Origin of the sequence: Methanosarcina mangrovi, assembly GCF_052057765.1 — an archaeon.
In the GTDB taxonomy this organism is placed as follows: domain Archaea; phylum Halobacteriota; class Methanosarcinia; order Methanosarcinales; family Methanosarcinaceae; genus Methanosarcina.
This window is the reverse complement of the sequence record NZ_CP195120.1, coordinates 2419734-2477404: the sequence shown is the minus strand read 5'-3', so window position 1 is coordinate 2477404 and position 57671 is coordinate 2419734. Positions and strand designations below refer to the sequence as shown.

Annotated in this window: 49 protein-coding genes and 1 pseudogene (1 of these 50 only partly in view); 27 read left to right on the top strand and 23 right to left on the bottom strand. The window is 41.8% G+C overall.

The features are described from left to right. A protein-coding gene (gene uvrC, locus ACSAZL_RS11040) for an excinuclease ABC subunit UvrC (protein ID WP_440948713.1) crosses the window boundary here: on the top strand, positions 1-393 show its 3' portion. The gene continues 1158 nt to the left of window position 1, outside the view; 393 of the gene's 1551 nt are visible here — the last part of the coding sequence; the start codon falls outside the window, past its left edge; its stop codon occupies positions 391-393. A 67-nt stretch (positions 394-460) separates the two neighbouring features. Next, positions 461-2473 carry an excinuclease ABC subunit UvrB gene (gene uvrB, locus ACSAZL_RS11035; RefSeq protein ID WP_440948712.1) on the top strand — a complete coding sequence of 671 codons (2013 nt, stop codon included), beginning with the start codon at positions 461-463 and terminating at the stop codon, positions 2471-2473. A 163-nt stretch (positions 2474-2636) separates the two neighbouring features. Here the strand turns inward: uvrB and ACSAZL_RS11030 are convergent, their stop codons facing one another. Further along, positions 2637-3242 carry a flavin reductase family protein gene (locus ACSAZL_RS11030; RefSeq protein ID WP_440948711.1) on the bottom strand — a complete coding sequence of 202 codons (606 nt, stop codon included), beginning with the start codon at positions 3240-3242 and terminating at the stop codon, positions 2637-2639. A gap of 200 nt (positions 3243-3442) precedes the next feature. On the opposite strand from ACSAZL_RS11030, the gene ACSAZL_RS11025 reads away from it, so the two are divergent. Next, on the top strand, positions 3443-3592 hold the full coding sequence (locus tag ACSAZL_RS11025) for a hypothetical protein (protein WP_440948710.1): 150 nt from the start codon (positions 3443-3445) through the stop codon (positions 3590-3592). Positions 3593-3695: 103 nt separating this feature from the next. Here the strand turns inward: ACSAZL_RS11025 and ACSAZL_RS11020 are convergent, their stop codons facing one another. The 4 genes from ACSAZL_RS11020 to ACSAZL_RS11005 form a co-directional block, all read right to left on the bottom strand. After that, entirely contained in the window at positions 3696-3923 is a 228-nt protein-coding gene (locus ACSAZL_RS11020) for a hypothetical protein (RefSeq protein ID WP_440948709.1), read from the bottom strand. A 1073-nt stretch (positions 3924-4996) separates the two neighbouring features. After that, complete coding sequence (locus ACSAZL_RS11015) at positions 4997-5194, bottom strand: hypothetical protein (protein WP_440948708.1); 198 nt, start codon at positions 5192-5194, stop codon at positions 4997-4999. Between the two features lie 112 nt (positions 5195-5306). Beyond that, a complete protein-coding gene (locus tag ACSAZL_RS11010; protein ID WP_440948707.1) occupies positions 5307-5552 on the bottom strand; it encodes a DUF5683 domain-containing protein in 246 nt (81 codons plus the stop codon). A gap of 184 nt (positions 5553-5736) precedes the next feature. Then, positions 5737-6108 carry a hypothetical protein gene (locus ACSAZL_RS11005; protein WP_440948706.1) on the bottom strand — a complete coding sequence of 124 codons (372 nt, stop codon included), beginning with the start codon at positions 6106-6108 and terminating at the stop codon, positions 5737-5739. Between the two features lie 490 nt (positions 6109-6598). Between ACSAZL_RS11005 and ACSAZL_RS11000 the strand changes: the two genes are divergently transcribed. Continuing rightward, positions 6599-6739, top strand: a complete 141-nt coding sequence (locus ACSAZL_RS11000) for a hypothetical protein (RefSeq protein WP_440948705.1) — start codon at positions 6599-6601, stop codon at positions 6737-6739. 242 nt (positions 6740-6981) lie between these two features. On the opposite strand, the gene ACSAZL_RS10995 is transcribed toward ACSAZL_RS11000, so the two are convergent. Continuing rightward, entirely contained in the window at positions 6982-8121 is a 1140-nt protein-coding gene (locus ACSAZL_RS10995; protein ID WP_440948704.1) for a TIGR04083 family peptide-modifying radical SAM enzyme, read from the bottom strand. Positions 8122-8572: 451 nt separating this feature from the next. On the opposite strand from ACSAZL_RS10995, the gene ACSAZL_RS10990 reads away from it, so the two are divergent. Then, positions 8573-8749, top strand: coding sequence for a YegP family protein (locus ACSAZL_RS10990; protein ID WP_440948703.1), 177 nt, complete (start codon positions 8573-8575; stop codon positions 8747-8749). Positions 8750-8798: 49 nt separating this feature from the next. Here the strand turns inward: ACSAZL_RS10990 and ACSAZL_RS10985 are convergent, their stop codons facing one another. Together ACSAZL_RS10985 and ACSAZL_RS10980 are read right to left on the bottom strand one after the other, a co-directional pair. Continuing rightward, the gene (locus tag ACSAZL_RS10985; RefSeq protein ID WP_440948702.1) at positions 8799-9206 is read right to left on the bottom strand and encodes an inorganic diphosphatase; all 408 of its coding nucleotides are present in this window, start codon (positions 9204-9206) and stop codon (positions 8799-8801) included. Between the two features lie 600 nt (positions 9207-9806). Further along, the gene (locus ACSAZL_RS10980; protein WP_440948701.1) at positions 9807-11384 is read right to left on the bottom strand and encodes a Na+/H+ antiporter NhaC family protein; all 1578 of its coding nucleotides are present in this window, start codon (positions 11382-11384) and stop codon (positions 9807-9809) included. 533 nt (positions 11385-11917) lie between these two features. Here ACSAZL_RS10980 and ACSAZL_RS10975 point away from each other — a divergent pair. Continuing rightward, the gene (locus tag ACSAZL_RS10975) at positions 11918-12766 is read left to right on the top strand and encodes a class I SAM-dependent methyltransferase (protein WP_440948700.1); all 849 of its coding nucleotides are present in this window, start codon (positions 11918-11920) and stop codon (positions 12764-12766) included. Positions 12767-13158: 392 nt separating this feature from the next. Here the strand turns inward: ACSAZL_RS10975 and ACSAZL_RS10970 are convergent, their stop codons facing one another. Next, a complete protein-coding gene (locus ACSAZL_RS10970; protein ID WP_440948699.1) occupies positions 13159-14589 on the bottom strand; it encodes a dihydrolipoyl dehydrogenase in 1431 nt (476 codons plus the stop codon). 599 nt (positions 14590-15188) lie between these two features. Between ACSAZL_RS10970 and ACSAZL_RS10965 the strand changes: the two genes are divergently transcribed. Together ACSAZL_RS10965 and ACSAZL_RS10960 are read left to right on the top strand one after the other, a co-directional pair. Then, positions 15189-16550, top strand: a complete 1362-nt coding sequence (locus tag ACSAZL_RS10965; RefSeq protein ID WP_440948698.1) for a TIGR00297 family protein — start codon at positions 15189-15191, stop codon at positions 16548-16550. Between the two features lie 1044 nt (positions 16551-17594). After that, positions 17595-17957, top strand: coding sequence for a hypothetical protein (locus ACSAZL_RS10960; RefSeq protein WP_440948697.1), 363 nt, complete (start codon positions 17595-17597; stop codon positions 17955-17957). Between the two features lie 329 nt (positions 17958-18286). On the opposite strand, the gene ACSAZL_RS10955 is transcribed toward ACSAZL_RS10960, so the two are convergent. Next, positions 18287-19210, bottom strand: coding sequence for a helix-turn-helix transcriptional regulator (locus ACSAZL_RS10955; protein ID WP_440948835.1), 924 nt, complete (start codon positions 19208-19210; stop codon positions 18287-18289). A 1052-nt stretch (positions 19211-20262) separates the two neighbouring features. Next, complete coding sequence (locus ACSAZL_RS10950) at positions 20263-20607, bottom strand: hypothetical protein (protein ID WP_440948696.1); 345 nt, start codon at positions 20605-20607, stop codon at positions 20263-20265. Positions 20608-21507: 900 nt separating this feature from the next. Here ACSAZL_RS10950 and ACSAZL_RS10945 point away from each other — a divergent pair. Continuing rightward, entirely contained in the window at positions 21508-24627 is a 3120-nt protein-coding gene (locus ACSAZL_RS10945; protein ID WP_440948695.1) for a chemotaxis protein CheB, read from the top strand. Positions 24628-25538: 911 nt separating this feature from the next. Here ACSAZL_RS10945 and ACSAZL_RS10940 read toward each other — a convergent pair. The 3 genes from ACSAZL_RS10940 to ACSAZL_RS10930 all read right to left on the bottom strand — a co-directional run bounded on the left by ACSAZL_RS10940 (position 25539) and on the right by ACSAZL_RS10930 (position 30111). Next, positions 25539-28340 (bottom strand): PAS domain S-box protein, encoded by a 2802-nt coding sequence (locus ACSAZL_RS10940; RefSeq protein WP_440948694.1) that lies wholly within the window; start codon positions 28338-28340, stop codon positions 25539-25541. Positions 28341-28724: 384 nt separating this feature from the next. Then, positions 28725-29654: a DUF5996 family protein gene (locus ACSAZL_RS10935; RefSeq protein WP_440948693.1), complete on the bottom strand. Its 930-nt coding sequence runs from the start codon at positions 29652-29654 to the stop codon at positions 28725-28727. A gap of 175 nt (positions 29655-29829) precedes the next feature. Then, on the bottom strand, positions 29830-30111 hold the full coding sequence (locus ACSAZL_RS10930; protein ID WP_440948692.1) for a VOC family protein: 282 nt from the start codon (positions 30109-30111) through the stop codon (positions 29830-29832). A gap of 127 nt (positions 30112-30238) precedes the next feature. Between ACSAZL_RS10930 and ACSAZL_RS10925 the strand changes: the two genes are divergently transcribed. Further along, entirely contained in the window at positions 30239-32272 is a 2034-nt protein-coding gene (locus ACSAZL_RS10925; RefSeq protein WP_440948691.1) for an alpha-L-rhamnosidase-related protein, read from the top strand. 279 nt (positions 32273-32551) lie between these two features. On the opposite strand, the gene ACSAZL_RS10920 is transcribed toward ACSAZL_RS10925, so the two are convergent. Next, a complete protein-coding gene (locus ACSAZL_RS10920; protein ID WP_440948690.1) occupies positions 32552-33442 on the bottom strand; it encodes a glycosyltransferase family 2 protein in 891 nt (296 codons plus the stop codon). 179 nt (positions 33443-33621) lie between these two features. Here ACSAZL_RS10920 and ACSAZL_RS10915 point away from each other — a divergent pair, with 179 nt between their 5' ends. The 3 genes from ACSAZL_RS10915 to ACSAZL_RS10905 all read left to right on the top strand — a co-directional run bounded on the left by ACSAZL_RS10915 (position 33622) and on the right by ACSAZL_RS10905 (position 37515). Next, positions 33622-35064 carry a flippase gene (locus ACSAZL_RS10915; protein ID WP_440948689.1) on the top strand — a complete coding sequence of 481 codons (1443 nt, stop codon included), beginning with the start codon at positions 33622-33624 and terminating at the stop codon, positions 35062-35064. 142 nt (positions 35065-35206) lie between these two features. After that, on the top strand, positions 35207-36376 hold the full coding sequence (locus tag ACSAZL_RS10910) for an ATP-grasp domain-containing protein (protein WP_440948688.1): 1170 nt from the start codon (positions 35207-35209) through the stop codon (positions 36374-36376). Positions 36377-36810: 434 nt separating this feature from the next. Further along, positions 36811-37515: a fasciclin domain-containing protein gene (locus ACSAZL_RS10905; RefSeq protein WP_440948687.1), complete on the top strand. Its 705-nt coding sequence runs from the start codon at positions 36811-36813 to the stop codon at positions 37513-37515. Between the two features lie 88 nt (positions 37516-37603). Here the strand turns inward: ACSAZL_RS10905 and ACSAZL_RS10900 are convergent, their stop codons facing one another. Then, the gene (locus tag ACSAZL_RS10900; RefSeq protein WP_440948686.1) at positions 37604-37735 is read right to left on the bottom strand and encodes a hypothetical protein; all 132 of its coding nucleotides are present in this window, start codon (positions 37733-37735) and stop codon (positions 37604-37606) included. Positions 37736-37937: 202 nt separating this feature from the next. Between ACSAZL_RS10900 and ACSAZL_RS10895 the strand changes: the two genes are divergently transcribed. Next, a complete protein-coding gene (locus ACSAZL_RS10895) occupies positions 37938-38249 on the top strand; it encodes a hypothetical protein (protein ID WP_440948685.1) in 312 nt (103 codons plus the stop codon). 304 nt (positions 38250-38553) lie between these two features. On the opposite strand, the gene ACSAZL_RS10890 is transcribed toward ACSAZL_RS10895, so the two are convergent. Then, complete coding sequence (locus ACSAZL_RS10890) at positions 38554-38916, bottom strand: STAS/SEC14 domain-containing protein (protein ID WP_440948684.1); 363 nt, start codon at positions 38914-38916, stop codon at positions 38554-38556. A gap of 706 nt (positions 38917-39622) precedes the next feature. Here ACSAZL_RS10890 and ACSAZL_RS10885 point away from each other — a divergent pair. Then, on the top strand, positions 39623-41311 hold the full coding sequence (locus ACSAZL_RS10885; protein ID WP_440948683.1) for a SulP family inorganic anion transporter: 1689 nt from the start codon (positions 39623-39625) through the stop codon (positions 41309-41311). A 160-nt stretch (positions 41312-41471) separates the two neighbouring features. On the opposite strand, the gene glgX is transcribed toward ACSAZL_RS10885, so the two are convergent. Together glgX and ACSAZL_RS10875 are read right to left on the bottom strand one after the other, a co-directional pair. Continuing rightward, entirely contained in the window at positions 41472-43673 is a 2202-nt protein-coding gene (gene glgX, locus ACSAZL_RS10880) for a glycogen debranching protein GlgX (RefSeq protein WP_440948682.1), read from the bottom strand. 50 nt (positions 43674-43723) lie between these two features. Further along, positions 43724-44062 (bottom strand): annotated as a pseudogene (locus ACSAZL_RS10875) (transposase); the annotation flags it as partial. A gap of 164 nt (positions 44063-44226) precedes the next feature. On the opposite strand from ACSAZL_RS10875, the gene ACSAZL_RS10870 reads away from it, so the two are divergent. From ACSAZL_RS10870 to ACSAZL_RS10830, 9 genes are all read left to right on the top strand, one after another. Further along, a complete protein-coding gene (locus ACSAZL_RS10870) occupies positions 44227-45054 on the top strand; it encodes a DUF6602 domain-containing protein (protein WP_440948681.1) in 828 nt (275 codons plus the stop codon). A gap of 447 nt (positions 45055-45501) precedes the next feature. Then, positions 45502-45633 (top strand): hypothetical protein, encoded by a 132-nt coding sequence (locus ACSAZL_RS10865; RefSeq protein WP_440948680.1) that lies wholly within the window; start codon positions 45502-45504, stop codon positions 45631-45633. Between the two features lie 264 nt (positions 45634-45897). Continuing rightward, positions 45898-46908 (top strand): ATP-binding cassette domain-containing protein, encoded by a 1011-nt coding sequence (locus tag ACSAZL_RS10860; RefSeq protein WP_440948834.1) that lies wholly within the window; start codon positions 45898-45900, stop codon positions 46906-46908. Between the two features lie 3 nt (positions 46909-46911). Beyond that, positions 46912-47748 carry an ABC transporter permease gene (locus ACSAZL_RS10855; protein ID WP_440948679.1) on the top strand — a complete coding sequence of 279 codons (837 nt, stop codon included), beginning with the start codon at positions 46912-46914 and terminating at the stop codon, positions 47746-47748. Between the two features lie 117 nt (positions 47749-47865). Continuing rightward, positions 47866-48126: a UBP-type zinc finger domain-containing protein gene (locus ACSAZL_RS10850; RefSeq protein ID WP_440948678.1), complete on the top strand. Its 261-nt coding sequence runs from the start codon at positions 47866-47868 to the stop codon at positions 48124-48126. A gap of 480 nt (positions 48127-48606) precedes the next feature. Then, positions 48607-48807: an SDR family NAD(P)-dependent oxidoreductase gene (locus tag ACSAZL_RS10845; RefSeq protein WP_440948677.1), complete on the top strand. Its 201-nt coding sequence runs from the start codon at positions 48607-48609 to the stop codon at positions 48805-48807. Beyond that, the gene (locus tag ACSAZL_RS10840) at positions 48788-49081 is read left to right on the top strand and encodes a hypothetical protein (protein ID WP_440948833.1); all 294 of its coding nucleotides are present in this window, start codon (positions 48788-48790) and stop codon (positions 49079-49081) included. Before ACSAZL_RS10845 ends, ACSAZL_RS10840 begins: the two co-directional genes overlap by 20 nt. Positions 49082-49436: 355 nt before the next feature. Next, entirely contained in the window at positions 49437-50147 is a 711-nt protein-coding gene (locus tag ACSAZL_RS10835) for an SDR family NAD(P)-dependent oxidoreductase (RefSeq protein WP_440948676.1), read from the top strand. Positions 50148-50252: 105 nt separating this feature from the next. Beyond that, the gene (locus ACSAZL_RS10830; protein ID WP_440948675.1) at positions 50253-50927 is read left to right on the top strand and encodes a phosphoribosyltransferase; all 675 of its coding nucleotides are present in this window, start codon (positions 50253-50255) and stop codon (positions 50925-50927) included. 734 nt (positions 50928-51661) lie between these two features. Here ACSAZL_RS10830 and ACSAZL_RS10825 read toward each other — a convergent pair. Then, positions 51662-52093: a hypothetical protein gene (locus tag ACSAZL_RS10825; RefSeq protein WP_440948674.1), complete on the bottom strand. Its 432-nt coding sequence runs from the start codon at positions 52091-52093 to the stop codon at positions 51662-51664. A gap of 162 nt (positions 52094-52255) precedes the next feature. Between ACSAZL_RS10825 and ACSAZL_RS10820 the strand changes: the two genes are divergently transcribed. Continuing rightward, positions 52256-52696 (top strand): UbiA family prenyltransferase, encoded by a 441-nt coding sequence (locus ACSAZL_RS10820; protein WP_440948673.1) that lies wholly within the window; start codon positions 52256-52258, stop codon positions 52694-52696. Between the two features lie 400 nt (positions 52697-53096). Here ACSAZL_RS10820 and ACSAZL_RS10815 read toward each other — a convergent pair whose 3' ends face one another. Then, on the bottom strand, positions 53097-54071 hold the full coding sequence (locus ACSAZL_RS10815; protein WP_440948672.1) for a hypothetical protein: 975 nt from the start codon (positions 54069-54071) through the stop codon (positions 53097-53099). 647 nt (positions 54072-54718) lie between these two features. Here ACSAZL_RS10815 and ACSAZL_RS10810 point away from each other — a divergent pair. Further along, positions 54719-55009 carry a hypothetical protein gene (locus ACSAZL_RS10810; protein ID WP_440948671.1) on the top strand — a complete coding sequence of 97 codons (291 nt, stop codon included), beginning with the start codon at positions 54719-54721 and terminating at the stop codon, positions 55007-55009. Positions 55010-55473: 464 nt separating this feature from the next. Then, a complete protein-coding gene (locus ACSAZL_RS10805; RefSeq protein WP_440948670.1) occupies positions 55474-55929 on the top strand; it encodes a hypothetical protein in 456 nt (151 codons plus the stop codon). Between the two features lie 594 nt (positions 55930-56523). On the opposite strand, the gene ACSAZL_RS10800 is transcribed toward ACSAZL_RS10805, so the two are convergent. Further along, positions 56524-57036, bottom strand: coding sequence for a hypothetical protein (locus ACSAZL_RS10800; RefSeq protein WP_440948669.1), 513 nt, complete (start codon positions 57034-57036; stop codon positions 56524-56526). Positions 57037-57249: 213 nt separating this feature from the next. Continuing rightward, the gene (locus ACSAZL_RS10795) at positions 57250-57573 is read right to left on the bottom strand and encodes a hypothetical protein (RefSeq protein WP_440948668.1); all 324 of its coding nucleotides are present in this window, start codon (positions 57571-57573) and stop codon (positions 57250-57252) included. Between the last annotated feature and the right edge of the window lie 98 nt (positions 57574-57671).

Genomic DNA, 57671 nt, shown 5'->3' with positions numbered 1-57671 from the left:
AGGGGGGGCAGGCCTGACAAACATAATTACCGCCGCTTCAAAATAGAAGGCGTGGAAGGGATTGACGACTTCGCTTCCATTGCCGAGGTTGTGCGTAGACGCTATTCTCGTCTGCTTGAAGACAAACACGAGATGCCGGACCTGATAATAATTGACGGGGGGAAAGGGCAACTCTCTTCAGCTTTCCAGGAACTACGAAAGCTAAGGCTCAGAATTCCGATTATCTCCATAGCCAAACGCGAAGAGGAGATTTACGTTCCGGGGATTAAGTCCCCTCTTCCCATCAAAAAAGATGAAAAAGCTTCTCTCTTTGTCCAGGAAATCCGGGACGAAGCTCACAGGTTTGCAATCACCTACAACCGCCTGCTAAGGCAGAAGTCACTGATACAGTAATACGGTTCAGGTACGGCGAATCATGTACGGTAATCAATTTTCATTTACTTAAGAAGGTCTTGATTCCATGAAAGTTTCCAGCCAGACATCCGGGGAGTTATCCAAAAAAAAGTTCGAACTACTGCACGATTCACGGTACTGGGACAGCCCTCAGTTTAAACTGGTTTCCGATTTTGAACCTAAAGGATCCCAGCCGCAAGCAATCGAAAAACTTGTGAAGGGGCTGACTAAGGGGGAACAGTTCCAGACCCTGCTGGGGGTTACCGGGTCCGGAAAGACCTATACGGTTGCAAACGTCATAAATCAGGTACGAAAGCCGACCCTTGTTATCGCCCATAACAAGACCCTGGCTGCCCAGCTATATAATGAGTTCCGGGAATTTTTCCCTGAAAATCGTGTTGAATACTTTGTCTCATATTATGATTATTACCAGCCTGAGTCCTATCTTCCTGCCAAGGACCAGTACATTGAAAAGGATGCTCAGATAAACCCGAAGATTGAACAGATGCGGCTTGCAGCCACAGCCTCCCTGATGTCGCGCCAGGACGTGATTGTGGTAGCTTCCGTATCCTGCATCTACGGGCTTGGCAACCCTGAGAACTTCCAGAAAATGGGATTTGAACTGAAGGTAGGGGATAAGGTCCGGAGAAAGGAAATCCTTGAGAAACTCATTGATATCCAGTTTGAAAGAAACGACATCGAACTCATGCCAGGACGTTTTCGAGTAAAAGGGGACACTATCGATATCATTCCCGGGTACTTTGATGACATCATCCGGGTCGAGCTTTTCGGGGATGAAGTGGACCGGATTTCCGAAGTGGACAAGCAGACCGGGCAGCGAAAGGAAGACATGGATTACTTCTTCGTCTACCCTGCCAGGCATTATGTTATCCCTGAAGAGGAACAAAAAAGCGCAATCCAGTCAATTCTTGAAGAGCTTGAGGAACGCCTGCCCGAACTCGGGCTGCTCGAGTCCCACCGGCTAAAACAGCGCACGCTCTATGATATGGAAATGATTCAGGAGACAGGCAGCTGTAAGGGCATTGAGAACTATTCAAGGCACTTTGACCACAGGCAGCCCGGAGAGCAGCCTTTTTGCCTGCTTGATTATTTCCCTGAAGATTTCCTCTTGGTCATCGACGAGAGCCACCAGACCATTCCCCAGCTACACGGGATGTATAATGGAGACCGCTCACGGAAAAAGAGCCTTGTGGATTACGGCTTCAGGCTCCCCAGTGCCTTTGACAACAGGCCCCTGAAGTTTGACGAATTTGAAATATACATGAAAAACGTGATCTTCGTCTCGGCAACTCCTGCAGACTATGAACGGGAGCACTCCGCCCGGGTCGTGGAACAGATTATCCGCCCGACCGGCCTTGTTGACCCTGAGGTCGAAGTACGTCCCCTCGAAGGCCAGGTCAGGGATGTTATGCAGGAGGTCCGGAAAATTGTTGATAGGGGAGATCGCGCCCTCGTGACCACCCTCACCAAAAAGCTCGCAGAAGAATTGACCGAGTTCCTTGCCAGAAACGAGATCAAAGCCCGCTACTTGCACTCCGATATCAAGACGATCGAAAGGACGGAAATCATACGCGAACTGCGCCTTGGCAAGTTCGATGTCCTTGTAGGGATCAACCTGCTCAGGGAAGGGCTTGATATTCCCGAAGTCGGATTCATCGGAATCCTCGATGCGGATAAGGAAGGTTTTCTCCGGGACTCAAAAAGCCTCATCCAGATCATAGGCCGCGCAGCCCGTAACTCCAGTTCGAAGGTCGTCCTCTACGCCGACAACATGACCGATTCCATCAAAAAAGCAGTGAGTGAGACTGAACGCCGTCGTTCCATGCAGATCGGCTACAACGAAGAACATGGCATAGTCCCTACAACCATCCGAAAGCCCATCAGGGAAAAAGTAGTGGACATCACAGATACCAAACACATCCCGAAGACCGATATCCCCAACGTAATTATCGAACTGGATACGGAGATGAGGGAAGCTGCCGACAGGCTGGACTTCGAGCGTGCAATCCAGCTCAGGGAGCTCATAAAGAAACTGGAAAAGGAGGTAAAAACGGCGTGAACTCGTCTTGAGACCGAATTCGTCTGTGAGATAGCTGAGCCCTTAATAAAGCTGGCTCTCTCCCCTCCTCACAATGAAATGATTTTTTATTTACCTTTGAATGGTCATCTTCGAATATCTTAGTAGAATATTTGGCCAGAAAGGCCGGAATAAAGGCCGGACTTCAAGGCATCTGGCTTAAAGTGGTCTCTTTTCCACCCAGAAACATTTCTGAGTAGTCTGCCGATTTGCCGGTATCTCTGGGACAGGTGAAAGTGAGGCCTTTCGGTCCCAGAATGCAGGACAGGGGTTTTGCTTTTTCAAAATCCATTCTGCCTTCTTCATCAAAAAAGTCCTCATCAACTTCCAGGTTTACGACTTTTCCTACAATAAGGGAGAATTTCTCTCTCAGGATCTCCTCCACAAGGGTACATTCCGCCCAGGCAAGGCATCCTTCAATCCCTGGAGCCCTGATTTCCTCAGAAAGATGGGACTTTAGCCCGGCCATTTCGAATTCATCCACTTCCGGAGGATAATTTCGGGAGCAGACCATGACGGCTTCTGTCATTTCGATGGAAGGGATATTGATGACAAATTCTCCTGTTTCCCGGATGTTTGCGAGAGTGTCGCGCTTGAGCCAGGAAGCAAGCACTACTTCCTCAAGGGGACGGAGGATTGGTGTTATATTGGACCAGGGAGCAGCATTTCGTATCCCTTCGTTTGAGATCGTGGAAATGAGGGCAACAGGCAGGGGGAAAATTTGTTCTCTTTTACTCGGTTTTAATTTCATTCTTTCACCTCGAAACTTTCAAACTTACAATGCTATTATTTTTCATCTATTTAATATTTTATGTTATTAATCACTATGATTTTATGAATGGATAAATGTGAATCGGAAAAGAATGCTTCATGTCCTGACCTACTGGATTATGGAGTCAAAATACCTGTGTCGGGAGTCTGTATCCTCTCAAATAAATAACAAAAATATGTATGCTCGCAGACAGCACAAAGTCTTCACCGAAAAGCTATCTCAGATATATCCTTGAAATGGACGCGGTGATCAGGGAAGTTACCGGCAGGCTGGAACTTCCTGCACCAAACCCAGCTCAGGTGGCTCATAAAAAAGTGGAAATCGGGTGAAGTTGGGAAGGTTAAAATAGTACCGAAATTTTATTTGGGTTCATTCAAAACTACTTTCAAACACCCCGGAACATTATTTCTGAGTAGAGAACGATCCTGATCTTCATTCTCCGTAATCATCAGAGCCGTCATCTTCGTACTCTTCTCTCTCATCTTTTTCCGAATATCCTGTTTCCTCGGTCTTTCTTATTTCTTCCTTTTCTGCTTTGATAAACTCTCTTTCGACTTCAGATGCCTTTTCCGTACTTAGTGATTTTTTTGCGCTGTATTTTGCATAGGCAAACATAGCTATCAGTACTATAAGTGAGGCAAGCAAAAAAACGAGGATCATATTGAGTATGGGGCTATAAGCAATAGATGAAGTTTCAGGATCAAAAGGCAGATAAAGTTCCTCCCCTGTTTTTAATACTCCATTTCTGTGGCTTTTGATTGCTTATTTTTTGTAATCCTACTGTTTAAAGTTTATTTAACTAAATAAGTTTATCCATCAATATGAATATTAAAAAATTTTTGTATTTTTGAACTCTATTTGAATGGACGAAACTTTTATATGTTGCTGCGGTTGGTGTTTTTACAGATTACATATTTCCTCATTTGATGAGAAAAAGAGATATAATTGGCAGCACACGGGTTGGAGGCTATTCAGAATATCCGAAGCTGGAATCTTATGTTTTTCTGTTTTACTCCACGGAGGGTTGAACCTGTCTTGCCTGTAACGAAAAAAAATAACAGGCAAACTCCTACTGTCACCGGGAGAAACGAATTCAGAACCGTTTCCCTGTCCGAAGAATACTTCCTTGACCCGAGGAACCTCATTTAAATTCACAGATAAATATACGCACATCCTCCAGCCTGTCTGGCGGCCCTTCCCAAAAAGAAGAAAAAACAGATTAGGAAGAGAAATAAAAACTGAAAAGTGAAAGAAAAATAAAGAACGAAATATCTGTCACTTTGATCTGTTTGGTTCTTGTCCTTTCTCACAGGTGTATCCAGCAGCTGTAACTTTATGGCTTTCTCGTGCTCCCGAAGCGAAATTCGGGCTGCAGAGCTGCAACTCTGCAGGGACAGGAACGAACTCGCATAATGAATAGGATTGCGCAGGGTAGAATTCAGGGGATTCGGCAGTTTGAGTCGGGTGTTGTTTTTTAAAAAATATCAACCATGTGAAGGTGGAAGACCGATAAATTGTAACTTAATTAATGAATTAGAACTTAATTAATGAATTAGAACTTAATTAATGAATTAGAACTTAATTAATGAATTAGAACTTAATTAATAAATTAGAACTTAATTAATAAATTAGAACCTGATTAACAAATTGCTTTTAATTGTTCGCACCGAATACCCTTCCAGAGAAGAAATGGCTTTACTCTTTTTCTCCATTTTTTAAAAAACCGGCAAGTTTTAATCTTTTTCCTCCATCAGCTCCTTAAGCCTTTTCTTCTCAGCGATCTGCCGGGCAATTCTTTCGGCTTCGGCTTTTTCTCTTTCTTCACGCATTTTTTTTGTGACTTTCTTTGTATAAATAAACATTAACAGTAAGAAAACAAATGAAACCAGCAAAAAAATGATTACCATGTTCAGTGTGGGTTCGATGTTCATTCCCGATCACCATTAATAACTTGGTGAGAGTTCTATTTGTCTGTTTCTAAAAAGTGGAAGAAAAATTTCTTTACGAAAGTTTATTGCTGCAAGTTTATCCCTGAAATCTTATTTAGTAGTACCCGCCATACCTCTCATTGATTTCCCTGGCAGTATTGTAGGCATCATAGAGGTTATATATCCAGAACAGAGGGTAGAGGATGTAACCGATTAAAACTACTGTCAGGAAGCCGAAAATTGAGGCAAGGATGATAAAGATAATTCCTTTCATAATCTGCCCGTTATAGATCTGCCCGAGACCCGGGATAAAGAACGAAAGTACTGCAGCGAAGCCCGGGTTTTTACGTGGTTGAGGCATTTTTCACGCTCCTTTACCTGTTTTTGCTTGGTTTTTGGCTAATTCTTTGACAGGAAATCTTTACCTGGTTCAATATTAAATATAATAAGTCAAACATATAAGTTAAACGTAACAAGTTAAACGTAACAAGTTAAACGTAACAAGTTAAACGTAATGAGTTAAACGAATAAATTAAACATAAAAGTTAAACGTAATACGCTACATAGAAGCGGTAAGCAACCTTAACTTCGTCCATTTCCTCTGGCTTCAGTTCAAAATCAGGCTGGGCGGTTTTATAGACTTTTTCCCCGAAGTCTTTGAAGGTAACTTCACATTTTATATTTTCGGGAAGCTGTGCCTCAAAGCTGTTGCATTTCCCGCAGACTTCACGTATAAGAACTTCTGTTTCTGCCGGGCTGAAGACTTTTTCGTTTTCAGGCCTGTAGTTTACCTCAACCGTCAGTTCTTCTTTGCTGAGCAGGTCTGCCCAGAAGCCAGAAAGTTCTGTTCCTTTTATCCTGTAGTCCTGAAGTTCGAAACTTCTTGTTATCGTATTCTTAATCTTACCCTCTTCCATATGTTTAGTTTAGAAAGTGGATCTATATAAATTATCTCAATTCTCAAAATGAAGGTTTCAAAATGTTTCAAAATAAATGTCAGATTTTAATTTTATGAACGTTGCTTATGTTGCTTATTTTATATAATCTCCAAGTCCTGCTTAAGAAAAGAGATGATGGGCTTGAAATTTTTTACATCAAACTATTTTTTGCTTGAGAACAATTTTTCATATAATTTATTTAATATAACTTATGTTATTACTATATACTGGGGTTGGGGAACAGATAAGGAGGAAACTGAGAACTTCAAAGAACTTCAAATAAGAGCCAAGAGCCGTGAAATAATCTCCTGGGGTCGCTGATCCTTTCTTCGAATCAATTTGCTTGGGGAGCACGATATTCGAAGAAACTATATTGGGGAATACAGCAAATACAGCGCCTCTGGGCTTCTTCTTGTACTGTCTTAGAATTATTTATTCAGTTGAAAAATAGAAAATCCAGGGGTTTATTATGAAACATCTAAAAATATGTCCAAAATGTAACTCTGACCTGAAATTGCGCCCCGATGGCGAGACTCAGTACTGTGATGTTTGCAGATACTGGACAAAAGTAGGCACCGTAAGACTCGATTCAATAATGATTTATGCGTGACGAGTCTGCATGAGGAATAACGATATTTTTCTTTAATCTCTTTTTTCCTTAATCTCCTTTTTTTAAATCTCCTTTTTTTAAATCTCCTGCTTTTAAATCTCCTGCTTTTAAATCTCCTGCTTTTAAACTCAAAAGAAGAAAATTCAATATTAAAGCTCTTAGAAAACTATAAAAAAGATTATGGTTAATTTGCCGGGGCTTTTACTCTATCCTACTACCTTCTCATTTTCTCTGGTTTATTTTCAAATTTTCTTGAGCATTAGGGACATTATACCCGGTCTGGAAGGTTTCATTGTCTGAGGCAAAAACATATCCATGCCGCCAGACCCGAACATTTCCTGGTTTACGCGATCGGTAATTTCATCGAATATCATCTTATAGGCAACACAGTGCGGGTCGACAGCTTTTATTTCCCCGTCGGTGGGAACTATGGCATTGTAAGGACATCCACCCCTGCAGTACTTGATATGAGGGCATTTACCGCATGCGCTGTCCACAAATTCCTTATATTTGTGCATGAGCTTCCAGGCATCGGATTGGGCAAGGTCTGCCATGGTCGGACGGTCATAGACATTTCCCATTACGTATTCCGGCATGCCCACGAAGCGATAACAGGGATATATGCCTCCGTCAGGGCCAACTGCAAAAGTATCTCCCATGCAGTCTACATAGGTGCAGACAGTACCCCTGCCTGTGAACACGCATTTGCACAGTTGGTCAATATTCATAACCTCGATTTTGCCCAGGTTTTCAAGGTACTTGTCCAGAAGGTAAATTAAGAGTTCTCCATATTTTTCAGGGTCAAGTGCCCACTTTTCGGGGTTGTCCCCTTTCAAAGAAGGCAGGCAGGGATGCAGCTTAAGGGTTAAACCTTTTTCCAGGTAGAAATTGAAAATATCCTCCCTGAACTTTACGGAGTGAGAGGTAAAAGTAGTGATAAATCTCACAGTAAGTCCATGAGCCTTCGCAATTTCATAGCCTTTCATGGTTTTTTCGTAATAGCCCTTTCCCCTCTGCAGGTCGTTAAGCTCCTGGGGACCGTCCAAACTGGAACCAATGGGGACATCGTATCTGGCAAAAATTTCGGCTATTTCCGGGGTAAGCTTCCAGAGGTTTGTCTGTATGGCAAAAGCGATATTTCTGGGGCTCAGACCCTCAGCCAGCAAAGGTAAGGCTTCCCGGTAAAAATCAACCCCTGCAAGGAGAGGTTCTCCCCCGTGGAAGGTAAAAGTAACCGGGTCCTGCCTGAAAACTTTAAGCCATTCAACCACTTCTTTAATGGTTTCGATGCTCATTATCGGGGATTTTTCCTCAGAACTCCAGCAATAATTACAGTTGGCGGGACAGCCCAGGGTAGGGATCAGCATCACATGAAAAGGCATATCTAAGGCTCCTTATTTTTTAAGCTTCTTTAAATTATTAGTAGCTTTCTAAAAGTATCCTTTCCTGTAGAAGGATTTTTGCTTCCAGCTTTATTTCCTAATTTTTGATGTTTCTCTCTACTAACAGATGAACACATTTGATACAACAGATAAACTTGATACAACAGGTAAACTTGATACAACAGGTAAATTTGATAAAATCTCAATTTTAGTTCTAATTTTAGTTTCCTACCCTTTTTTAGATAGATCATTCTTTAGTTAATGGAATCGAATCTCTTAAAGGGGTTTTTCAAACCACCCCGAAAATTTCCTTAATCATTGAATCTTAAGTTTCAGATTCATAATAGATATCCTGAAATATGTTCCGAAAATGCATGCCTCATTTGAGACTGGTTGCAGATCATTAAAAGACTGAACCTCCGGGTCGGGAGGATCAGTTGGGGGAAATAGAATGTCCAAGTTTGAAGTTTACATTGATGAAGGCGGAAAATACCGTTTCAGGTTAAGAGCAAGAAATGGGCAGATTATAGCTGTAAGCCAGGGTTACAAAAGCGAGGAAGGTTGCATTAAAGGGATCCAATCTGTAAAAGAAAACGCACCGAATGCACGAATCGTTGTACTTGAATAAATACCAGACACAAGAAGGGCGACTCAAGCATCAGTTTAATTTCCGGGAGTCAGTTCAATTTCTCGAATTTAATTCCTTCAAAGCGGCATTTTGTAATTTTTCCATCCCGAAAAGCGTAGAGAAAGACTTTGAAAAGGGCATAAAGCCTGAAATAGAAAGCCAGTAAGGTTGGAGAGCAAAAGCCACTGATATATACCAGTTTTTTATCATCCCTGATAGAATCATCAAGGAACCTTACCACGCCGTCAAAGCTCCCTCTTTCAAGCGTGCTTCCTCTGGGCAGGCGGGGGCCGAGCACGACCACATCTTCTTCCATGCCGTCAGGACTCGTTGTACCCTCTATGAAACCATAATTAAAGATAGTAGGCAGGGGAGAAAAGAAGGCTCTTTCATATCCATTTTCTGTTTTCCGGTATTTCGAAAAACTGTATTTGGGAGTTTCTATAATAATTTTCATCGGGAAAGGTCCTGCCTGTGCTTCACGGAACTGGCTTCGTCGGGTTTTCTTCTCAGCCTTTTTCGAGTTTTTCCTTAGCTTTATCTTTTTTTGTCAGGTTTGCTTTTCATTTGTTTTGTCTTATTTGTTTTGTCTTATTTATTTTGTCTTATTTGTTTTTGTCTTATTTGTTTTTGTCTTATTTGCTTTAATCCTCCTGCTAATATTTCTTTTGATCCCTGCTGTAGTCCCTGGTATCAGACCTGAATTTAAAATAATTTTTAAGTTACGGCGAATACGCCACGAAGAAAGGAATCTTATATTGGATTACAGAGAAAATGGCAGGATGAATCTTATATTGGATTACAGAAAAAATGGCAGGAAATATGGTGAAAAAAAGGAGTAGAAGAGATTATTCGTCTCTCCTGGGAAGTAATCTATTTGCAGAGTCTCTACTTACCGGGATTATCTATTTTTCCGGAAGTATTCTGATTCACATTTTTTTCCAATTCCCTTTTTATCCTTTTTATAGGTTTTAGACTACTGTTTTTCTGATTTTTATCCTGTTTTTCTGATTTTTAAGCTCCAACCTCACGGTTCAGCTGACTGTTTACATGCTGGTCAGGAGATGATATTTCCGTTGTCGTCGATGCGTTTGCCTGCAAACCTCACCAGTACCGTGATGGACACAAGGCCTGCGAGCAGAGAGATCCAGGGAGAAATCCCGAGCCCCGCAGGGATAAAGCCAAAGACGATTGCAAGAGTCCCGGCTATTGCCACGTAGGGGAGCTGAGTATTTACGTGGTCAATGTGGTCAGAGCCGGATGCCATTGAGGACAGGATGGTGGTGTCCGAAATAGGAGAGCAGTGGTCCCCCAGCACCGCGCCTGTCAGGACGGCCCCTATGGTTGTGATCATGAGGGGGGTTACAGCATCCGTTGCCCCGGAAATCGAAGCTGCGATCGGGACTACGATGGGCATGACGATGGAGTTCGTCCCCCAGGAGGTTCCTGTCGCAAAGGCTATGAACAGGGCGATGACGAAGGTCAGGGTGGGAAGAACAGTGCCTGAGAGTACTCCTTCTGTAACCATGACCAGCCACTCTGCCAGCTGCATCTCGGAAATAACGGATTTGAGGGCAAAGGCCAGGGCAAGGATAATCACCGCAATGATCATGGACCTGAGCCCGTCAACCCAGGCTCTGACTCCTTCGTCCAGGTAAAACCGCTTCTTTGCCAGGCCTATCGAGAGGGCGACTATGGAACTGAGAAAAGCAGCCCAGGTAAGGGCAACTGAAGCATCCGCATTTCCGAAAGCGTCCCTTATGCTCATCCCGGGTTCGTATCCGTTGTACCAGAGCCCTGCGGTTGCAACGATCACGAAGCTAAGAATCGGAATTGCTGCATCCCAGATCGAAGCCTCCAGCCCGTCGGGAGGAAGCAGATTCTGGTCTTCTACAAAGAGGGGGGTAGAACCTTCGGCATAGACCTGTCCGGTTTTGTGTGAACGGATTTCGGCTTCCAGCATTTTGCTAAAGTCCCTTTTCTGGGTAATAAGGGTGAACATAAGGAGAATGGTGAAAATTGAGTAGAAGCGGAAAGGCAGGGACTGGAAAAAGACAATTATCGGGTTTGCCTCTATATTGATGGAACTGAGGGCACCTCCTATAAGGCCTATTTCCATTGCAATCCAGGTAGAAACCGGAGCCATGGAAGAAACCGCAGCAGCAGTTGTGTCCACGATATATGCAAGCTTTTCCCGAGAGATCTTCTGTGCATCCGTGATGGGCCTCATGGCATTGCCTACTATCATGGAATTGGCGTAGTCGTCAAAGAAAATTGCAATTCCCATGAATGCGGCTGCAAGCTGCGTGGACCTGTTGTCCTTTGCTTTTTTCACCAGAGAGGTAGCAATAGCTTTTGTGCCTCCCATCTTGGATATGACTCCTATCATCCCGCCTATGGCAAGACAGAAAACAAGAAGTCCGGCATTCCAGACGTCGGCAATGGCACTTCCCACAATGTAAGTGGAAAAAGTCTCCAGCAACCCTATGAGGGGGTTATACCCGTTGATGATGGTTGCACCGATCCAGATACCCAATACCAGGGCAACAATGACCTGGCGCTTCCAGATTGAAAGTACAATAGCAACAAGTGGAGGCAGCAGGGCAAGAGCCCCATAAGTTGTTTGTGCGTCCATTGATAACTCCTTTTTTATGTTTTTTATAATAAACTCTTTAACTTTTTAAGTAAATCATGACAAGTTATCAAAAATTAAATAATAAAAAATATTTTTTATAATGTATTTTTATTTAAATCAGCAAAAGTGAATATTCTATGCAGAGTTTATACTTTAGATTTATGATATGTTTTTATTATTTTATAGACAGAATATTTCTTTTTTTGAGAATCAATGGTTCTATGGTTACCTTTGATACAATATACGCTATCAAAATACTTCTATGGATATTCTCGATCATTATTAAAATTCTTATACAAATTCCTGCTTTTTTACCCCGGATTTTTTACAGGAAATGCAAAATTTGAAAATAGTACCTGAAAAATTGATTATGAAATTTTAATAGGCAAATATGAAAGGCTTGAAGACTGATATGAGCTGTTCATAATCAGCTTGAAGGGCTTAAAAGCTGATATGAGCTGTTTATAATCAGCTATGAAAGACTTTCAGGCAAGTATGAAAGGCTTATATATCGTAAGCAGAGGTATGCTGATATGAGTTTTCGAGACAGGGTGACCCTGCGAGATGCAATGAGAGGAATAGTTGAAGCCCCCCTGCTTCCCCTGGTCCCAAAACGCTTTGATTATGTAGGGGACATTGCAGTAATTTCCATTCCAGAGGAACTTGAGGCTTACAGGGACTCTATTGTTTCAAAGATCCTTTCGATGCGAGGCAATACCCGGGCTGTCCTTAATAAGGTCAGCAAGCTTGAAGGCGAACACAGGGTAGCCCGATTTGAACTTCTCTCCGGAAAATCCGCAGAAACCCTTCACAGGGAAAACGGCTACACATACAGAATGGATGTAAGAAAGGTCTTTTTCAATCCCAGGCTCTACTGGGAAAGGGCACGCGTAGCCTCAAAAGTTCTTCCCGGCGAGTCCGTTCTGATCCCTTTTGCAGGCGTGGGCCCCTTTGTGCTCCCATCTGCAGGAAAAGGGGCAGTGGTCTGTGCAATCGAAATAAATCCCGATGCCTGTGCCTGCCTGAAAGAAAATGTCCGGCTGAACAGGCTTGAAGGGCGGGTGACCGTAATCCGGGGAGATGCCGATTTCATTCTTAGCCACCCGGATTCTTTAAAAAATGAAGGATTTGAGGTTCCGGAAAACGGTTTCGACAGAGCAATTGTGCCAACCCCTTACGACATGGACCATTTCCTCGGGGTGGTATCAGGACATGTTAGAAAAGGAGGACGCATCCATTTCTACACTTTCAAAACGGATTTGCAGATCCCGGGTTTGATTGAAGAGTACGAAAAAATGGGTTTAGAGGTTGAATTTTACAGGCGTTGCGGAAACGTTGCTCCGGGTGTCAGCAGGTGGGTTTTTGACCTGCTTAAAAAATAGCTGCGTAAGAATGTAGCCTGCCGTTATGATAGGAAAAGTGATCCCCTTAATCCGGAAAACTGTTTTTTAGTTCCATTTTTCTGGGGTATCTCTGCCAGTTTGTCTGGCAGCCCTGTAAAAAAGCAGAAAAGGAAAGAGAAGCAGAATATCGTTTTCCCGGGTCGCTTTTACATGTCAGTTCCTTACAGGTGTCACCAGTCGTTTATATCTAAGACTTTTATCTAATCTTCATTTCTTCTCCGTCTTTTTCAGGACTACCGCTCTCCCGCGCCGAGCGGGACAAAAATGACTCGTATAGCTGAATACGGTTGTACGGGTCACAGTTTTAATCAATTTTCTTGAACTCAGCTCACTGATAGTTTTCTCAAAATTCAACCTTTAAACCGGACTTTTCAGTCCTCAAGCCCGAGGTGCTTCATGATATGGTGGTAGTGTTCAGGAGAAAACCTGGAGTGAAAGGCTCGGGTGACAACTTCGCTGAGGGACGGGTGGATATCCATACTGCGGAGAATTGGCTTTTCACTTCTTGAGGACGCGTACATGAGAGGAATTATCTGGTGGATCAGGATCGAGGCATGGGGTCCAATGATATGGGCACCCAGGATTTTCTCTTCCAGGTTGTCCAGGATCACTTTTACGAAGTAATCCCTGGCTTCCATAGCAGATCCCTTTGCCGTATCCTCAAAGAGTTTAAAGCCGATAACCACCCTGTTTTCCCCGTACTCCTCAAGAGCTTCCTTTTCTGACATCCCGACTCCTGCAATTTCAGGATGGGAGAAAACGGCGTGTGGTACGGCATGGTAGTCTGCCTTTACTTTTTCCTTCATTATCGCGTTGAGGTAAACTATCCCGGACTCATAGTTTGCTACATGCTTGAGCAAGTATTTTCCGTTTGCGTCCCCGAAAGCCCAGATATTAGGCTGGGAGGTTTCAAGATACCTGTCAACTAAAATCCAGCCCTGGCGGTCGGTCTTGATTCCTGCCTTTTCGGGGTGGAGAATATCAGTATTCGGAGTTCGACCTGTTGCAACCAGGATTTCGTCTGCGGTAATTTTTGTCTCTTCTCCTGAGTTCCTGTCCTTTGCAATAACGGTTTTCTGCCCGTTATTTTCTTTTCTGACCTCTATGGCTTCGTGGTTTGTAATGATTCTCATGTATTCAAGCATCTTTATCCTGGCAAGTTCGGAGATTTCGGGTTCTTCCTGAGGGAGAAAATGTGAGTTTCTCCCTATGACCGTGACTTCAGCTCCCATGGCTGAAAAAAAGTGCCCGTACTCGGCTCCTATGTAACTCCCCCCAAGAATGGCAAGGCTTTTCGGACATTCCTCAAGGTCAAGTACAGTGTCGCTTGTAAGGTAGCCGGTTTCTTCAAGCCCTTTAACAGGCGGGATTGCAGGTCTTGAGCCCGTGCACAGAAAGATCATCTCGGAGTGAAGGGTTTCTTCTCCAACCCTGAGGGTATAAGGGGATATGAATTCGGCAACTTCGGGATAATAGTCAAGGTAGGGGTTTTCGGTCAATCCGTCCCTGATCATATCGATGTCTTTCCCTATTTTTCTGCGCATTCGTTCCATTATCATGCGGAAATCAATATCTTTTATCTCAAGTTTAATGCCGAAAAGTGGAGCTGTCTCAAGTTCCCTGACAAGCTCCGCAGGATAAAGCAGGAGCTTTGAAGGAATACACCCTCTGGTCAAGCAGATCCCCCCGGGTTCGTCTTTATCTATAACGGCTATTTTCATCTCCGGTTTCGAATCGATGATCGAGTTCACATAGTTCATCCCGGAACCCGTGCCTATCACAATAAGGTCATAATTTTTCATTCTTTTCCCCTCACAGTAAACATGAAATAAGATTTCAGCCAGTTACTGGATTTGTTAACTGCAATAATTATCTGTCTGTTTGCTAATTACCCTTATCCTTAAATAAATGATCTTACAGCAGAAGAAGACTGAAAATAGAACAAGGATAGCAAAAAAAGATCGTAAAAATAGATCGTAAAAACAGATCGTAAAAACAGATCGTAAAAACAGATCGTAAAAACAGATCGTAAAAACAGATCGTAAAAACAGATCGTAAAAATAGATCGTAAAAATAAATCAAAAGTGGTCCGAAACCTATTCAAAAAATATCAGAAAGAAAATCTCCCGGATTACAGGTGAGCGGAACTTTCTGAGATAAAAAATTAGTATCAGGTGTCTATGGAGTGAAGTGGCGGACAAAAAAGTTCCTTCGTTCTTTGAATAACCGCCAGAGCTGGCGTGAAAATCTCTCTGAGCGCAAGTAATAAAACACATAAATATTTTCTAATCTTGTTTCATTTTTAAGCGATTTTCTGAAGGAAAAACAACTATCTATTTATAAAGAAAAGCCTATTCTATTTAGCTTCTCAGGAAGAATAAAAAACAAAAGATGTTTTAGAATGAACAGAGCTGCCCCCCCTCTAGAAAATGGGAGTTCTTATCATGGAATTCCCGTGATGCATGTCTTATATTTCCTGCTTATTCTGATAGCTCCTTTTGCAGGGGTAGATCTCCTCTTCCTTCTTTCTTTTGTCCTTTTCCTGGGACTGAGGTTTTCCGGAAAGTTTCTGCCCTGCAGAAGGGATGCAACCAGCCTTTCTTTTTCCCTTACGTTGATGCTGCTTGTTTCTGCAGTTTCCCAGGATTTTACGTACACATACCCGTTTTATATAGTCCTCGCCGCCTTTGCCATTGCAGCAGTCGGGAATCACATCTCTTTTTTTACCGAAAGAGGTTTCATGGCTGATATCGAGTCCGGAAAGAACAGGATAAAGCAGAGAAGGTTCTCATTACTCTGGAGTTCCATTTTTCTCTCTCTCAGGATTATTGCGGCTTTTCTTGCAGCAAGCTGGGTCGTCTACTGGCAGGGACTTCCGGTCCTGTATAGTTTTATCTTTTTCATATCCGTGATCGGAGCAGTTACAGGCTCTCTTTTTGAGTCCATTCCTTCCAGGATAGACAGTAATATCCCGGTACCTCTGGGGGCAGGGATGACGATGTGGATTTTTGAGGAATTCAGGTACTGGGTGCCTCCTGAGAAGATGCTTGTAGCTCTTGCTTTCTCCCTTTTCCTCGGGGCTATGGCTTACAGGGCGAAAATTGCCGACGTTTCCGCCCTCCTCAGCGCTGCCCTTCTCGGAGTCCTGATAATCGTTTTTAGCGGGCTTCCGTGGTTTTTGCTCCTGCTCACCTTTTTCATCCTGGGCGGTGGGTTTACCAGGTACAAGTACGCATACAAGGAATCAATCGGCATTGCTCAGGCAAAAGACGGGATCAGAAGTTATGAAAATGTATTCTCAAACAGTACCGCGGCTCTTGCCCTTGCAGTAGCATACGGAGTCTTCCCGGAACATAGCCTCCCGATAATATATGCCTACATGGGTACTGTTGCAACCGCGACAGGCGACACTCTGGCAAGTGAGATCGGGACCACGGCAAAAGGAAGACCCCGAATGATCACAACTCTCAAACTTTCGGAACCCGGAGCTGACGGAGCTGTTTCCTCACTCGGCGAACTTGCCGCGATTTTCGGTTCTGCAATCATAGGCGTGCTTGGTTATGTTCTCGGGATATCTGACAACCTTTTGCTTTCGGTCCTTATTACAACCGCAGGAGGCTTTTTCGGAACAAATGTGGACAGCCTGCTCGGGGCTACCCTTCAGAAAAGAGGTCTGCTCTCAAACAGCGGGGTAAACTTTGCTGCAACCTTTGCAGGCGCAGGGATTTCAGCCGGTATATATCTTCTGGTATCCGGTTTTTAAGACAGAACTATCTTCGATGTCAATATGCAAATCTCACTGAAATCTGGCTTTTTTGTTGAGTTTGAATCTTTTGTTGTCCATGAAATCTTCGATTTACTGCAATCCTGAGGCAAAATTCGGGCAAGGCGCAATCGGGCGCCGGAAACTTGCCGCACCCGGTGACCCAACAAAAATGATTTGGATAGTTCAAAGTGTCATGCTACTAATATGCCTCATGCTGCTGGTTTCCGGTTAAACTGCGCAAGCCCTGTACTTTCAAAGATTACGATAGCTTCTTTTATGCCTGTTCCCTGGGACATATGAATAAGTGATAATATTGCTTTTTTTGATAATATGAGGTATTTAAAGAGCTATATATATATTTAACACGTTATTTGCACTTATATACATGATAAAAAGTTTAGAAAAAATTATTTTCTCCGATAACTTCTTTTAAGGTCTTTTTGCTCAGAAACAAACTTGTGGTCCTTGGAGGAAAATTCCTTAACTGCTGGTTGATGGAGAATATTCGGAAGAAATGATAGCAAGGATGGATTATTGATCCGGTTTGAAAAAAACAAACACTCCCCCTGTATTATGGAGAAAATGAAGAAAGATGTTTATACCTGAGATTTTCAGTAAGCCACTCCCAAAATTTGAGGTTTAAGGAACTTTGCAGGGATTAAATCTCCTATTAAGGAATATAAATCGATTTAAAAACTTAAAAACTTTTATTTTTTTAATTAAATACTTTAAAACTCTTATTTCATTAATTAAACCATTTTTAACTGGGATTTATTATAAGTATGTTTATATTTAATTGACCCAATTTTAAAATTGTCAAGCCGCGAGTAGTCGGTGAGACAAAGAATAAAAGTTAGTTTCAGCAACCGCTGGTAAGACGAAAAACAAAATCGATGAAATCGATGCTTTCAACTCTGGATCAACTCTGGATCAACTCTGGATCCTCTGGATCAACTCTGGAAGTTATCGGTATTTTTAGTATTAAAAAGAGAGGAGTCAGATAAATTAAATTAAATAAAATAAATATTGGGAGTGGATTGAATGTTGAAAATGAAAAAGATACTGGGGATTTTGCTGGCAGTTTGTTTCGTACTGTCAGTGACAATTGCATCGGCAAGCGCAGCACCTCCAAAAAGTGAGAAGCAATGGGGCAGTGAGAAATACAGATTTGACAACGAGAAGAGAAAATTTGACGGCGAGAAGAGTAAGTGGGACAATGAGAAGAGAAGATGGGACAATGAAAAGAGAGGATGGGATGGTAGGAAATATGGCAACAATTACAACAGATGGAACCAAAATTACAACAGATGGTTCCAGCTTTATATGAAATGGTACCTGAAATATAATTTCTGGCACAAAAACTACAATAACTGGTACTCCGGCTATTATAGATATCATCGCTGAGGTAGAATGTAGAGGGTTACGCATACCTTGCGTCAGAGGATGAAGCGGGATGAAGTGAACCCTCACCGACTTTTCTTTTTGTTCCTTTTTTGTTCCTTAGTTCTGTCTGTTCCTTAGTTCTGTCTATTCCTCAGTTCTGTCTATTCCTCAGTTCTGTCTATTCCTTAGTTTTGTCTATTCCTCAGTTTTGTCTATTCCTCAGTTTTGTCTATTCCATAGGAGCTATTGGAAGTGTGACTGCTTACGTAACCAGGCATTATACGAAGGGATGAAGAATTACAGAGGAAACCGAAAGCGAGTTTCAATTCGTGAGTATTAGCACGTGAGTGTTAACGTTCCTCATCTACTAAAACCACAATATTCTCACGTCCGTTCCTGAGCTTCTGAATCATGCCCCTTTTTTCCAGTTCTGAAAGCATGAGGCTGACTTTTACTTCGGAATATTCCAGCCTGCTGCGCAGATCTTTCTGGGTAATCCTCCCTTTGTGGCCTCGGATTATGTCAAGGACTTCACGCAGTTCTGTAGAAAGGGGAATTGTCTTTAGAGCAGCAGTTTCAATATCGGGATTACCTGCAGGTTCTATTATTGGCTCTGGTACGGAAACCGTTTCCCTGGGGTTTTCGGGTCTCAATCCCGAACTGGTGCTTTTACCGAAGAGTTTTAACCGAATCCCGGGTATACCGAACTTTCCTTCCTGAAATCCATTTTTATTCGTGTTTTTATGTTTGCTGGAAAATTTGTAGCCTCCGCCGAGCAGTAGAAGGAGCGCAAAGGCTACTGACAGGTAGCTTATTAGCAGATGACTTATAATTGAAGGGGAGGTTTGTTCTGGGGGGTCCGGGCTTTCCGGATTCTTTATTTTAGCTGAAATCGGTTCCGTTACAGGATATTCGGAGACGGGATAAAGCAAGAGATCGAACACGTAATTCCCCTCACTTTCTATCCTGAAAGTTGCTTCTTTTGAATAGACGATGGTATTGTTTTGGTAATATCTGGCTGTGATAGTATAATCTCCTGGCACCAGTTCAAAGGAATACATACCGTCTTTTGCTACCATGGATTGGGGGGGAGTGGAATTTATGCCAACCACAGTATCTTTCAGGGGCTCAAGAGTATCCCGGGCATAGGCGACCCCGTGTACTGTTGCAGTGACATTTTTGTCTTCTAAGAAAGGTACCCCTAAAGTAAGTGAGGCAGATGCCAGTAAAGTGATTAAAGCGGCAGTGCAAATAATGTAGAACCTCAGATTCATTTCCACCAGTTAATCCATTATTGCAGGTTTGAGCACGGGAATTAGCTGCTAAAATCGGGAGCAAAAAATCTCTCCAAATTTGAATATGGGAGATATTTTTTCTCTAATATGGGAGATATATTCGTGTTTCAGGTTTGGTCAGTAACTCGCTCCCATAATCCAGTTTGGACTCCTTTATTTCCGTAATCCAGTTTGGACTCCTTTATTTCCGTAATCCAGTTTGGACTCCTTTATTTCCGTAATCCAGTTTGGATTCCGTTGCCCCCCATAGTACGATTTGAATTTTCTTATTTACGAGCAGGTCTCAAAATCGCCCCTGAGAAATTCAAATAATACAAAATTTTGAAGTCTGCTCATTGAGATCTTTTTTGATGCATATCGATCCTTTCATTTTATTTTACAGCCTCTCCCAATCCCCATTTGATTATATCGTTATATTATTGAGTCTATAGAAATCCATTCCTGTCCTGAATATTAATTATTATATAATCCCTTCTGGAATCACAAGCAAAAGCGATTATTCAAACTATATGACCTGACTGATTCGGTACCAATCCAGGAGTTGACTTTATGAGCGAACTTCATTAATCTGCGCATCAACTAACATTTTTACTTTATGAAATAAAATCTAATTGATCAGGGTAACTGATCACAATTAAGTAAGGATATATGGTAGATAAATATTTCATTTATTATTAATTCAGATTTAAATAAGTAGATGATATAAAAATCGAGCTATTATACATATGAAGTATTAAAGTATTTAAGTCATTGAAATAAATACGCAAAAAAAGCCGGCAAAACCCTGTGTGAAAAAGATGGAAAATAGAAATTTGATGCGTGGAGGGGAAATCTAAACCCCAGGCTTCGGTCATTTGATTTCAGAGCACAGGTAATTTGACCCGGGGTTATAGTAGCATCCGATCCATTAAGATCCGGAAAAGGATTCTCAAACAGGAATTCAAAAATAGAAATTTTTGCAGAAAATCCTCTGTTCCGGGCGTCGTCTCGGGATTTAAAATCCTCTAATTTTAATTTTCAAGGGCTATTTCTTATTTCAAGCATTCGTACCTGCTTTTACTGTAACCATCTATATATCCGTCTTTATAGCCTTTGTTGTAGCTTTCTGTGTAATCCTTGGTCCAGCTGGGTTTGTTGAAAGGAGTGGGTATTTTATTGAGAATCTCTTTGCTGCCATATTTCCCGCAGTCTTTCTGACCCTGTTTTTTGCCTTCTTTGTCGCCTTTTTTGTAGCCAGCTTTGTAACCTTCTTCGCTCTTGCCGTACTTACTATTGTCGGCTGCGCTTGCCGATGCAGCTGTCACTGACAATACAAAACAAAGTATCAGCAAAACAGCAAGAGTCTTTTTTGTTCTATCAAATTTGTTACGTTCCATAAATTATACCCCGATTGTGTTCAATTGCATGAAAACGATTCATACACCGGCGAAAAGACCTTTTTCTGAAGTCCATGATTCCCGAAATCCGGGACCCTGGATTTACAGGCAAGAATTCAACCTTTGAAACTGCTCCCCCAGGCTTCTTCCCCAACCTCTCCTTCGATCTCTCCATGTTCACACACATAGAGATGAAATCTCTGAAATGTTGATCAGGTACCCTGTTGACTTGGTACCGCAATGCTTCTACAACATTGACTGCCAACAATATTGACTGAAACGGAGCTCGATCACACCGATGATTCCTGTATGGATCTATTTCCCCTCGACTTTTCAGCCCCGGAAAACTTCATTTTAGTTTTCTTGCCGGTTATCGTTCTGTTGGTAGTTTTAACATTAACCGATTTAAATATAAATATACTTACTGAAAAAGAAGTAGATAAGATTTAATTAAAAAATAAGTATTTCTAAACTTTTAATTCAAAATATAACCGCAAATAATCTATTTAATGCTTATCAAGCCCTTTAAAAATCGTATTTACCGTTAATTGCCCTTAATAATAGCTTTTTGCATTGTTATGAGGGCTGAAAATAACTTTCCGGTTGAAAGTAACTGAACCAGATAGGTAAAGCCGCCCTAAATGCGGTTTTCCAAACTCTTTGTAGCGACAATGTTAACTATCCGGTTGAAATATATCTGTCAATACTTAATCTATTAATACTTATATCGATTAATCCTTTATACTGTTATTGAGTATGTGTATTTTTCACAATTAAGCTGTTGATGATATTGGCCTATAAAATATTGCATTAACGAGATTTAAATATATAGCAAAAAGTTGTCGAGGGAAAACTCCCGGATTTCATTAAGGATATTAAGGGTATTACAGCGGTTCAGGCATGAAAGGATGCGACTACATGGTTCCAGGCAAAACCGAGAGCAAAGAGAAAACACAGGCGTCAAAAGAAGGACAGGCATCGGAAGAGGAAAAGCCTCCGAAAGAAGAACAAACAACAGAAGAAACCTCTACTAGTGAACCTCCCGCTTCGGATACGGATTCGGCTAGATTCACAAAAGAAGCTTTTCCCGTTGTGGGTATTGGCGCGTCGGCTGGGGGGCTGGCTGCGTTCGAAGCTTTCTTTTCGTCCATGCCCGATAGTCCCGGGCCAGGTATGGCCTTTGTCCTGGTACAGCACCTTGACCCGAAACATAAGAGCATCCTCACTACCCTGATAGGGCGCTACACAAACATGCCGGTTTATGAGGTTGAGGACGGGATGGGCGTCAGGCCTAACTGTGTCTATGTTATCCCGCCTAACAGAGACATGGTTTATCGTGGGAGCGAACTGCATTTGCTGGAACCGGCCGAGCCGCACGGCCATCGTACGCCGATTGATTTCTTCTTCCGCTCCCTTGCCGAGGAAAAGAAAGAGCAGGCCATCGGAGTCGTGCTTTCAGGCACAGGCAGCGACGGCACACTGGGAGTACGGGCAATCAAGGCTGAAGGCGGGATGGGGATGGCACAATCTCCCGAATCCAGCGAGTACGACAGCATGCCGCGCAGCGTCATCGATACCGGTCTGGCAGACTATGTCCTGTCGCCGGAAGAAATGCCTGCCCAGCTAATTGCCTATGTTACTCAAGCCTTCGGGGAAATAACCCAACCGGTCTCCAGAGCTGAAGACGCGATGAAAAAAATATTCAACATGGTGTTCTCCCATACCAGTCACGATTTTTCCCATTACAAGAAGGGCACCATCGTCCGACGCGTCGAGCGGCGCATGGCAGTCCACAATATCAAGAAAATAGATGAATATGTGGATTATTTAGAGCAAAAACCTGCTGAGGTAGAAGCGCTCTTTCGCGACTTCCTGATCAGCGTCACCAATTTTTTCCGTAATCCCAAGGCATTTGATGCGTTTGAGAAAAAAATCATACCCAATCTCTTTGTCGGCAAGTACGCAGGCGAATCGATACGTATCTGGGTGCCTGGCTGTTCCACAGGCGAGGAAGCTTATTCGATCGGCATCCTGCTCCAGGAACATATGGAGGAACTGAAGCAAACCTTCAATGTACAAATTTTTGCAACAGACATCGACAGCCGGGCAATCGAAGAGGCCCGCATCGGCACCTATCCTCCCAGCATCTCGGTCGATGTCTCGGAGGAAAGGCTGGAGCGCTTCTTTACCCAGAGCCCGGAAGGCAACTACCGCATCCGGAAAAACATCCGTGACATGGTAATCTTCTCAGAGCACGACCTTGTCAAAGACCCGCCGTTCTCCAAACTCGACCTGCTCAGCTGCCGCAACGTGCTGATTTATATGGACGGGGAACTGCAGAAGAGACTCATCCCTCTCTTCTACTACGCATTGAGCCCCGGCAAATTTCTCTTCCTTGGCTCCTCCGAGACCGTGAACGGGTTCACGAACCTTTTTGACGCGCTGGACCGCAAAGCGAAGCTCTACCAGAGTAAACCGAATGTTGGAAATGAACAACTCCGTTCCATAGTGACTTTAATCCCACCGAGAATTGAACCCCGAGTGACTCAAAAAATTCTCGAAGAGACCACTGCCGGAGGGAGGCCTAAGTTTCGTGAACTGACCGAGCGTATCCTGCTTCAACATTATGCCCCTGTAAGTGCGCTCGTAAACGAAAAAGGCGATATCCTTTATATACACGGTCGTACAGGCATGTACCTGGAACCTGCTCCGGGCGAAGCTGGTATGAACATTCTGAAGATGGCACGCGAGGGCCTGGCCAACAGGCTGGCTACAGCTCTGCACAGAGCAGCAATCGATAAAAGATCATTATTTTACTCCGGGCTGAGGGTCAAAACCAACGGTGACTTCACTACCGTCAATCTTTCTTTGTTACCTGTGATTACAGGTCCTGATGCAGAAGGGCCGGACCTGTTCCTGATCACTTTCGAAGAACCTTCGAAAGCCGAACAGAATATACTCGGAAGGGTGGTTTCCGAGGATTTAAAGAAAGAAATTTCCGAGAGCAAAGGGGAAGTTGATGAGCGCGTTTCGGCGCTGATGAAGGAACTGCAGACCAAGGAAGAAGACCTCAGGGCTGCCAATGAAGAGCTGGAGACCTCCAATGAAGAACTCAAATCCTCAAACGAAGAAATGCAGTCAATAAACGAGGAACTACAATCCGCCAATGAGGAGCTGGAGAGCTCAAAGGAGGAACTGCAGTCGGTAAACGAGGAACTGGCCACGGTCAATGCCGAACTGCAGAACAGGGTTGCTGACCTGTCTCAGGCCAATAACGATATGAACAACCTGCTGGCAGGCACTGACATCGGCACCATCTTCGTAGACTACCATATGCGAATTATGCGCTTCACTCCTGCGGTCACACGGGTGATCAAACTGATCCCGACCGATGTGGGGAGGCCTGTCGGGGACATTGTCTCAAACATGCTGGGATATGACCGCCTGACAGAAGATGTGAGGGAGGTACTTGACAACCTGATTCCTAAAGAAATTGAAGTCCAGACCCGGGACGGCACGTGGTACCTGATGCGCATCCGGCCCTACCGCACCCTTGAAAATGTCATTAAAGGAGCGGTGATAACCTTTATCGAGATTACCGAATTGAAGCAGACGAGGGAACTGCTGAAGGAGTCCGATTCCATGGTTCACCGCGTGGCTGTAGTTGTGCGCGACTCGAAAGACGCTATAACGGTACAGGATACGGAGGGCCACATCCTGGCCTGGAACCCAAGGGCTGAGAAGATGTACGGCTGGAGTGAAGATGAGGCCCTGAAGATGAATGTTAGTAGCATGGTTCCTGAGAACCTGAAAGAAGAAGAGCTGGAAACGGTGAAGAAGCTTAGCCGGGATGAAGTTCTGGAACCTTACCGCACCCAGCGGCTTAGTAAGGACGGCAGGGTAGTGGACATATGGCTGACCGTCTCCCCACTGGTGAACGAAGCCGGGGAGGTGTATGCTGTTTCAACTACAGAGCGGGAAATCAAATCAACAAGCAAACCGAAGGCAAAAAACGACTAAAAAGAGGCATGCTCAGATAGCTGGCTAACTTTCGGAAAAAAAGGTTGAGGGATTGGCGGATAAAAAACTTCCGGGTGACGGAAAAACCGGAATCGTTTTCGTGTTGAAGACAACGTGCGTTTACTCCACAGGCCGGGCGCATCGGAGAGGGCTGAAGATGCAAAAGCTATGCTTGCGGGGTACAGACACGAGGAAAATTCCCAAAATCCCCACCTGATTACATAGTTCAGGGTCTGTGGAAATTCTCTAAATAAGGAATTACAATTAATTTTAGCTGAATGGCCTGATGTCTTTTTATTGATTTTATTTTCGGCTTCTTGAAGTTGATTTTGATAAATTTGTGCGAAGCCAAAATATAAACGCTTTCAATTTTTTGTAAAGTATTTATAAGAATTCTTACTGGACCCTTAAATCCAGGATTTTGAATAAAATTATCTTGCATTGCCTTTCAAGAAAAAACTCAGCGTTGAATTTTCTGAATGCCTCTGGGAACTATAAAATACATAATTAATATTAAATTGTTGTTTGGTTTTAAAACATTTTATGCAGAACTAACTTTTGCTAAGAAACAATTTTTCTGATAATTAATTTAAAATAACAACGAGACGTTGTATATTATAACGGGAGCAGATATAGGTCGAAAAATGTGAGGAATAACCGGTAAGGTATGTCAGAAAAGAATCGTCCGGAAGACATTTGTTCTGCTCCGAATAGATATTTTGGGGAAATATCTTCGGAGCTACTATATCGGGGTCTACAGTAAAAGGAACATAAAAAATCAAAGGAACATAAAAAATCTTCCGGGCTTTCCTCCAATTTTTACCTGATGTTTTTTATTCCAGGGGTTCTTGATCATGTTTTTCCTGATTTTTTTGTTGCAAAAACACCCGCTGTTCATTAATTAATGGAACTTATATTTCTTCCGCTGCCTCGAAAGTAATTCCGAATTCTGTCCCATGATCTCGTTTAAGCTCGATTTCTCCCTCCAACTGGTCGACAAGGATGTTTACTAACTGCAGTCCGAGCGACTCAACACTTTCCAATTCAATGTTTTCAGGCATTCCTTTTCCATTATCCGAAATTACGAGGCTGAAAAGGGACCTGTTCATTTCATCATTCTTTTCTCCCCTGCAAAGGCGGATTCGAATTTCTCCGTCCTGCTTATCGGTAAATGCATATTTGAGGGAATTGGAGACGAGTTCGTTAACAATTATTCCTAGCGGGACGGCAGTATCCATATTAAAGAAGGCATTTTCTTCCAGCTCCATACACAGGCGGACGTTTTTACTCCTAAGGCTGTAGGTTCGGAAGAGGTTTTCAGTTAATTTTCGAATGTATTCGGGGAAATTCAGCGTATCGGCCCCTCCTCCTTTATAGAGTTCTTCGTGGATAAGAGACATTGAGACTACCCGGTCCTGACTTTCTCTGAAAGCTTCAAGTACCTCTTTATCCCGGAACTTTTCTGCCTGGAGGTCCAGCAGGGAGGAGATAACCTGCAAATTGTTCTTGATCCTGTGGTGGATTTCCTTTTTGCGGGCAATTTCGATATTTGTAACGAACTTTTCTGCCTCTTTTTTCTCGGTAACATCATAAATCGTACTCTGGTAAAATCCCGGCTTTTCATCATTTCCCTGAGTTTTCTGGTAAATTTCATTAACCCATCTGATCCTTCCGTCCCTGTGTTTTATACGATATTCGAGTTCTCCATAATCGGCAGACGGAGAGTTTTTTATCTTTTCCTCTTCTTTGAGAACGAGAGGCAGGTCATCCGGATAAATCAGGTTTTCCCATTTAATCCGGGATTTAAACTCCTCTGTTTTATATCCTGTGAGCTCTTCAACAGCACCGTGCAGAAATACGGGAACAAAGTTTTCGTCCGCCTGGTAAATAATGCCGTGGAAATTCTGTATGAAAGAGCGGTATTTTTTCTCACTCTCTTCAACTTTTCTAATCGCAAGTATCCGATCCGTAATATTTTTAATTACTCCGATGGCTCTGTATATCTCCCCTTTGCTATCTGTCAGCCAGATCCCACGACCTTCGGCATAAATGTAGTTTCCATCTCTTTTTCTGAGCCCGAATTCTACCTGAAATTTTTGTTCTGCCTGATTGTTTTTATTTTCTTCAAAAGACTTTCTGAGCGCGTTAAGCAGTCCGCTCCTGTCTTCAGGATGCACATATTCTATCAGGACTGATTTATCCGAATTCTCCAGCTCTTCCGGATCGTACCCTGTTACTTCCCGGATGGCTCCTGCCAGCCTCAGTTCAAATGTTTTGAGATTAAAATCGAATACAATCTGCCCTGTCCTTTCGGTTGCTATACGATATCTTTCTTCGCTTTTCTGAAGCTGAGTTTTTGCAAGCCTGGCACCTGTAATGTCTTTCATTACTCCGATAGCCTCGTAAGGATGACCTTCAGGGTTCGTAAGGCAGACCCCTCTGTTTTCTATGTAAATGCAGGTCCCGTCTTTTCTTCTAAACATTAATTCTTCTTTAAATTTGTTTCCAGTCCTTCTCATACTCCGGGAATTTTCGTCCTCACAATTTGTATTTAAGGGTTTGATATTCTCAATCCAGACATCCTTGCCAAGTTTCTGAAATTCTTCAAAACCATATCCTGTGACTTCTTCTATGGCACCCGTCCAGGTGCACTTATCCGTTCTCATATCATAGTCGTATATCACCTGCCCTGTCTGTTCCGTGACAATCCTGTATCTTTCTTCGCTTTTCTGGAGTTCTTCTTCGGCTTTTTTATTTCTGGTTATATCCCTGGCGATAACCAGGGTTGCGATCAGTTTTTCGGAGGCATCAAAAATCGGAGAAATCGCCATTGAGACATTTATGATCTTACCGTCCTTTCTTACCCGTAAAGTCTCATAATGGTGAATTTTATCTTCCTGTCTAATCAATTCGTTCAATTCTTTTGTTTCTTCGACCAGCATGGGTGGCTCAAGGACGGATATGGGCTTTCCCAGAATTTCTTTAGCCGAATAGCCATAAATTTGCTCTGCGCCTCTGTTCCAGCTGGTTATAATGCCGTTAAGGGACTCGGTTATAATGGCATCGTCTGAAGATTCCACAATATTAGCGAGTGTCTGAATTTTATCTTCTGCCCTCTTCATACGCCTGGAATTTTCTATCTGTTCCCATTTTCCTTTCCTTTTGATCAAAGCAAACTGGTGGTTGCTGACCACATCAACGATCTCGGTTGCGTTGTACCTGTCAAGAGAATAGGTGCAGAGAGATATAATCCGGGAGTTACCGATAACCCTATCCAGTTCTTCTTCATAATCAGCAAAACTATTCCAATCTTTTTTTTCCAGCCAGAAAGTATTCCCTGCCAACCTCAAACCGTCATAACCATTGGCCAGGGCTTTATCGAGTTTTTCGATCCACCCGTTCAATACTCTTTCCGAATCGAAAGAATCCCCTTGTACATACCAGTGAGTGTAGGGAATAATCTCGATCTGCCCTTTCTCAAGGTAAATATCAAGGTCGGGAACAGCTCTTCGAAGGGCTTCTTTTGTCTCTTTTTCTTCCGAGGGTTGAGATATTATCCAGATGCAAAATTCGTTATTTTTCAGTCCTGCCTTAAAGTAAGGAACCAGTAAGTCCATCAAATCTTTTTTTGTCTGGTAGAACTGGCAGAAGTGTGTTCCCCAGGGCACATCTCCAATATTATCAATGCCAGAATTTCGCAGTTTTTCTTCCATTCCGTCTCTCCCCAATTACCAAAAAAATTAAAAAGTATTTGTTTGAGGCATGTAATTCCTCTTGAGTGATATACTTATTATATCCAGAAACTTTCTGAAATCTCTTTCGCATTGATAGTATATTCCATAATTTCGTGTTCAAGGGAAAACAGAGGATCAATTTGCCTGATAATTTTTCAACACTAATATTTAAGAAGACATATATAATATTTATGTGATTTTTTACCTCGAAACCAAGCACCAGGCCTTTCCGTTTTCTCCAGTATTTTCAGTTTTTCCAGCATTTCCAGTATTTTCAGCTGTTCTTCAGACTTTCCAGTATATCAGTTTTCCAGCATTTTCAGCTGTTTTCAAAGCTACAGGTTTTTTGGTCGGCCCTTCAAACTACTTTTCATATGAAGGAAGCCTGAAAGCCTCAATGTCCCAGTTTGCTCTTTTTGCCCCTGCCTGATATACGCTTTCGAGGAAATCAAGCACCGCTTTTTCCGACGAATCTGCTTTTCGGACATCTTCATACATGAGAAACGCCTCTCCGGCTTCAGGGCTCCAGAAAGCCTCTTTCGGGCTCAGCGGCTCGTCCATGAAACCCGCCGGCTGCGGGTGCATATAAGCGTAAAAAGCCGGTCCCCGAACATTCTGGTCCCCTGCCCAGAACCCGAAACTGATAATTTCGTGCGATGAGGCTTCACGCTCTACGGTATTTGCCCCTTCCCTGACAGGAGCAGGTCTGCCTGAAAACCGCGTCAGAGCAAGGTCAGTGTGGTGCCAGAAAAAATGCACGGGAGAACTTTTTCCTATAAACCAGCCCCGAAAAACCTGGAAGATCGAATTGACCTGTACAAGGATTCTCCAGAACCTGTTCACATATGCTTCATCATAAGCCGAATGCTGATAATCCGATGCAAACGGCTCGGTCGTCCAGGGGAGATCATAAGGAAGAGGCTGGATCCCTTCTACAACCCCGAGTTCATTCAGACTTGAAAAAACTTTTTCATAAAATCCGGCAACAGAAAGTCCCTTCAAAGGCACGGTTCTTGAGTCCCCAGCACCTGTCTCGATCTTTAAAGCGTGCCCTTCATCCCGTAAATTAAACTCCATTTCAAAAATCATGCCCTCGTAAGGAATTGGCCCTGTTGTAAGCCCGCGAACCGAGATATAAAAAGGCACATGCCACCAGTGGTTCATTTTCGGATACAGCGCAAGCCTGACCTTTCCCACGACCTGCAGAAACAGGTGCAGCGTATTCTTCGTATCTTCCCATTCTTCAATCGGCAAAGGCGGAAACTGTTCGTCCCGTATACTGCTGTTTACCATGATTATCCCCCTCAAGAAAATTCCCCAAATTCATTCCGGTAAGGTTTACCGATAACCCTGTTAGAGTCAGATGGTTTATTTGTGTAACAGGTCAATTTATAAGATTAAAACATTTCCCGCCCGGATAAAAAAATTAAGATATTGGTTTTAAAACAGGATCTTTGAAGCTTAATGCTCACGTTTGGCTTTCAGGCACTTTTGTGTGTCCCACGTATTTTATCACCGACCCGTCCGGATGCTTTACTGTCATATTCCTGCCGGTCGGAACCTTATTTGGCTTCCGGATAATTCCTGCTCCTTTTTCTTCCGGATAAGCCCTGAAATCATCGAGAGAATCAACAGGAAATGTAGCTTGCGTGTTTCGAAATGGTTTCAGAGCTTCATCCAAACCGAAAATTGGCAGAATTTCTCTTATCTGCACCAGTTCCGTGCCGATTTGCGGGATTTCAAAACGCATGGCTGCGGATATTCCTGAAGTTCTTCGTAGAATTCTTCGTAAAAGTGGACGAAAATTTTAAGACCTGAAAACAGTATTTAATTATTTATATTCTTCTTTTTAAATAACGGATAAAAGGAAAAAAATAATGAAAAACAGGAAAAAATCGTCTTCGGTAGTCTTAGCTTTAACAGTTCTGGTTTTCTTTTTAATCCTTGTATTATCTGCATCACTGGTGAGTAAAGGCTCAAAAGACCTGAATACTCCAAACACTGAAATCAAAGTGGAACCTTTTTATGGTGCAGAGTACTCGGACATTGAAATCCCGTCTGAACTTACTTCGAGCTCGACATATTCTGTAAATCTCACCGTAAAAAATACGGGTACTGAGACCTGGGTCAAAGATGGCGGAGAGCCGGTTCGTATATCTTATCACTGGAAATACGCAAATGAAACCGTGATTTATGACGGGCTCAGGACATTTCTTCCGTATAATGTAAGTTCTGGTGATACGGTAAACTCCAGAGTCATGATAAAAACCCCTGACCAGGAAGGAAACTATACGCTTGTCATAGACCTGGTTAAGGAAGGAGTGACCTGGTTTGAGCTGCAGGGTGCCAAACCCTTTGAAAAAGAAATTGAAATCTCAAAAAGAATTCCGGAACAACAGGGAAAACTCGAGTACCGGACAGATTATCCGGAAATCAATAAACTACAAGCTCTCATCTTAAATACGACAAATTCTTCTGCAACTGTTTTTGTAGATGACGGAAACCAGGTTTTCGGGTTTTATGCGGGTTCGGGTTATCCGCAAATCTGGGTTCGGGACAGTGCAACTGTTATCCAAACAGGAAGATATCTCTTCCCGGAGACGTTCTTCAGTTCCTGGATAGAAGCATTTTGTGAAAACCAGCTGGAAAACGGTTCGATTCCTGATTATATTTCCCCATACGGCAGTGATAAGAACACGGTTGAAACCGATCAGGAAGCAAGTCTTGTCCACTCTGCATATTTATACTATAAAATGACCGGAAACACTTCCTGGCTTGAAAAACCGATACAGGGAAAAAGAATTATTGACAGGCTGGATGGTTCTCTGGTGTGGGTCCTGACTAACCGATATGATAGTAGCTACGGGCTGATAACCGGAGCTTACACCGCAGACTGGGGAGATGTCCAGTTTGAAGACACTCCCGGAACCCACGTTTCAGAAAAAACACACTGGACCTGTGATATTTATGATAATTCGTTCTTTTTTCAGGCATGTAACGAACTTTCCCTGATGTATTCGGACCTTGAAGAAAATGAGAGAGCAATATTCTGGGCTGATACTGCAGTTTCGGTTAAAGAAAACACAAATAAACATCTCTGGCAGCAGGAGAAAGGATACTACAGGATGCATGTCCGGGTCTCACCGGTTAATCAGGGTTTTAATGAGGACGAGATGTTCCCGATGGGCGGAAACGTGATTGCTATACAAGCTGGCCTTGCAAACCACACTCAGGCGGAGCAAATCTTTGAAACTGCCCAGGAAAGAAAAGAGCAGGTCAATGCCAGCACGATTGGCTCTGTGCTTATCCCTGCTTATCCGGCAGGCTTCTTTGCAAATCCCGTTATGGATGAGGAATACGAGTATCAAAATGGCGGGCAGTGGGATTGGTTTGCGGGAAGATTGGTTCTTGAAGAATTTACTAATGGTCGGCACGAAGATGCAGTTGCTCACTTACGAGAAATTGCAAATCAGGATAATAATCTCGGAGGTCTTTACGAATGGTATACCCTGAACGGTACAGGCAGAGGCAGTCCATTGTATTTGGGAAGTGCAGGTGTGCTAGGGCAGTGTGTGATCGAAGGGTACTTCGGTATCGATCTATCGGCCAGGAGTCTGGTAATTACGCCAGGGCTCGGGACAGATAACGGCTCCATATCTCTGTACGAACCCGCATCAGATACCTGGCTCTCATACAATTATACTGCGTATCAGAACAATACGATACTATTCGATTATGAGACTAATTACCCAGGAGAAATAAGATTTAACTTCCCGGTTCCCGAAAACAAAAGAGCTTATATGGACGCGGATATTCCTCTCAAAACTACTTATTATGAAAACGAAAAAAGAAAATACCTTACATTCAGCAGCGAAAGCAACAGATCAGTTTACAAAATTGTTTACTCTTGAGTTATAAATATAAGATGCCTGAGTATGGGAAGCTGGTTTAATTAGAAATGAGGTTTTTCCTCATTTTCTTTTTTGTTAAATATTTGTAATTATTCGGCTATCCCGGATGAGTTAAGAATCAATATTTATTAGAATAGTTGTTTTAAAAATCAATATTTATTAGAATAGTTGTTTTTGAGGAAAATGAAGTTATAAATATTGAAAATCTCACGGACTGAATATTGAAGAAAAGACTGCAAATTTCGGTTTTACCCGGAATTCCTCCGGACAAAAGTATTCTTAAATTGTGGAAACCAGGGACTTGAGCCGGCTAATTACCAGATTCTTGTATTCGACTAACCTGTAAGTCCAGTAATATTCCCGGATTTCCCTGTCTTTTATTCTTTCTTCGTTTTTAATAAAAGGCCTTATGTATCCCAGTAAAAAAGCTATTCCGGTATAGTGCGGTTTCTTGAGGGTATAATCAAACACGTTCAGTAAGATCAGGATTGGATTTTTATTTAAATAGTAAGCCATGTATCCGTTGTATTTGTACCCCTTCCACAAACCTTCCGCACTGCCTGTTAATCTTTTTTCTACCATCCGGATTTCGTTAAACCTGTAAATTTGCCAGCCCCTCATTATGGCCTTTATATTTGAGATCGAGTCGGCGGAGGGTTCCAGTAAAAAGCCCCCCGTATCAAAAAAGCATTCTTTTGACCAGACCCTGCCTGTGCCTGAAGGGAAATTTTCAGTCTGGCCGGAAAGCTTTAACTTTCCGTCAATTTCATGGTACAGGCCCCCACTTGCAATACCTAGCTTATTATTGAGCTCAAATTTATTCAATATATTTTCAAAGTACTCTTTTTCCAGTACCGTGTCCGCGTCCATCGAAGCAATGAAATTATAAGATATTTTATATCTGTCGCAATATTTTAATATGAAATCAAATCCTGATTTATAGACATAAGATACATGAAAAATTATGTCCCTTGGCTGGGGAGGCAAACGAATGGTTTTGATCCAGGCATGTCTGGACACAAAATGGTGTATTATTTTTGGAGAATTATCAGTACTCCCGTCATCAACAATCAACCAGAGTACAGGTCTTACAGTCTGAGAGATTACGGACTCGATTACCTCAGGAAGGTTCTTTTCCTCGTCTTTAACAGGCGTAATCAAAACATACACAAATAATTCACTCTCCCCCAATAAGTAAAGAAATTTTTGAGGATATATAGTTACCGAATTAAGCAGCTTTCCGGGTCTCCAACTAATTTTTTTTGAGAGGAAATATTTTTTGTCCGTAATTAAAGAAGGGTTTCAGGAGAAGCAGCAATAAAGTTATATTCTTTTGTCGCATTGTCAGTATGGATATTTTTATGCAGACGGTCAAATACCTTGCAAGAAATAGCGGGTTTTTATTTCTTAATGGCATAACAACGAATATCCTCAGTTTCCTCGCAATGTTATATATTGCCCGGTACCTGGGCCCGGAAGACTACGGAATATATTGTTTTGCTTTTGCTTTTATCTATTTTTTCAGTTTTGTTCCTGACATGGGAGTCCACCAAATTCTTGTAAGAGAGGCTGCAAAAGACCCCGAAAAAGCAGGGAAACTGATCGGCAACGGGACGATAATGAAATTCTTCCTTGCGTTAGTTGCCCTGCTCCTGGCTTTTATTCTGATAAATCTCATAAATTTTCCTCCCTCCACAAAAAATGCCCTGTATATAGCGTCCCTCGGGCTGCTTATAAGCGGCACCGGAGCTTACGGAATTATATACGAAGCAAAATTGAGAATGGAATACTCCCTGTTCTTTAACCTTGTCAGCAGGATCTTTCTCCTTGCATTTATTTTTCTGGCTGCTTCCAACCATTCGGAACTAAATGTTTTTGTACTCGCCTCGGTTTCAGCCACCCTCATACACAACTTGTTGATGATCCTCTTCTCAAAAAAATTAGTTAAAGTATCCTTCGATGTTGATCTCTCGTTGATAAAGCAACTATTAAAGGAAGCAATCCCGATAGCAATTGCCTCAGTCTTTACGGTTGTATATTTCAAGGTTGATGTCCTTATGCTCTCCTTTTTACGGGGAGATGTCGAAGTCGGATTTTATTCCGCAGCCTACCGCCTCACAGATGCGCTTGTCTTTCTTCCGGCAGCGTTTACAACCTCCACGTTCCCTTTAATGTCAAAATATTTTAAGGATTCTTTTGATTCATTCAGTTTTACATATGCCAGGACTTTCAAGTACCTTTTTGCCGCAGGGCTGCTGATTGCAGTCCTGGTAACCTTTGCTGCGGAGAAAATCATTCTGACCTTTTACGGCCTCGAATATCAGAACTCAGTAATTGCGCTGCAAATCCTTATCTGGGCAACAGCCATCACGTTCATAAGCGTCCTTATCAGTTCCACATGCGTTTCGAGCGGGAACCAGCAGATAATCTCAAAAACATCCATTTTAGCCGCGTTCCTGAACGTAATCCTGAACCTGATCCTGATCCCTTCGGCCGGCTACGTGGGAGCTGCTGTCGCTACCGTGCTTTCAGTATCAGGGTCCATGATTTTCGGGCTTTTCTGGATTCACGAAAACCTTTTACACGAAAATCCGCTCAAGGGAGCCCTGTCTCCCCTTATAGGCGCAGGCGTGATTTCTCTGCTCATTTTCCTTTTCAGGGCATATACGGATATCTTCGTCCTCAGTGCTGCCTCAGTCCCGGTTTTCGCTGCAGTCCTTTATATTACAGGCTGGATAGACTCCGATGACAAAAATATTCTTTTAAAACTTATTTCCCGCAACACATCCTGATACAAATAACGCCAAAATAAATATTACTAACTTATCTTATTATCTGACTTCAGGTTCCTATCTGACTTCAGGTTCCTATCCGGAATCAGATTCCTATCTGCCTCGGGTTTCCAGACTAAAGACCATAAGAAAGGTTAGAAAAATGTTAATCCTCGACCACCCCTATGTCTCTGAACTTTTGAAAGACACTGCTGCAACAATGCAGATTCCTGTTTTAAATAATGAAATGGCAGCCGAAATAAGTGCCGAAAAGGGAATGAGGCTTCTTGAGGAAGCCGAATTTATCGAATTAATGAAAGAAAAGGGTGAATATTCCCTTTACTCCAATTCCGAAAATTCCCTTGGCTGGATTTCGGAAAATTTAGGTTTTACAGGCTTGCCTGAGAAAATAGAGCTTTTCAAGAACAAAATCAAATTCAGAAAACTGCTGGAAAGAATCTACCCTGACTTCTATTTCCGAGGAGTTGAGTTCGAAAAACTAGGCGAAATCCGGGTTGAGGAGATAAAAAAACCCTTTATCATAAAACCTGCTGTCGGCTTTTTCAGCCTTGGCGTGTACAAGGTTTCAACTGATGAGGAATGGCCATCAGTCATCAGGCGTATAAAAGCCGAAGCAGAGGAAATTAAGGAACGCTATCCGGTTCAGGTGCTTGATGTCGGGAACTTCATTATCGAGGAAAATATCGAAGGCGAAGAATTTGCAGTTGACGCTTACTTCAACAGCGCGGGAAAGCCTGTGGTCCTTGACATTCTAAAGCATATTTTTTCTTCTGAAAACGATGTCAGTGACCGGGTTTACTTTACTTCAAAAACCGTTATGGAAACTTACAGGGAAACCGTAGAAGACCTTTTGAAAGAAATAGGAAGGCTTGCCGGGCTTAAGAATTTCCCCCTCCATATCGAGCTGCGGATAGGGGAAGACAGGAGAATCCAGCTGATAGAACTGAACCCCATGCGTTTTGCCGGCTGGTGCACAACGGATATCGCACATTTCGCCTACGGAATTAATACTTTCAGGTATTTCCAGGAACAGCTTGAACCGGACTGGGATAAGATCCTTGCGAGCAGGGAAGGAAAGAACTTTTGCCTCGTGGTATTGAATAAGCCTGCTGAGATAGATTCAAAAGCGGTACGAACTTTTGACTACGAAAAACTGCTTTCAGACTTTGAAAAACCCCTGGAACTCAGAAAATCAGACCCTGAGAAATACGGTTTCTTCGGGTACATGTTCACGGAAACCGGAGACAGCAACTGGGAAGAAATTGAAAGAATCCTGAAATCGGATTTGAAGGAGTACATCACTTTCAGGTGACTTTTCTCCCAGGTGACTTTTCTCCCGGGTGATCTGCTCCTCCACTTATAGCTCTGGAATTCCGAACCAGGTACTTATAGAGCTAGAGCTCTGTACCGGATCATCTGAGCCTCAAACAGTAGCTTCGGATAATAGCATGTTCAGATAAATGAGGAGAAACTCAGATAAGTTCTCAAACAAAATATTACCTTTTTTAATCCTATTTCTTGGAAATTACGGTTGATTCAAAAAGTTATTTGATTCTAAAAGAGACATCAAAAGCGAGAATCTGCACAAAACACTGCTTTTACCGAACGCTTCACTTCAGGCCTTCACATCTTTCAATCAAGCAACTTTTTAATACTGTCTGAAGTGAAGTTGCATTATATCAATGAAAACTTATATAAAGATGTGTATATATTATTCATGGGGGATATTTTTCCACTGGATTTTTTATGAATAAAAGGGGAGATGAAATTATCAGGAAAATAAAACTTTTTGGTACTGGGCTTATTACAGTAACGCTTATCTCACTAATGCTACTCACTTCAGGATGTTCTCAGCAAGGTACGGAAAATGAGACTGGACGTATAGAAAACGAGACTGGGTATATAGAAAACGAAACAAGGCATATCGAAAATGAAACTGAGACTCCAACAAATAGAACTGAGTATAGGGAAACTGAACGTGAGAATTTAGAAGAGGAAGTTGAAGGTGTACCTCAAGAAATATTAAATGTTGTGGAGAAAAGCGACAGAAATGTCATGCAAACGTTAGCTGACAGAAACTTCACAACTTTTGTTGAGCTTCTCAACGTTGCAGGACTTGAGCCGCTCCTTGCCGAGGAGGGAATTTATACTGTCTTTGCTCCAACTAACGAAGCCTTCGCCGAACTTCCTGAAAACGAGTTGCCTGCGCTTGAGAACAATACCCGGGCGCTGGAAAAAGTCTTAACTTACCATGTTGTTTCCGGTAAAATACTGATGGAAAATAATCTTGAAAACATGACGAGTGTCAAGACACTTGAAGGAGAAGAACTCCCCATCACTGTGACAGCAAATGGTGTTCAGGTTGGCGGTGCAAACATAACGGAAGCGGACATCGTAGCCAGCAACGGGGTGATTCATCAGATAGATAAGGTGTTAACCCCTCCGCAGTGAAGTGTAAATTACAGGCTTCTCCATGAGAAACTGACTGCAAACAGAGAGACTCACTCTGGAGTCATGAGAGAAGCTTTCATATTCCTTTTCATTGCTTTAATTTTCTTTCCTGCTTCTTCTTTCCTGCTTCTTCTTTCCTGCTTCTTCTTTTCTGCTTCTTCTTTTCTGCTTCTTCTTTTCTGCTTCTTCTTTTCTGCTTCTCATAAATCTGGTAGTCCACAATAACAATGGGCGACGCTGCTGATGTTTCTCTGGAACAATAGCAACTGAGTAAGTTTTCGAGAACTGGTAAAAAAGTTAAATCTATGAAGGAAATAATTATATAAATGTATATATATTATGCATAGGGGAACGGATTTTTCTATTTATGTTTTAGACTGAAAGGGGGAGAGATTATTAGTAAAATAAGATTTTTTGGTACTGTGCTTATTACAGCACTGCTTGTCTCGCTAATACTTTTCGCTTCCGGCTGTTCTCAAAAAACATCGGAAGACGAGAATAGACTAGAAAATATGGGGGAAAATTTAACTGAGAAAAAAGAGAATTTGACAGAAATAAAAGAAAATTTAACTGAGAGAAAAGAGAACTTAACTGAGAAAAAAGAGAACTTAACAGAAATAAAAGAGAATTTAACTGAGAAAAAAGAAAATTTGACTAATAGAACGGAAGAAATAGAGAAGAATTTGACTAACAGAACCGAAAAAATAGGGGAGAATTTGACTAATAGAACTTGACGAAAGTAAAGAAGAGTTTAAACATAAAAGTAACAAATAGAAAAAGGAAAACCAACAAGGTAAAATCGAATAATGAGCTATTGGTCAAATTAATAAGGCGTAATCCCGATTCAATGAAGAAAAAAATAAAGGGGTCGATTCAAAAGTCGCAAAGAAGCTTTCGTTACTTTTTAATTGTTTTATTTTTCTTTTTTAACTTATTTGTCTTTTCAATTATAGTGCCGGGGCTCAGATACTAAATAATATGAGCGGCAGGGCGATCTACGATTAGCCGGAAAAAAGAGGCTTTTCCTGTCATGGGTTTTCATTCACTTATCCAGGTCTTTGCTTCAGAAAACTCTTCATTTTTAAAGATTCCCACCGGACACGGAATGGCAAACTTAAACATTTTGACGGCATTAATTATCCAGTCCACGTCAGAGACGACCGCAATTTTCTCAAATGCTGTGATGTGTCGTAAGCCAACCGCGGCATCTTCCAGCATAGCTTCGCTGGTAAAATCTTTAAATTCCTTGCCCAGAAGATAAAGTATACGAATCTTTCCGTACTTTTGTATTTTATCATCAATGGCCGGAATAAACACCTTTTCATAATCTTCCTTTGTTACCATTCCGCTTGCACTAACTGCCACAATGTTTCCCGGCAGATCTTGTATAATTTCTAGCATTTCATTCCCCCTTTTAATATAAGACAACTGCAGCGTTTCACAGGACGTTTAACCGATCTTTTTCATAAGTTGCTGCCTGATCAGCAATTCAATAGAACTTTCCTGGCATTGTGCCATACGAAATTTTGAGCCTTCTTAAGCCATTTGTTGATTTGTTTTCCGGCTGACTATGCTCCGTAAAGCGGCTACGAATTTACCCCCTTTTATTCCTGTAATTTAGATAGTAGACAAATTTTCATTCCTGAAGATCAATGCTGTCCAGTATTGGAAAATGCTTTAAACAAACGGCACCAACAGCATAGAGAAAGTATTGTCCCAAATCCCCATTAAAAAACCTCATAGACCCCATGCGGCTTATATACCGAACTAAACTTCTCCGGAAAGGCTCTGATAAAGGCATTTTCTGTTGAACATTAATTGCTTATGTCAAGCCTGTTCTATTTCATTGGATAACGCTACAAAATCAATCTAATATATTATTCCTGCTGAATATAAGTTTTGACTCAAGGCGGTTACAACTAATGACCTGATCTATTAGACGAACTAATTTTCATACTCTCTTATGGAGAAAAGGAACAATTTATTGTTAATTGGAAGATAACTTTTGATAAGTTTAACTCTTTAACTCGAATTCAGATAAATTCGGTCTACAGGTCATTTATGAATTCAAATCCAGAATTATTTTTTTATGGAGATTAAAGTGAATATGACGCCTGTACAAAATCCTAAAAGATTCCTTAACTTCTCCCTTTTCCAGGGAGCCTTACCCTCCAGCCCTAAACAAATTCCCCTGGAAATCACTGCAGGGATTGCGTTCGCAGCATTTGCCATTCCTGAGGTTATGGGGTATACCAGGATTGCAGGTATGCCATTGATTACCGGGATCTATACAATCCTGCTTCCAATGCTGGCTTTTGCTATTTTCGGTTCATCCCGCCATCTCGTAGTTGGAGCCGATTCTGCAACTGCGGCGATTATAGCGAGCGGACTGATAACAATAGCCGTACCAGAATCTCCTCAATACATTGCATATGCCGGGATGATCGCTCTACTTGCAGCAATCTTTCTTCTTCTTGCAGGCCTGCTACAACTCGGTTTTCTGGCTGATTTCCTCTCACACACAGTCCTGATAGGATTTCTCACCGGTGTCGGCATCCGTATCTCGATCTCACAGCTTGGAGGAATGTTAGGGATATCCGCAGGGTCATACGGAACGTTTATGCAGCCTGCATCTTTAGCGAGAGACCTGAATCTTACAAACGTTCCGACACTCATAGTCTCGTTATCCGTAATCGGGATTATTGTTCTTAGCGAAAGAATCGGAAGCAAAGTCCCAGGTGCACTAATAGCGATCATCGGGGCAATTACTGCAAGCTGGATGTTCGATCTTTCTTCTTACGGGATTACTATCCTTGATACGGTACCCGGAGGTTTACCTCATCTTTCTTTTCCTCAAGTCCCACTTTCCGATATCCCCAAGCTCCTTAACACCTCAGTAGCCTGTTTTATTATCATTCTTGCCCAGAGTGCTGCAACATCCAGGGCTTATGCTATGAAGTTTTCCGACACTTTCAATGAGAATGCAGATCTAATCGGATTGAGCCTTGCTAATGCAGCAGCAGGGATATCAGGCACTTTCGTAGTCAACGGCAGCCCGACCAAAACCGAAATGGTCAGAAGTGCCGGGGGGCGTACCCAGCTTACCCAGCTTACAACGGTCTTTATTGTCCTGATAGTCCTGATGTTCTTTACCAGGCCATTCGCCTATTTGCCCGCTGCTGTACTTTCATCGATGGTATTCCTTATCGGTTTGAGACTTATCGACATCGAAGGGATGAACGCTCTTCACAGACTACGTCCTGTAGAATTCAATGTTGCCCTGATAACAGCCATAACGGTCGTAGTTATAGGCGTCGAGCAGGGAATCGGAATAGCTATCGTACTCTCGGTCATTGCTCACCTGCGCCACAGTTACCGACCACTTAATTTGCTGCTTGTTCCAAAACCAGGTGGAGCCATGAGGACAGTTCCACTCGAAAAAGGGCAGCAAGCTGTTGAAGGCTTGTTGATCTATCGTTTCGGATCAAATCTCTACTTTGCCAACGAAAACCGCTTCACGAAAGAAATAATTGCACTCGCCAAAAAAGATGGCTCACTTAAATGGTTTTGCATTTCCGCAACGAACATCGGAGATATCGATTTCACCGCCATAGAGACACTCAAAAATGTATACTTCCGGCTGCAACAGATGAATATCACTCTCGTGTTAAGCGACGTGGTGCAACCTGTTATGAATGAACTTGATAGAGACGGCATAACCACAATGGTTGGCAGGGACCATATCTTTGAGTCGGTTCAGGATGTTATAGAGGCGTATAAGGGAGGAACAGATTAAGAGATCAACAGACAGCTTACACTAATTCTAAAGGATTCACTTATTCCAAAGGATTCACTTATTCCAAAGGATTCACTTATTCTAAAGGATTCACTTTTTCGATTCCATTTTTTTCGATCCCATTTTTTTCGATCCCATTTTTTTCTAATATCCCTAATTTTCACACTGAACCTGCTTTTTCGGATGCCCACTTTGAAATCAGCACAACTACGCTTCTTCCCTGGACAAGGTAGTTGTTCCCATTTGTCCGGATTTCTTCTCCGGCTCCGGCAATATCCAGAGGAGAAGACAGGAAAGTGTCGATTGCCCTGTACCAGCTTCTGCCTGTGCCTTTAAGTTCTGGAATCTCGAACTCCAGAGGTTCCCAGTACATATTCATCATAACATGGATATCTTCCTCGTCTCCGGGTTCTCCCATGGTAAAAGAAAGGGCTCTTGCATAAGGGTCATCCCAGCCAGGACTGTAGAGCTTGCAACCGTGCCAGGAAATATCTTTCAGCCCACGTTCATTTTCCTTACCTGTAAAGTAACGGGGACGAAGGATAGTAGTATGGCGTTTCCGAAAATCGATCATCAGTTTCCAGAAGCGGAACATATTCCGATTTCTTTCCACAAGGTTCCAGTCAAACCAGCCGGTCTCGTTATCCTGGCAGTAGGCGTTGTTGTTGCCTTTTTGGGTACGCCTGACTTCATCCCCCATGGAAATCATCGGAACTCCTACGGAAAGCAGCAGTATAGTGGCGAAATTTTTTATCTGCCTTTCCCGCAGGGCTTCGATCTCCAGAACATCCGTCTCTCCTTCAGCCCCGCAGTTCCAGCTCAGGTTACTGTCAGTCCCATCTCTGTTATTTTCCCCGTTAGCCTCGTTGTGCTTATAGTTGTAAGAAACAAGGTCGTTAAGTGTAAACCCATCATGGCAGGTCACGAAATTAACACTATTGATCGGAAGCCTTGATTCGGACTGGTAGAGATCGGGACTTCCGGCAATCCGGCTTGCAACCCTCCCTACAAGCCCCGGGTCTCCCCTGACAAAGCGGCGGATCTCATCCCTGTAGTAACCGTTCCATTCTGCCCACCTGGGCCCTGGGAAGTATCCTACCTGATTGAGTGCGGCCGCGTCCCAGGCTTCTGCAATCACCTTTATATACCCCAGGGCATCGTCCAGTTCGATCTGCCATATCACAGGGGGATACTTCATAACTTTTCCATTGGTATCCAGTGAAAGAATAGAGCCCTGGTCAAAACGAAAACCATCAACGTGCATTTCTTCTGTCCAATATTTTAAACAATCTACTATCAGCTTCTGGGAAATCGGATGGTTGCAGTTTACAGTGTTTCCGCAGCCCGAATAATTGCTGTAATATTGCCTGTCAGGTTCCAGGTGATAGTAAATGCTGTTATCTATGCCTTTGAAAGAAAAGACCGGGCCCAGGTGGTTTCCTTCAGAAGTGTGGTTGAAGACCACATCAAGGATTACCTCAATTCCGGCTTTGTGCAGGGCTTTGACCATATCCCGGAATTCTTTCGTATGGTCTCCGCGTTCAGGGTTTTCGCAATAGCCGCTGTGAGGAGCAAAAAAACATATGGGGTCATATCCCCAGTAGTGCCTTTTCCCCTCAGGGCTTATGGTATCATCAAAATCAAAGACAGGCATCAGCTCTACCGCAGTGATACCAAGATCTTTGAGATACGGAATTTTTTCTATGATCCCTGAAAAGGTGCCGGGAGCCCTAACCCCGGAGGTCGGAGATCTGGTAAATCCTCCCACATGTAGCTCATAGATGACGGTTTCGTTCAGTTCTTGCAGCCTGCTTTTGCCGGAGAGCTTCTCCCCCATTCCGGGCATCTCATATACTTTTTCTGCCTTGATGTGACTGTTATGTTCCCACCTGTACCGGGAGGAATCTATCACTACGCTCCGCATGGATGTCGCAAGGTTGTCTCCTGGCACGCTGGCTTTTTCTCTGTCCCAGAGGGTCTTGTTATTTCCCCTTGAGTAAGGATCTATCAGGACTTTCCCCCCATCAAAACGGTACCCTCCGGAGGGATCAAAAGGACCGCCTATCCTGTAGGCATAGTGAACTCCGGGCTTCAGGCCTCGTACATATACGTGCCAGAAGTGAAAAGTTTTGTTAAGGGCAATACCTGCAGCCTCAACGATTTCAACTTCCTGTGAGGTTTCAATTTCCTGCAGAGTTTCCACTAAACTCTCAACTTTTCCGGGGCGTGTAAGTTCTTCGACTCTGTTAGTGGAAAGGACAAGCACAGGCTCCAGATCATCGTGTTTGTCGAAAAGCAGGAGTTCAACATAATCGGCATGTTCAGAATAAATTGAAAAATTAACTCCTTCTTCATCACACATCGCTCCAGGAGGGTGTGGGTATCCTTTTTCAATTTTATAACTGCGCGTCTTCAAAATCTGTTCGTAATCCGTATTATAGTTCTCCCGAGGTTATTTTTTGATTCCTTGCAGTATGCCTGAAGTTCTGAAATTGATAATGACCCTTGTATCCTGATAAATTCTTTTTGATTATCTTTCTCAAATGTTCTTTTGACTGAATGAATCTAACCGATGCTTCTCTTTTAATTCTTTCATATAAATTATACAGGATTTAGATCTGGTGAATATTGTGGAAGAAATACAAATATAATCCTCAATTCTCTTGCTTCCATTTTTGTTTTGTCTGATTTATGTGCTTTTGAATTATCAAGTATAAATACTATTATTTTCCTTTTGTTCTTTTTGATTAGATTCCATGGTACAAAGTGAGCAATTAGTTTTAAAATATGGGCCGTGGTAGCGTCAATACTATGCACTAAAAATCTTAGCTTATATTTTTGTTAAGATGTTGGCTGGATCACAAAAAAGAAAAAACTATAGTAGCCAGAACAATTATTATAACCGAGGATTTTCTATGGCTAGTCAGGATTTTTCTGTGAACATGCGGGAAATTTTTAAAAATATTTCCAATTCGATGAGAGCAGAGTTAGAAATAACACGTTCTGCTATTCCGCACTCTGGAGAAAAGGGTCAAATTAATGAAGAGGTTTTCAGAAATTTCTTGAGTAAATATTTACCAAAGTCGTTAGACATATCAACGGGTTTTGTTATAGATACGAATGGTGGTATAAGTAGACAATTAGATATTATAATATCAGACGCTGCAAAGACGCCCATTTTTTTTGAGAATGGAAAAAGTAATAAAAAAATCCGTGTGATACCAGTTGAATGTGTTTATGCAATTATTGAAGTTAAAACCAAACTTACTAAGCAAGAAATTGATAGCTGTATAGTAAATATGGAAAGCGTAAAAAAACTTGAAAAAAAAGCATATGTACTACCACCTCGAAGTATAAGAATAAACATTTTACAATATGGAAAAGAATGGGACATTTGCCCTGTTAACTATTACGTTTTTGCTTATGAGGCAGATAATTTACAGGTACTTCGTGATTATCTTTTGGAGAAAGTCAAAGAAAAAGATCTACCTGTACATTTAAGAGTTGATACTATATGCGTTCTGAATGAAGGACTTATAACAAATTGGTTGCCCAAAATATCAAAATTTGAATCATTACCAGAAGAAGGTTCAGATTTAATTGTGATTTCAACAGAAGATGCTTTATTGCTGTTCTACCTGATTACAAGTAGACATTTTTTTCAGACATATTTGCCATGTATCATGCCCGTACACTATGCTCCATTTATACCACTCGAAATTTCATTTCCAAAAGAAAAATGATGCATAAAGGATTACCTAAAGACCTAGAAATCTCCTCTAAAATTTTGATTTTTAAATATTAACTGAGAGCTAATCATGAGACTCCGGTAACCTCATTAAATTCACAGATAAATATAGTACACACCCGCCAGCCTGTCTGGCGGCCCTTCCCAAAAAAGAAAGAAATACAGATTTGAAAGAGAGACCAGGAAGAAATTTTTGCTTTTTAGACTGTTTAGTTCTCTTTTTAACTCACAGGCGTCTACAGCAGCTTTTCCTTTCCTGTTCTTGTATTCTTGCATCTCTTCTTTCTTCTTCTGTTCTGTCTTTTTGGGAAGACCGCTCTCCTGCGTCTCTTTACTTTACCACTGTTTTTAAGTTAGTCCGCTTGAACTAAGCTTATTGCTAACATCCATAAAAATAGTCTGCTTGAGCGCAGCTCACTACTACAACTTAAAATCGGCCCTCTTGAGCGAAGCGAAAAGGGCAGCGTACTGCAGAGCCGCAACTCTGCTGAAACAGACCACGGACCCCGAGGCGCAATTCGGGCTGCAGAGCCGCAACTCTGCCGGGATAGGAACGGTTCGATATGGTAAATAATGCTTTACGATCAGATAGATCTACTACTTGGCCACTTAAGCGAAGATCAACGTATAATCTACAAATTAGTTTGCCTGAGCAGAGTGAAATAGACTACGGGCTCGAGAGTTGCAATTGGAGAATTCAGGAGTTTGAGCCATAAATTGTCTTTTCAAAAACGTCAACCATATAAAGTTAGACGACAAAATTTTTGGACTCTCATTATTCTGTTTTCGATCCGGAGGCAAAATACCTATTTATCACTGAAGGTTCAATCCTTTTAAGATAAAGGAAAATGAGGTACCTGTTCTGGAAGAAGACATCATAGAGGTAAATAACCTTGAATATTTTTTCGGCGAGGTAAAGGCAGTCGATAACATCAGTTTTACAGTCAAAAAAGGGGAGATCTTCTCATTTCTAGGGCCAAACGGGGCGGGAAAAAGTACCGTAATCAATGTCCTTACCACCCTCCTGCCTGTTCAGAAAGGGAGAGCAAGGGTTGCAGGCTTTGATTTGAAAACAGAGCCTCAAAAGGTAAGGGAATCCATAGGGATTGTTTTTCAGGAACTTACCCTTGATAGGGATATGACGGTGAGGGAGATTCTGGAGTACCACGGGAGGCTCTATTCCATGCCGAAGGCTGCAAGGCAGGAAAGGATTGAGGAGCTGATCAAACTGGTAGAGCTTGAAGGAAAGCGGGACACTCTCACAAGGCGCCTCAGCGGCGGGATGAAGCGCAGGCTTGAGATTGCGAGAGGGCTTATGACCCGTCCGAAAGTGCTTTTCATGGACGAGCCTACAATCGGGCTTGACCCTCAGACGAGGATAAGGATCTGGGAATATGTAAAGGATATAAATCGGCAGGGCACAACCATTTTCCTGACAACCCATTATATGGACGAAGCCGACCAGCTCAGCGACAGGATAAGCATCATAGACCACGGGAAGATAATTGTCACAGGCAGGTCATGGGAGCTAAAAAATGCCCTTGGGGAGGACCTTATTTACCTGGAGACCAGCGATAACCTGGAAGCTACAGAGTCTCTCAGGCAGCTCGACAGTGTGAAAGGAATCAGGGAAAAAGAAAAAGGAATAGTTATCATGGTCAATACGGATGGGACATACCTGCTGCCCGAGATCATGGACAGGCTTCGAAACGGGGGGATAAGGATCAGGGCAGTAAACCTCAAAAAGCCTTCAATGGATGATGTTTTTGTCCACTATACAGGACGGGAGTTAAGGGATAGCGGAGCAGAAAAGAGTTCGGTTGCAGTCGTGAGAGCAGGGAGGCGCTAAGAGATGCGCACAGGATTTCTTACCATCTACTGGCGGGACATGCTGAGGTTTGTCCGGTTCAGGACCCTCCTGTTTGCCTCCCTTGTCCAGCCTGCTCTCTGGCTTGCCTTTTTCGGGATTGCAATGTCAAACAACTTTGAAAGGCTGACCTCGACCCTGCCTGTCGATCCCAATGCCAGGACTGTTGGCTACCTGACCTTCATAGGGGCAGGCGTTATTGCAATGACCACACTCTTTACGAGCCTGTTCGGAGGGACCGTGCTGCTTTTTGACAAGAACTGGGGGCTTATGCGCGAAACGCTTTCAAGTCCGATTCCGAGAATCCATGTGATCATAGGGATAGGGCTCTCCGGCATGACAAAATCTTTCATCCAGGCAGCCGTGATCATGGGGTTCGGGCTTTTACTCGGAGTCCAGTTTTTTGAGGGATATACTCCGATGCAGATCGTATATTCCCTGATAGGAATCATGGTTTTTGTGGGTACGTTTTCTCTCGGGTTTCTTTTCCTTTCGGCCGCAATCGCAATAACCATGGAAAGCCCCGAAGGGATGCAGGCAGTAATAACCCTGCTCACCATGCCTTTCTTTTTCACAAGCAATGCCCTTTATCCTGTAAACTCTTTCCCGCCTGTACTCCGTGCCCTTTCCATAATTAATCCGCTCACACATCTTGTCAGCGGGATCAGGTATTTTGCAATAGGGAACGACTTTTCTGCAATCGGGATCCGTTATATTTACGCGCCGGGAGAAGTCTTTATTTCCTATCTCGCCCTACTTGCTTTTGCAGGAATAATGTTTTTGATTGCAAGGTGGAGATTCAGCAAGGTCACAGTTACATAACTGCTACATGATCCACATATCAGAACAGAAAAAATGTTCGGAAAAGAGAAAATATCGGAAAAGAGAAAATATCGGAAAGGAGAACGAAGTATTCAGAGGAGGGAAAGGGGGAATTCTATGGTATGCACACACAGGGACACAATAAAAGTAGAGGATTTCAAACCTGGGGAAAAGGGATGTGAAGAATGCCTGAAAAGTGGGGATAGCTGGGTACACCTGAGGATATGCCTGACCTGCGGGCATGTAGGCTGCTGTAACCAGTCAAAAAATAAACATGCAACAAAGCATTTTGAAGAAACCGGGCATCCTGTAATTCAATCTTACCAGCCTGGTGAGAACTGGAAGTATTGTTATATCGACCGCGAGTACCTGGAATGAAGGAGTAGAAATAAAAAAATACTGGCTCTTCGCTGTTTTATGTGGGTAACTTACATTCATCTCATAAATGTCAAAGTAGCATATCTAAAAGTTAGAAGCACTTCTGGTTGAAAAGCACATTCAAGTGTGATGTTTCTCTTTTGGCCTAGCTACTTTCTGACTGAGCAATTATTTTCAACCCACATAAAACAGCGAAGAGCCAAAATATTCTCTTATAACCCACGAACCCTGCAGTGAAAGGGTTGAAATGAAAATTACCTGCAGCAAGAATTCGAAAACCCAAAACAAGAAAAACAGCTGAAAGTCCTTGTTTTCATAGAAAACAAACCTTTTTTCAGAAACTTAATTTCCAAAAATATATCCCTCTTTTTAGCCATATTTTAATAAAAAACAATTAGATAAATATAGCTTAATTATCCCTCTTTTGCCTTACTTTAGTAAAAAACAATTAGCTAAAAATAGTTCAATAAAATGGATGTAATGAGTTTAGCAGGTCAGGTGGTAGTCCTTGTAACAGGAAGGAATAAAGGTATAGAAAGAGATACCTGTTTCGCTCTGGCAAAAGAAGGAGCAGACATCGTCATTGCTGCAAGGCAAGAAAGTGAATCCAGGGAAACTCTGGATAAATTGAAGAGCATGGGAATAAAATGCTGTCCCCTACATAAAAGGAAGCAACAATAGAAAAACCATCAATATTTCCTCTGCAGGAGAGCTGCACGGGCTTCCGGAGTTCTCCTTATATTGCGGCTCGAAATTTACTGTAAGCGGCATAACCGAAGCAATCGTTTCCGAACTGGAAGGGGGAAAAGTTCATTCGATCTGCTCTGGAGCTGCGGATTGGATATGTAACGTCAATCTATGCCGACAGGCCCGACCTCAAACCTGCACATCTTGCGTAACAGGTTCAGGAACTCACTTCACCTTATTCGGAAGTTGTATCCGGGAAGGTAATTAAAATAAGTGCTCTGCCTATCCCTCAACTTTGAAAATGAAATCAGTAGCAGGCAAAAAATCGAAGTTCGGTTGAACTTACCGGACTCTGTAAATTACTCTTCAAATTACTCTTCAAATTACTCTTCAAATTACTCTTCAAATATCTTATCTACTGAAATTTCCCTTTTCCTTTTTAGGGGGGTGTTAAAGAGAGTTTTTTAAAATTTTTTTCAATTCTCTATTTTATCGATTATATAGAATTAAGAAAAAGGGCTGACTGAGATGCGGATTTGATTCGCTTAATCAGAACTTGATTTCAGAAATACTGCTTCCAAAAACATATCCTTTATTCTGATTAATTAAATAAAGTGATTTTTATGAGATTGAGAGGTCAGATAGCTGTTGTAACCGGTGGGGGAAGAGGGATTGGAAGGGCGATATGCCTTGCACTCGCAGAAGAAGGAGCAGACATTGTAATTGCTGCAAGGACAGAAAAAGAGATTCGGGAAACTGCCCGGATGGTAGAAAGAGCAGGTGGAAAAGCGCTTGCTGTAAGGATGGATATCCGAAAGGAAGAAGAGGTCAAAAAAATGATTTCAGAGGCCGTAAAAGCCTTTGGGAGGATTGATATTCTCATAAACAACGCAGGGGTAGCATACAGGAAGTATCTTGTAGATACCTCAACAGAAGAATACGAAATTACTATGGATACGAATGTAAAAGGCATGTTTTTTTGCACAAAGTACGCCCTTCCCCATCTGCTTAAGAGGGGAGAAGGCAGGATCATAAATATATCCTCAGGTGCAGGAAAGCACGGGATGCCAAAACTCTCGATATACTGTGCCTCAAAATTTGCAGTAATAGGTTTTACCGAGTCTGTCGCTTATGAAATCGGAGGAGGCCTTCAGGTGTATGCTGTCTGCCCTGCCAGTGTAGATACGGATATGTACCGCTCGCTGCACCTGGATAAACCTATCCTGAAATCCGAAGACGTTGCAAGGAAGGTCCTTGAGCTCTGTTTGCCAGAAACGACTCTTCCTTCCGGCTCTTCAATTGAGATTTACAGACCTCCTGTAAGAGTGGTTTAATTCAGGTTTTGCTTGTTTGAAAGAGATACAAAAAAGACAAAACTAGACAAAAAAGACAAAACTGGACAAGTTCTGAAGAGGACAAATCTGATACAAGGTGGAAGCATGTTCAAAAACCGTAAAGATGCGGGAGAGAAACTGGCTCAGGCACTTGAAAGGTACAGGACTAAAAATCCTCTTGTCCTTGCTATCCCACGCGGGGGAGTGGAAGTGGGGCTGCAGGTTTCAAGGAAGCTAGGTGCTGATTTCTCTCTTATTATTGTAAGGAAATTGCCTTTTCCTGACAACCCGGAAGCCGGATTCGGAGCTATAGCCGAGGATGGGAGCACCTTTATTTTTGAAAATGCCGTTTACTGGCTTGCCAGGGAAACCATTGAAAAGATCAAGCAGGAACAGATTGCTGAGGTCAAAAGACGCGTAAATGCTTTAAGAGGGGGAAATCCTCTGCCTGAACTCGCAGGAAGAACCGTGATTCTTGTCGATGATGGGATTGCCATGGGCTCTACCATGCGGGCAGCTATTGAACTCTGCAGAGCTCGGAAAGCAGGAAAAGTTATAGTTGCTGTGCCTGTAACAGGGAGAGAGGCAGCAGATGCGATTGAAAAAGAAGCCGATGAACTCATTGTACTCGATATGCCTATCAATTTCAGGGCTGTTGCTCAGGCTTATGAAAACTGGTATGATGTTTCGGATGAAGAAGTGCTTGACCTGCTCAGGGAGAGGATCAGGGAAAAAACGGGAAAAGAACATGAGTTTGACCAATCTGCACTATTAACCTGAAAGAGATTCAGAATTAAGAAACCTGAAAAAGATTCAGAATTAAGAAACCTGAAAGAGATTCAGAATTAAGAAACCTGAAAGAGATTCAGAATTAAGAAACCTGAAAAAGATTCAGGCTCAAGAAACACGAAAGAGATGCAGATCAGGACCTTATGCAGTAGATAGCAGAGTTATTTATCAGCTTCAACCCCGATAATTTAACCTAAGGTCAGGAATTTTTCAAGCACCTTTTCCGGAATTATTTTAACTATGTCTTTCCGGGTTTTCTGTCTGATTTTCACATCCGGTGTCAACTTTTTTACAATTCTTCCTCTTTAAAAGCTCTGCATGCCAACACGTCAACATCCTTTGAGCTTTTTTGGCTTCTTCAAGGAATCTTGACTTTTTTGAACAGTAGAATTTCTTTAATGATTAAGCCTGCCAGAATGAGCTGATCGTGATCAACTGAGTTGGCTGGGATTGATTTCTATAAGACAAATATATCTTTTTCTGAGAAACCAGTGTCTTGGCTTACTAAGCGGTTAAATGTAAAAAATGCAAGCAATAACCAACAATCAGTTAAAATCGATTTCCACAAATTTGCATTTCGAATCCTGATAAAGGCGGTCATTGATGTTATATGCTTAGAGATAATTGTTACTAATCTTTGATTCTCCGGTTTTGATCTACTTTTCGTATAATTATAAAACTGATCCCAAAACAAACTTTATTCTCAGATCAATGAAGTTTCAGAACTATTTTCCGCGATCAAAGACCCGGTTGAGAATTTTGAATCCGAGATTCGAAGAAGTAATTTTGAGTTGTGGGATCAGCTCGAAAAGGATCGTATAGTAAAAAAGAACCGAATTTGCATCCGAATTTTTTCCGGATGCACAGAATACAGGAACAAAATTTTGAAAGGTGAAAATGATGAATAGATTTTTGGCTTTAGTCTTTTCTTCGGGAACAATTGTAGGCCTTTCTATGGCTGGATTGGCACTGATTACGAATATTTTGCTGTCTGAACCGGTTTCGTTAAATCCGATACTGGTCTGGTTTTCAATCACATCAGGCCTGTATACGGCGAACAGGTTAATCGAAGGCGATAAAGATGCAGCGGTTGACAATATCATTTCTTCTACGGTAACTGCCTGCAAACCGTTTTTGCTGGTCTTTTCCGTTAGCATGACCTTACTCGGGATATTTCTTGCTTTTCACGAAAAGATTGAACTGGGGCTCTTAATTGTTTTGACAATCTTTTATTTTGCCCTTTATACAACCGACATTAAGAAAACCGTATTCAAAAAAGGGGAAGGCGTGCAAAGGATTATCTTGGTGTAAAAAGCCTGATGGTCGGAATCGGGTTGAGTTTTGTTGTCCTTTATACGGGAATATATTTCCAGACAGGCAACTTCATAGCTCTGACCCTTCTCTGTTTCCGCACCGTCCTCAATGAAGCGATGAATTCGATTATCTATGATATGAAGGATCTTGAAGCCGATCGCATCAATGGTGTTAATACCTTCCCTCTTGTTCTGGGCATCCGGAAAACGAAATATTTCCTCCATTTCATAAATGGGGTAGTAGCAATTCTCACACTTGCCGGTTTTTTCCTTGGGGCTTTTCCTCCCGCCTGTCTGGGATTGCTTGTTTCATTGCCTTATTTTGCATTTCTCATTGAATACCTCGTTCATGAACCTTACAGGAAAGGTCATTTGCTTTTACAGTATACCCTTCTGGACGGCACTTATGTGGTGATGGCTCCTATCGTAATGCTTCTTGCGAATTAAGCCTGGTCCCTGTTGGTTTTTGAATTTATTTTGGGACATAGCAAAGCTTTACGAATTGTTCGGCTTCCTGAATTAAATCAGGGAACCGTTCTCCTTTTTCTCACAACCGGAGTTTAGAATCAGGGTAAAGGAAATCGGAGCTTTTCTATGAAGGGATGTAATCGAAACAGTATGATTTCCGTTCAGGCAGAGTTACGGCTCTGCAGTATGCGTCCCTTTCGTTCCATTTGAAAATAAATTTGGATGGAATTCTTCAATTGAGAATCCAAAACGATTGTAGAACAACCTGAAAATAACAATTTTTCGATTATTCAAAGGTTTTCGTCCTCGCATAATTTAAAGTGTATTACTTAAAGCATACTTAAGGCATATTACTTAAAGTTCATTACTTTTTAAACTTTTAAAAAATTGCCGCGTATCCGTTGTTGCAGGCATTATAGTCATCGCTGTAGCATACATTGTCCAGCCAGTATACCCCAGGTGCGGTTCCGAAAAATCCGGCAACTCTGGATTCTGCATTTTCATACCCATCTACCTGATGTCCCGGAATAATGAAGAAATTATCATCATGGTGGGCACTTGAAACAACGTCCCCACATGGAAGCTCCCAGAACCGCGTATGGTATCCTCCGTAAATCCTGTATTTGCTGTCGGCTACACCGTCTCCGGCAACCCAGCTTCCATCGGGATACGGAAGATAATGGGTGTATTCTACGGGGTAATCAACCCATTTTTGAGAAAGGACTACATTTTTAACAGCCTTCAAACTGTTATCTTCCCAGACGAGGTTTATGGGGTCCTCCACTTTGTAATAAGTCTTGAAGAGGTAAGTAAACTTTGAGTAAGTCCATTGGGGATAAACTAAAGAAGTTGAAGAGGTAGTTAAAGAGGTAATTGAAGAAGCGGTTGAAGGGGTAGTTAAAGAAGCAGTAGTCCACCACTGATATGGTTCACCTTCGGGGGTAAGCACTATAGATTCCCGGGTCACGATTTCTGTCTGATCTCCTGGCTTCAGTTTCAGGCTCCCGCTTTCGGCACTAACAGTAATCTCTTCTCCGTCCTCGACTGAGAAAGTCTGTGACCTTGTAAGGTTATCTACCTTATACTTGCCCTTAAGCTTCTCTCCGGAATAAGTCTCAGTGATTTTGAGCTTTCCGTCTTTTTTGTAATCATAGATTGTTGTCACCTCAACTTCCACCGTATGGGCCTGTTTCCATTCACTCCATCGTGAATCATCAACAGATTTCGCTTCATTTCCTTCCTTCTCGCTGGCAGATTTTTCCGAAGTGGCGCCTGCAGCCGGGACAAGCACTATCCCAAAAAACAGAACCATCAAAACCACAACAATAAGCCTTGATCTTTTATTCTTATTCATCTGATCTACTCCAATTAATTTCATAGAAATGGCGTGAATACGGATCTGATAATTTAAAGAGAAACCTGGGCTCGTATATAACTTTGCTAATTTATCATTTCATATATATTTTTAAACTAAAACTGATAACCAGCTTTTACCTTTTATTACCTAACGTTGTGTTTTTTCCGTAAAATATCAGATAAGTAAAAAGAGCGTTTTCCAGCGTTTCGTTCTTAAAAAGTTAAAGAATTCACTGAACTTTTAATGCAAAAATCTTTATCTTGTATTCTTCCTCGAAAATGTCCAGGCTTTCATTATGAAGAAATTTTCGTGGATGCATTTTAAAAGCGTAAATTGAAGAAAATAATAATAGATACATCCGTGTAATTCTATAGAAAAAGCTCTTGTGTCTCGTTTGTTATTTATAAACTTAATTTATCCGGTCCCCTTCTTTTGAAAATTAGTCAACTTTTCAATTTAAGATGCTCCTTATAAACAAGTATAATTAAAAAACCCATATTGATTAGTAGCATAGTATTAATAAATGTTAAATTTCCTCCAAAAGATAGTTATATCCAGAGTATACAATTAACTTATGCAGTTTTGTCTTTTGAATAAATTCATTTTTTTAAGCTGGAACTGCAGTCAGAAGGAGGAAATCTTTTATGGAAACTTTTAAGGGACTTGTTTATGTAAAATATGGAAGAGTCGGGAGCAAAAGTGAGGGCCCGGATTATTATCTTCAGACAAGGGATAAGGAATATCTACTGAAATACGCAGAAAGGTATCTATGGGAACTGGACTACTATCTTGAGTTTTTCTGCCGTAAATTTGTTGAAGTTACTGGAGAACTTGATATGGGGACGACTACTATAAAAATAAAAAGTGTCCGAGAAATCTGTGTAGGGCTTATCCCCCAAAAGGACGAAGTACAGTCGATTGAGAAAACAGAGTGAAATTTACGTAAGTTTGCTTATCTTTAATTTGGTATTGGGCACTCTATATTTTACTATGATATACTTTAATATTAAAATATATTTTATAAAATACATAATATCACCGTGGTGTATTTTACTAAAATATACAATTACCAAGCTTATTTTGACAAATTTTGGTTATGTGATAGGAAGCCGAAACAACATAATTTGCTTTTTTTAACGGAGCTTGTCTCGCTCGACGAAGGAGAGCGGCCAGTCCCAAAAAGCAATAAAGAAAAATTAGCTTCTTGTTCTGTTTTTTATATAGGAAAATTTACTGAATTCTATCATCAAAGCCTTTTCTAAAAAGTCTTTTATTTCCTCTTTTGCACTTTTTGGTGGCCCGAGCTCGCACTAGGCAGGAAGATAGAATTATGTTCTCCAATGATATATGGAAAGGTAAGCTCAAAAGATATAAATTCTAAGGAAAAGGAGGCTGTTTGTTGGGGAGTAAATCTGTCTCTTCAAAAGACAGTGCCGCTAAAGAAACACTCTCAGAAGATTTCAAACCGTATCTCGAAAAATTATCTTTTGCGGAAAAAATCTCTCCATATTTAATTTCACGCTATGGTGAACCGAATCTTCTTTTTTTCTTAATAATATCTTTTGGAGTCGGCATCGCATTATTTCTTATAGGCAGCGAGTTGCAATCACGATTTATCTTCTTTCTTGGAATTCCTTTCCTGTTATTTGCATCTATTTTCTATGAAGCGAGAGCTTACTACCTCTCAAGAATATGTAAAAAATGCGGCAGGGAATTTGCTTATCTAAAAACCAAAAAACCGATGATAGCTGATGACTGGTCCCAAATAATAAAGATCATTAGATACTACAGGTGCAAGTATTGTGGGCATGAAGATGTGGAAACAAAGAATGCAATATCCGCATATGTTCCGTGAACGGGTGTAATTTGCTAATTTTTTTCTGGCCGGTTAGCTGACTATTTTAGTAGTAAAAATTAGTTTTCTTGTTCTGTTTTTAAAAAGCGAAAATATTTACTGAGCCCTGTCTTTGTGAAGCCTTTTATTTTTGTTTTTTTCATTTTAGGACCGGCCCGAGCTAACGCTCAATGAAAAGACAGGTTCAGTATAGTGAATATATTTTTTCGGGAAGATTTTCATAACTTTATTTTTATATTTCGACGGCAGTCCCTTTTAACAAATTCCTGACAACCGCCTCTAAAAGTTTCCCGCTATCTTCCTGCGACCTTCTGAGTTTTGCCTCTGTTCATTATATAAATGGTTTTTAATTTTTGCAATGATGTTTTCCTCTCTTAGACCTTATCCAAGGTACTAATTGGTTCTCTTTTTTCCTCTCTATTCTCTCTAATTTCATAGTAACCGCAACACTCACATTTGTAGTAATGTTTTGTAATTATTGTGTTCCCTTTGTAAATTATATCCGGCTTTTTGTATTCTATCGCTTCTATTCTTTTGCACTGCTTACAATAAGTTTTTTGATGGCTAATTCTTCCCTTTTCGGCAGGATAAAGCTCATATGTCCGAAGAGTTTCGCGGTTGCATAGCCTGCACATATAATACCTTGTTTCTGTCAGGTGTGCTTATTTCTCTTATATCACGCTTTTTATATTCTTCACACGCAAGATATTTTCCGCATTTCCCACATCTTGTATTCTGGTAACACTCAAATACCTTAGGAAGATGTAAAGCCAGATAGCCACAGGCAAACATTCCAATAAAAAGTAGGCAGGTAAGCAATATTTTGTCTAAAAAATAATAAGCAAATCCTATAAGAAAAAACAAATTTGCAAGGATATAAAGAACGATTGAAAAATCCTGGCAAATTAGTTCTATGAGCTGACTGTTTCCCCGGGTTATTTTGATCAAATAATTTATTTCATTTTTAAAAGATTCGCCCAATGGAGGACTCATAGAGTATTCACAAAAATGAGTTTTTGTACCAGGGCTGTAGTAAGTAATTCTACCATCTTCTTCTTTGATTCCAATCTTATCCGTTTCGTAAGGTTTTTCCATATTCGGTCTCATTCGGTTCTGTGGAGTTCCGTTTTGGAAAGATTTTCTTCAGTTTCTGGAGCTGTTTTGTCAGGTGCTCTGGGGCTGTTACAGTCAACTCCGAAAAAAAGCCCGAAATCCCTTTAATCAGTATAAGTTTCCACTTATATTTTGATTTCGTGATAGCCGCAGTATTTGCATTTATGGTATCTTCTTTTACTCTCGCTGTAAGGATCTCTTATTATGTCAGCAATCCTGGTATTCTTCTATTGCACCAGCTCTTCCACACTGTTTGCATGTGTAGCCTTTTGATTTTTTTAGTTTTTTCCCGTAATGGTGGCTCATGTATTGAGGCTCGATTTTTATATCTTTATATCCACAGTTTTTGCAACACCAGTACCTTGTCAGGGTTTTCACACAGGTATCGGTTCGGCTTTCTTCTTTCATTAAGTGGGCCTGGAATTCCTCCAGAACTAAATGTTGCCCACAATTTTTGCAGTAAGAATCCATGTAATACTCCATTGCAAAATCGTAATTAGTGCTCAGATAAAAAAAGGCAGTTCCTATCATAGCTGTAAGAATTTTTCAGGCAAATAGGAAGTCATTGGATTTCCTGGGAAAAAACACCAGAAATGAAAATAATACTATAAAGATAATGAGGAGTTTGG

Excerpts from the sequence above, each read along its gene's own strand:
- uvrB (WP_440948712.1), top strand. The coding sequence starts at position 461 with ATGAAAGTTTCCAGCCAGACATCCGGGGAGTTATCCAAAAAAAAGTTC.
- ACSAZL_RS11030 (WP_440948711.1), bottom strand. The coding sequence starts at position 3,242 with ATGAAATTAAAACCGAGTAAAAGAGAACAAATTTTCCCCCTGCCTGTT.
- ACSAZL_RS11025 (WP_440948710.1), top strand. The coding sequence starts at position 3,443 with ATGCTCGCAGACAGCACAAAGTCTTCACCGAAAAGCTATCTCAGATAT.
- ACSAZL_RS11020 (WP_440948709.1), bottom strand. The coding sequence starts at position 3,923 with ATGATCCTCGTTTTTTTGCTTGCCTCACTTATAGTACTGATAGCTATG.
- ACSAZL_RS11015 (WP_440948708.1), bottom strand. The coding sequence starts at position 5,194 with ATGAACATCGAACCCACACTGAACATGGTAATCATTTTTTTGCTGGTT.
- ACSAZL_RS11010 (WP_440948707.1), bottom strand. The coding sequence starts at position 5,552 with ATGCCTCAACCACGTAAAAACCCGGGCTTCGCTGCAGTACTTTCGTTC.
- ACSAZL_RS11005 (WP_440948706.1), bottom strand. The coding sequence starts at position 6,108 with ATGGAAGAGGGTAAGATTAAGAATACGATAACAAGAAGTTTCGAACTT.
- ACSAZL_RS11000 (WP_440948705.1), top strand. The coding sequence starts at position 6,599 with ATGAAACATCTAAAAATATGTCCAAAATGTAACTCTGACCTGAAATTG.
- ACSAZL_RS10995 (WP_440948704.1), bottom strand. The coding sequence starts at position 8,121 with ATGCCTTTTCATGTGATGCTGATCCCTACCCTGGGCTGTCCCGCCAAC.
- ACSAZL_RS10990 (WP_440948703.1), top strand. The coding sequence starts at position 8,573 with ATGTCCAAGTTTGAAGTTTACATTGATGAAGGCGGAAAATACCGTTTC.
- ACSAZL_RS10985 (WP_440948702.1), bottom strand. The coding sequence starts at position 9,206 with ATGAAAATTATTATAGAAACTCCCAAATACAGTTTTTCGAAATACCGG.
- ACSAZL_RS10980 (WP_440948701.1), bottom strand. The coding sequence starts at position 11,384 with ATGGACGCACAAACAACTTATGGGGCTCTTGCCCTGCTGCCTCCACTT.
- ACSAZL_RS10975 (WP_440948700.1), top strand. The coding sequence starts at position 11,918 with ATGAGTTTTCGAGACAGGGTGACCCTGCGAGATGCAATGAGAGGAATA.
- ACSAZL_RS10970 (WP_440948699.1), bottom strand. The coding sequence starts at position 14,589 with ATGAAAAATTATGACCTTATTGTGATAGGCACGGGTTCCGGGATGAAC.
- ACSAZL_RS10965 (WP_440948698.1), top strand. The coding sequence starts at position 15,189 with ATGAACAGAGCTGCCCCCCCTCTAGAAAATGGGAGTTCTTATCATGGA.
- ACSAZL_RS10960 (WP_440948697.1), top strand. The coding sequence starts at position 17,595 with ATGTTGAAAATGAAAAAGATACTGGGGATTTTGCTGGCAGTTTGTTTC.
- ACSAZL_RS10955 (WP_440948835.1), bottom strand. The coding sequence starts at position 19,210 with ATGAATCTGAGGTTCTACATTATTTGCACTGCCGCTTTAATCACTTTA.
- ACSAZL_RS10950 (WP_440948696.1), bottom strand. The coding sequence starts at position 20,607 with ATGGAACGTAACAAATTTGATAGAACAAAAAAGACTCTTGCTGTTTTG.
- ACSAZL_RS10945 (WP_440948695.1), top strand. The coding sequence starts at position 21,508 with ATGAAAGGATGCGACTACATGGTTCCAGGCAAAACCGAGAGCAAAGAG.
- ACSAZL_RS10940 (WP_440948694.1), bottom strand. The coding sequence starts at position 28,340 with ATGGAAGAAAAACTGCGAAATTCTGGCATTGATAATATTGGAGATGTG.
- ACSAZL_RS10935 (WP_440948693.1), bottom strand. The coding sequence starts at position 29,654 with ATGGTAAACAGCAGTATACGGGACGAACAGTTTCCGCCTTTGCCGATT.
- ACSAZL_RS10930 (WP_440948692.1), bottom strand. The coding sequence starts at position 30,111 with ATGCGTTTTGAAATCCCGCAAATCGGCACGGAACTGGTGCAGATAAGA.
- ACSAZL_RS10925 (WP_440948691.1), top strand. The coding sequence starts at position 30,239 with ATGAAAAACAGGAAAAAATCGTCTTCGGTAGTCTTAGCTTTAACAGTT.
- ACSAZL_RS10915 (WP_440948689.1), top strand. The coding sequence starts at position 33,622 with ATGGATATTTTTATGCAGACGGTCAAATACCTTGCAAGAAATAGCGGG.
- ACSAZL_RS10910 (WP_440948688.1), top strand. The coding sequence starts at position 35,207 with ATGTTAATCCTCGACCACCCCTATGTCTCTGAACTTTTGAAAGACACT.
- ACSAZL_RS10905 (WP_440948687.1), top strand. The coding sequence starts at position 36,811 with ATGAATAAAAGGGGAGATGAAATTATCAGGAAAATAAAACTTTTTGGT.
- ACSAZL_RS10890 (WP_440948684.1), bottom strand. The coding sequence starts at position 38,916 with ATGCTAGAAATTATACAAGATCTGCCGGGAAACATTGTGGCAGTTAGT.
- ACSAZL_RS10885 (WP_440948683.1), top strand. The coding sequence starts at position 39,623 with ATGACGCCTGTACAAAATCCTAAAAGATTCCTTAACTTCTCCCTTTTC.
- glgX (WP_440948682.1), bottom strand. The coding sequence starts at position 43,673 with ATGTGTGATGAAGAAGGAGTTAATTTTTCAATTTATTCTGAACATGCC.
- ACSAZL_RS10870 (WP_440948681.1), top strand. The coding sequence starts at position 44,227 with ATGGCTAGTCAGGATTTTTCTGTGAACATGCGGGAAATTTTTAAAAAT.
- ACSAZL_RS10855 (WP_440948679.1), top strand. The coding sequence starts at position 46,912 with ATGCGCACAGGATTTCTTACCATCTACTGGCGGGACATGCTGAGGTTT.
- ACSAZL_RS10850 (WP_440948678.1), top strand. The coding sequence starts at position 47,866 with ATGGTATGCACACACAGGGACACAATAAAAGTAGAGGATTTCAAACCT.
- ACSAZL_RS10845 (WP_440948677.1), top strand. The coding sequence starts at position 48,607 with ATGAGTTTAGCAGGTCAGGTGGTAGTCCTTGTAACAGGAAGGAATAAA.
- ACSAZL_RS10835 (WP_440948676.1), top strand. The coding sequence starts at position 49,437 with ATGAGATTGAGAGGTCAGATAGCTGTTGTAACCGGTGGGGGAAGAGGG.
- ACSAZL_RS10830 (WP_440948675.1), top strand. The coding sequence starts at position 50,253 with ATGTTCAAAAACCGTAAAGATGCGGGAGAGAAACTGGCTCAGGCACTT.
- ACSAZL_RS10825 (WP_440948674.1), bottom strand. The coding sequence starts at position 52,093 with ATGCTAACGGAAAAGACCAGCAAAAACGGTTTGCAGGCAGTTACCGTA.
- ACSAZL_RS10820 (WP_440948673.1), top strand. The coding sequence starts at position 52,256 with ATGGTCGGAATCGGGTTGAGTTTTGTTGTCCTTTATACGGGAATATAT.
- ACSAZL_RS10815 (WP_440948672.1), bottom strand. The coding sequence starts at position 54,071 with ATGAATAAGAATAAAAGATCAAGGCTTATTGTTGTGGTTTTGATGGTT.
- ACSAZL_RS10810 (WP_440948671.1), top strand. The coding sequence starts at position 54,719 with ATGGAAACTTTTAAGGGACTTGTTTATGTAAAATATGGAAGAGTCGGG.
- ACSAZL_RS10800 (WP_440948669.1), bottom strand. The coding sequence starts at position 57,036 with ATGAGACCGAATATGGAAAAACCTTACGAAACGGATAAGATTGGAATC.
- ACSAZL_RS10795 (WP_440948668.1), bottom strand. The coding sequence starts at position 57,573 with ATGATAGGAACTGCCTTTTTTTATCTGAGCACTAATTACGATTTTGCA.